Here is a 57,671-nt window from a genome sequence, read left to right as displayed (position 1 = left end):
ACTCCCCGCCGCGATCGAAGGCCCGCCGCGGTGGCGAGCACACTCACGAAGGGCCCGGTCGGCGCACCGAGCACCGGTTTCGAATACCGTTCCCGCAGTGCGGGTTCGGCGTATCGACCGGTCGTGGCGTGCCAGGCCCGATTGCCCGACAGGTAATCCCGCAAGCGCCGGACATGCGTGTGCAGGGCGGCCCGCTCGGGTTCCGGCAGGCGGTGATCGGCGAAGAAGCCCGGTAGCTCCGTGCGCACCAGATGATCGAACTGGCGCAGCCGTTCATCGGCTAGATCGGCGACGATATCGGCGGCGGTCTCCCGCGTGCAGCCCAGGAAGGACTGGGTCACATACACCAGGTTGTGGAGTTCGAGGTCGTACTCGATCTCCTTCTGATACGAGTACAGGTCGTTCACCAGCGCGGCATGGTCGTGTGCCGAATTCTCCAGCTGCCGAATCACACTCGAGTCGGTGATATTCCGGAGCTCCGCCACGTTCAGCGACGCCAGCGCCGAGACTAGACCGCCGCCGCAGGCCGCGCGGCGCGTATCGAGGTAGTCGATGGGATCCGGTAATCGATTCCGGGTTTCGTTCTCCAGCACCCACTCCCACGCTTCGATCATTGCGGTGAGCGCGGTGCGGAGTCGGCGCAGCGAATCGTCATCCGCCGTCTCCGCGGTCGCACGCCACAGATCCGCCAGTCCGGCTTCCAGCGGGGTGGGCGGCAATGCGGCGTCCGGGCTCGCGTAGCTCGGCAAGCGGTGCAACTGTTCGCGCCCGACAATGGGATTCGCGCGGAGCACCCGCGACAGCACGTCGCTGCCGTAGAACGCCCAGGTGCACCATCGCGCCCGCAGCACCAGATCCGCCACCGAGCCGTCATTGGCGATCATGGCGGCCAGGGCGGCGAAGTCGGCCGCATGCAGCGACTCCGCCGTCCACCCCGCCGCCGGATTCAGCAGGCCCATGGCCGCTGCCCACTCCGGTAGATCGCGGCGGGCGATCACCAGATCCGGGTGGACCGCGACGTCGTAGGGCATGTGCAGTCCGCGCACCGGCAGCGGTCCGGCCGTACGCGGCGGCGGCACCTGCTGATTCAGCTGAATCCGCACCCCGGGCAGGATCCGGGCCACCCCGCCGCCCAGCCCGGTCGGCCCGGGCTTCAGGCCCGTGTTCATGTATCGGCTCGACCGCAGATGCCATTCGTGCCCGCCGGCCTGCCAGTCCTGCAGCCCCGCGGTGTAGCGGGCGACGGCGAGCTGTTCCGCGGCGGTCGCCGCCGTTTCCAGGAACAGCTGTGGCACATCGACTTCCGCGGTGTCCTCGAACTGCTTCAGTCGCGCGGTGATGATGTCGTTGACCAGGTTCGCCGCCGCCTGGGCGGGCAGGTCCAAGAACCGTTCCAGCACCAGCACGAAATTCGCGTTCTCGCCCTCCAGCCGAACCTCGCGCTCATAGGAGAACAGATCGTTGCGCAGGTGCACGGCATCGGAGAAGGTCTCGCACAGCACGCGCAGCGGTCGAGCATCGGCGAGCCGATCGGGAACCTCTGCCCCGCAGGCGTATTCGACCAGGTTCGCCGACCAGGGCGCACCGCCCACCCGCCGCCGCATCTCGATGTACTCGATCGGATTGGCCACCCGCTCACGCGCGATATTGTCCAGCTCCCAGATGGATTCGACCATGAGGTTGTGGGTGCTGCGCCGCATGCGCTCGCGCCACGACGGGGACATGTGCGCGATGGTGCGCGCCCAGCAATCGGCCAGCCCGGCTTCCGAGGGGTTGCCGGGTTCGGGAGCGGCACACCCCGGTTCGACCATGAACAGCTCGAGGCGCTCGAGATGGCGCAGGGCTTCGGCGCGGCGGCCGGTGTTCTTGAACTTGGCGAGGAAGTCGTCGTCGAAGAACAGCACCCACACGTACCACTCGGTTATGAGCGCGAGCGCCTCGGCCGCGCAGTCGGGATGGGCGTACGCGCACAGCAGCGCGATCTGCATCCGTTCCAATCGATCGGCGTCCCAGACCAGTTCACCGCCGGGTCCGGGCTCGTCGAGAATGCCCATGGCCTTCGCCCAGGCCGCCGAGTGCGCGCGAGCGTGGTCCAGATGGGGATTGAGCCGGGCGGGATGGGGCAGGTAGAAGTCGGGCAAATGGAAGGGCTGCATGGATGCCCTCTCGCTGGAGACGTGGAATTCGCGTGGCGTACAACAACGTGATCAGCGTCACACCAATAGTAAAGGCCCATTGGCCGATAGCCAACACCTCGCAATCGCCTACGACCGACCGGTACCTTCGGCGCCACCTCTCCGGACCGCCGCACGCTAGCCTGGGGCTCGACATTCGCACCTACCGCAGGAGGCCCACCCATGACCGGTCCCGACCTCGATCGCGCCGCGATCCTGAAGCGCGTCGCCGCACGCGGCCAGGTCCGCGTCATCGTCGCGGGCGGCGGCACCGGCGGGCACACCTACCCGGCCGTGGCGGCCGTGCGGGCGCTGCGCGATCTGGTCGACGAGGCCGGTGCGACGGCCGAGGTGCTGTGGGTCGGCACGCCCGACAGCCTGGAGCAGCGGGTGGCCGCGGAGAACGAGGTCGCCTTCAGCGGTATCAAGGCCGGCAAGCTGCGCCGTGATCGCAATCCGCTCAAGATGCTCAATGCCGCCAATGCCAAAGACGCACTGCGGGTTCCGATGAGCGTGGTCGAGGCGCAGGGCCTGGTGCGCCGGTTCCGTCCCGATGCCGTGCTGTGCACCGGCGGATATGTCTGCGCACCCATCGGCATGGCCGCCGCGCTGCGCCGCCGCCCGCTGGTCATCCACGAGCAGACCACCGGGCTCGGCAAGGCCAATCAGCTGCTGGCGCGCATGGCGACCCGGATCGCCCTCAGCGCCGCCGCCTCCCTGGACATGCTGCCGGCCAAGCTGCGCGCCCGCGCCACCGTGACGGGCAACCCGATCCGCCCGGCGCTGACCACGGGTGATCCGAAAGCCGCTGTCCCGGCGCTGGATTGGCCGGGCTACTCCCCCGGCCTCCCTCTGGTCTACGTCACCGGCGGCGCTCAGGGCGCGGTCCAGATCAACGACCTCGTCGGGGAACTCCTGCCGGAACTGCTGACCGTCGCCAATGTGATCCACCAGTGCGGCCGCAACAACTACGACAAGGTCAGCCGGGCCGCGGCCGGTCTCCCCGAAGAGCTGCGCGCCCGCTACCTCGTCCGCGACTTCCTCGGCAGCGAACTGCCCGATGTGCTGGCGCTCACCGACGTTGTCGTATCCCGTTCCGGCGCGGGCACTCTCGCCGAGCTCACCACCCTCGGCAAGCCCTCGGTCCTCATCCCCTACCCGCATTCGGTCGGCGGCGAGCAGGCCCGCAATGCCCGCATCCTCGCCGACGAGGGCGGCGCCCGCGCCCTGGTCGACGGGGACGCCACCGTCGCCAACCTGCGCACCGCCCTGTTCGAGCTGCTCACCGATCCGGCCGCACGCCAAGCGGTTTCGGAAGCTGCGCTGGCCATGGGCCATCCGCACGCGGCGGAGGAGCTCGCTCTCAACGTCCTCGATCTGGCGGCGCGCTGACCGCGAAACGAATCGCGCCCCGCTCCGCCATCTCGGCGTGGGCTGCGTTCAGCCGCCGATGATCAGGCAGGTGCTGGTGGCGGTGGCCAGCAGCACCCCGTCGGCATCGCGAATATCGCCTTCGGCGAAGGCAACTCGCTTGCCGGGCTTGGTGACCCAGCCGTGGGCGAACAGTTCACCCGTGCTCGCGTGGATGGGGCGCAGGTAGTTGATCTTGATCTCGATCGAGGTGTAGCCGACGCCCGCGGGCAGGGTGGTCTGCACGGCGCAGCCGGTGACGGAATCCAGCAGGGTGCAGGCGGTTCCGCCGTGCACGGTGCCGATGGGGTTGTACATGGATTCGTCGGGGGTGCAGGCGAAGACGATATCGCCGCGGTCGACGCTGACGGGCCGCATGCCGAACAGCCCGGCAATGGGCGCGCCCGGAATCGTGCCTTCCATCATGCCGGTGAGGTACTCCAGACCGGTGAGCCCGCCGGCCAGCGCCTCCAGCCCGGCCTTGGGGTCGTACCAGGTCACGGTCTTGCTGCGGGGCTCGCCCCAGGCGGCGGGCGCTTCGAAGGTCGTCATGGCGATCACCATAACCCACTGAGTTCACATTGTGAATCCAGATAGAATGGTCCGCATGGCACGGAACTGTTCGGTAGCGGCCACGCTCGCGGTGGTCGGGGAGCAATGGGCGCTGCTCGCCCTGCGCGAGGTGTTCCTGGGTGTCCGCCGGTTCGACGCGATCCAGGAGGCCACGGGCGCGCCGCGCGCGGTGCTGGTCAAGCGGCTCAAGAGCCTGGTCGAGGCGGGAGTGCTGGAGCGGCGCGACTATCGGGAGCCCGGGTCGCGGATCCGGCAGGAGTACCGGCTCACCGAGGCGGGCCGTGAGCTTCAGCCCGTGCTGACCGCGCTCATGCAGTGGGGCGATAAGCACCTGGCCGGACCGGCGGGTCCGCCGCTGGCCGTCACCCATTCCGGGTGCGGGGCTCCGGTGCGCGCCACCCTGTGCTGCGCGAACGGACATCAGCTCGCCGATACCGGTCGCGAACTCACCGCGACCCCTGATCAACGTGTCCGGGCGGGTTGACGGTTCCCACCTCGACGGTGACATTTCCGACCAGCGCCCGTTCCGGATCGGAGGTAGTGTCGGTGGTGTCAGCAAAATCTCGGCTATTCCGAGAGATTGGAGATGTGCCATGCAAATCCAGGTCTTCGCCGACAAGCACATCGGCGGCGGCGCGGCACTCATCGAGCAGGCCCGGGACGCCATCGAATCCATCCTCGACCGCTTCGCCGACCAGCTCACCCGGGTCGAAGCCCATATCACCGATGTGAACGGGCACAAGGGCGGTTCCGAAGACAAGAAGTGCAACCTCGAAGCGCGCATCAAGGGCCAGCCCCCGGTCGCGACCAACCACAAGGCTCCGACGGCCGAGGAGGCGTATCTCGGAGCCGCGGAGAGCATGGCGCATCTACTCGACAGCCGCTTCGGGCGGCTGCACCACACCAAGGGCGGGGAATCCATCCGCTACCTGCACGCGGACTGATCGGTCAGAGATGGGGGTTCGGGGTCTTCGCCCCCGAACCCCCATATTTCCTGGAGCACAAGCTCATTCGTGAGCCGCGTCGGCACGCAGGTATTCCAGGATCGCGAGCACGCGGCGGTTATGGGCGGCGCCGGGTGGGAGTTCGAGCTTGGTGAAGATCGCGTTGATGTGTTTTTCCACCGCGCTGCGGGTGATGAAGAGTTCATCGCAGATGGCGGTGTTGCTGTGGCCCTGCGCCATGAGCATCAAGACCTCGCGTTCGCGGGCCGTGAGGCGGTGCAGCGGGGATTCGGCGCGGCTGTGCAGGAGCAGTTGGCGCACTACTTCCGGGTCGAAGGCGGTGCCGCCGGCGGCGACTCGCTCGACGGCGTCGAGGAAGGCGGCGATGGCCGAGACTCTGTCCTTGAGCAGGTAGCCGATTCCGCCTGTGCCGGTGAGGAATTCGCTGGCATAGCGGCGTTCGATGTACTGCGAGAGCACGAGAACCGCTACGCCGGGCCAGTTCCGGCGGATTTCGAGGGCGGCGCGAATGCCCTCGTCGACGTGGTCCGGCGGCATGCGCACATCGGCGATGACCAGGTCCGGCTGCCGATTCCGCACGGCCGCGAGCAGTTCGGTGGCGGTGCCGACCGAATCGAGGATCTCGTGCCCCTCGGCGGTGAGCAGTCCGGCGAGGCTCTCGCGCAGCAGCGCGGAATCGTCGGCCAGGGTTATGCGCACGGCACCTCCACTCGGATGATCGTCGGACCCCCGACGGGACTGTCGACGGACAGGGTGCCGTCGAGTGCGGTGATGCGCGAGGCGATTCCGGTGAGCCCGTGCCCGGCCGGGTCCGCCCCGCCGCGGCCATTGTCGCGCACCTGCATCCGCAGCATGCCGTCCGCCTCGCTGACGATGATGTCGATGCGTTGCGCGGCCGCGTATTTGATGACGTTGGTGACGGCCTCGCTGGCGGTGAAGTAGCAGGCGGACTCGACCGGCCGCGGCGGGCGGCGGGTGGGCCGGTAGTCGAGGTGCGTCGGCACCGGTGTGCGATCGGCCAGCGCCTCCAGCGCGCTGCGCAGGCCGTCCCGGGCCAGCATGGCCGGATAGATCCGCCACGACACCTCGCGCAGATCGGCCAGGATATGGCCGGTTTCGGCTATGGCGCGGCGGCGCAGGTCGGCCTGCCCGGCCGGGTCGGTCTCGCGTTCGGCGCGACCGAGCAGGATCGACAGCGCCACCACCCGCTGCTGCACGCCGTCGTGAATATCGCGTTCGATGCGGCGGCGCTCCTCGTCGATGGCATCGATGACCTCGGCGCGGGTGGCGGTGAGCTGGACGACCCGCTGTTCGAGCGCCCCGGATCCGGGCCGCGCGAACGACTTCCACAAGCGGATCTCCAGGCCCACCACGCCGAACAGGCCCTGTACGGCCAGATAGCCCAGCACGAGACCGGGTGCGGCCAGCACCGCCACCGTCGTCCAGGTCACCCGGCCCGGTTCGGGAGCGTCGAACACCGGCACCGCCGACCCGGTGGCCGCGCCGATGGCAATGCCGGTGGTGACCACCACGCCCGCACCGATAAGGGCCGCGATGAGCGCGGTCAGCACGCCCAGCAGGGACCGGACGACCAGGTACGCCGTGGCCCGATGACCGGTGGGTCCGGCCGGCGGTTGCGCGCCGTACCAGGTCCGTAAGCGTTGCCCCGCGAAGGCCGTCATGGCGCGCACCGGTCGCGGCGAGAGCGGGCTCACGGCCACGGCGGCGAGGTCGAGGGGCACCGTCAGCACGCCGAGCACCAGCCCCACGAGGACGGCGGCCGCGCGACGGGCGATCCTGGATCGGGAGCCGGTGCCGCGCATCATCGTCCGATTCTCTCCTGTCGTCCCGGGCTGCCCTGCCGCAGCCGCCGCACCACGAAGACCGCCGCCGCGATCACCACGACCAGAATGACCGCTTTCTGCAGCACATCCGAATAGCGCTCCACCCGCGACCAGTTCTCGCCCAGCTGATATCCCGCGAGCACGAACACCGAATTCCAGACCAGGCTGCCCGCCGTGGTGAGCAGGGTGAACCGCACCACACCCATGCGCTCGACACCCGCGGGGATCGAGATGACGCTGCGGAAGATCGGAATCATCCGGCCGAGGAACACCGCCTTGTCGCCGTGCTTGGCGAACCAGACCTCGGCGCGGTCCATATCCGAGACCCGCAGCAGCGGCACCCGCGCCACGATGCCGCGCAGGCGGTCGCGCCCGAGCAGCGCGCCGAGCCCGTACAGCGCCAGCGCGCCGGCCACCGAACCGACGGTGGTCCAGAACAGCACCTCCGCGAGACTGAATCGGCCGCGGCTCGCGGTGAATCCGGCCAGCGGCAGGATCACCTCGCTCGGCAGGGGCGGGAAGAGGTTCTCCAGGGCGATGGCGACACCGGCGCCGAGGCCGCCCAGGCGCTCCATCAACTCGACCGCCCAGGCGGCGATACCGGTGAGCGGCTCGCCCGTCGAATCCATTGTCGTATCCATGTTTTCGACGCTATGAACCCGCAGGTCGGCGAACCATGCGGAGAGCCACCCGGCTGGCCGGGCGCAACCTCAGCAGCGGAGGTGGGGTTTTCCGCAGGGTCGAACTGCGCTCGGCCTCATGGCCCGGGCGGGTATTCGTGGCGTCGAAGTCCGTGCAGAACCCGCCCTGCGTGCCCGGCGCACCCTGGACGCCATGACCATGGCCATCGCCTCGGCGCGCGCCGAGGATCTGCCGAGGCTGTATGCCACGACCACGGCGGCCTTCCGCGCGAGCTGACCGGCGGGCGCGCGGATCAGAGGCCGGCGACCGCCAGCAGATGGAAGGTGGTGCGACCGGCGCGCCCGAAGTTGTTGTCCGCCACGACGATCAGCGAGCGCGAACCATCCTCGAGGGTCGGCCCCCAGGTCATGCCCTCCACGCACTGCGGGTCGATGCCGGCGGCGCGGAAGTCGAAGAGCAGGCGCTTGCTCATGGGGACGGCATCGGCCGGCGCCGAGTCCTGCCCGGTGACCGCGGTGGCTCCGGCGGTCGAGGATTCGAAGATCCGCGCGGTGAATCCCAGCACCGGGACCACGCTGCGCTCGAGGGTGAGATAGCGGTCGCCGTCGAGGGCGAGGATCTCGGAAACGCCCGTGGTGGAGGGAATCTCACCGAGACCGACCCGGCTCACCGGGTAGAGGTATTCGGCGAGTTCCTTCCCGCTGCCCCGCTGAACCTGGACCAGCCGCGCCCGGCTCTCGGCCTCCATGGCGGCCGCCGGGCCGTCCTGGACGAGGGCGTTCTCGCTCACCGCGACCACGGTCGAGCCGTCACCGGCCAGATCCATGCTCTCGAACCCGAGGTTGTCGCGGATACCCGAAACCTGTTGTCCGGCACCGTCGGTAGCAGGGGTGAAAGCGTCCTGGACCGGAACTTCCCGGACGAATGCGCCGTCCAGCGTCGCCTCGCGAATGAACCCGGGCTGCCCGGCCTTGGCCTCGCCCTCGCTGGTGTAGACGAACCCCTGGTGATCCGGCGTCCACCGGATCGACTCCGGATCCAGCGTCCGCGCCGCGTACGGCGAACCATCCTTGTCGAGAAGTTCGATGAGACCGCGGAATTCGGGCACCCCGAGCTTCCCGTCCGCGCGCACCGGAATATTCAACGTGTACGCCCGCGCCGGGCCTTCCTCACCGCGATTGTCGCTGATGGCGAGATACGCGTCCCCGCCCGCCCAATAGTCGATGCCCGACAGCCCGCCCACCCGATGCCCGCCGAAGGTGAGGTCGTCGGCGAAGGTGATCTGGTCCAGATGCCGCACACTCGGCAGCTCGCCCGCCACACTCTCCTCGGCCTGCGCCGTGCCGCCCGCACCCAGAATCGCCGCCAGCGCCACCGCCGTGACACGGAGAGTACGCATCGGTCCAGGACCGCCTTTCCCGCTTCGGACAACCGGACCCGGCACGACACCGGGCCCCGATGTTCCTATCAGGTCGGCGCGAATCCTTCATCTCGAACAGGTCAGGGCAGCAACCCCAATCGGCGCGCACGGACCACGGCCTCGTGGCGGGTGTGCGCGCCCAGCTTGGTCATGGCGCTGCGCAGATAGCTCTTGACCGTCTCCGCCCGCAGCGAAAGCCGCAGCGCCGCTTCCACATTGGTGCAGCCGAGGGCGATCTGGGCGAGGACGTCGAGTTCGCGCGGGGCCAGTTTCACCGGCTCGTCGGCGTCGATCACCCCGGACACCACGCGCGCCAGTTTGTCCGACACCTCACGCAGTTTGGCGCGGGCGGTCGCATCGGAGATGCTCTGGGTGATGCCGCGCAGTTCGGCGTGCAGGTCCCGGAGCTGTTCGGCGACAATCGCATCCGCGGCCACGGCGGTGTCGCGCGCCTGATGCATGCGCAGCCGCCGGTCCACCTCGTCCCGGATAGCCAGTTCGATGCTCAGCCGCCGCCCCGCCTGCACCATCTCCTCCGCGATGCGATCCCCGATGGGCCCGGACTCGCGATTGGCGGCGTAGAGCACCGCCCGCGCCTCCCCGCCGACCACCACCGGCACCGCCACCACCGCGCGCAGACCCTCGCCCAGCACGGGCCCGTCATAGTGATGTGTAATCGTCGACGCCGAGCGATAGTCGGCCACCGAGGTGGGCCTGCGGTCGGCCACCACCATGCCGCCGAGGCCCGAACGCGGCGCGACCGCCAGGCCGCGCATGCCGTTGGTGCGGGTGCCGACGAACTCGCTGAGCACCAATGTGCCCTGGTGAACCTGCCCGCCGAAGACCACGGGCACCCGGGAGATGGCGGCGATGTGCCGTAGCTCCGCCCGCAGGGCGTCGGCATCGCGCGGTCGCAACAGGCCGTCGGAGGGCGGGAGCATCGAGTACCCCTTTCCGGGGGTGGCTACGGGCGAGTGTGACGTGGATCCTATCGAAGTGAGCACAAGCACGGGCCGGCTCGGGTCGGCGAGCTATACCTTCGGCGTCTGGGGCGCACCGCTGCTCGGGGACACCATCGGCGACAATCTGGATCGCACCGCGGCCGCGCACCCGGACCGCGAGGCCTTGATCGACTACACCTCCGGGGTGCGCTGGACCTATCGCGAGTTCGTGGCGGAGGTCGACGCGCTGGCCCGAGGTTTGCTGGCGGCCGGGCTGGGTAAAGGTGACCGGGTGGGGGTATGGGCGCCGAACTGTCCGCAATGGACTCTGACGCAGTACGCGACCGCGAAGATCGGCGCCATCCTGGTGAACATCAATCCGGCCTATCGCGCGCACGAACTACGGTACGTGCTGCAGCAGGCCGGAATTCGCGCGCTCATAGCCGCGCCGGAGTTCAAGGGCTCCGACTACGCGGCCATGATCGGGGCGGTGCGCCCGGAATGCCCGGAACTCGAGCAGGTGGTGCTGCTCGACAGCACCGAGTGGCGGCAGCTGTTCGAAACCGGCCGGGTGGCCGATCCGGCGGCGCTGACGCTGGCGCAGGCGAGCCTATCGCCCGACGATCCGATCAATATCCAATACACCTCGGGCACCACGGGTTTCCCCAAGGGCGCGACGCTGTCGCACCACAACATCCTCAACAACGGCTACTTCGTGGGCGAGCTGTGCGGGTACACCGAGCAGGATCGCATCTGCATTCCGGTGCCGTTCTATCACTGCTTCGGCATGGTGATGGGCAATCTGGCCGCCACCAGTCACGGCGCCGCCATGGTCATACCGGCGCCGTCCTTCGACCCGCGGGCGACCCTGGAAGCCGTTGCCGCCGAACGCTGCACCTCGCTGTACGGGGTGCCGACCATGTTCATCGCCGAACTGGCCGACCCGGAGTTCGATACCTTCGATCTGTCCGCACTGCGCACCGGGATCATGGCCGGATCGCCGTGCCCGGTGGAGGTGATGAAGCAGGTCATCGAGCGCATGGGCATGCGCGAGGTGAGCATCTGCTACGGCATGACCGAAACCGCGCCGGTGTCCACCCAGACCCGCGCCGATGACACCCTGGTGCAGCGCACCGCCACCGTCGGCCGGGCCGGGCCGCACATCGAGATCAAGATCGTCGATCCGGCGACCGGCCTGACCGTGCCGCGCGGCGAACCCGGCGAACTGTGCACGCGCGGCTACTCGGTCATGCTCGGCTACTGGAACGATCCCGGGAAGACCGCGGAGGCAATCGATTCCGCCCGCTGGATGCACACCGGCGATCTGGCCACCATGGACTCCGACGGGTATGTCGCGATTACCGGCCGTATCAAGGACATGGTCATCCGCGGCGGCGAGAACATCTACCCGCGCGAGATCGAGGAATTCCTCTACACCCATCCCGACATCCTGGACGCCCAGGTGATCGGCGTGCCCGACGCCAAATACGGCGAAGAGCTCATGGCCTGGATCCGCATGCGCGAGGGCGCGGACGCGCTGACCGCCGAGACCCTGCGCGAGTTCTGCCTCGGCAAGCTGGCGCACTTCAAGATTCCCCGCTACGTCCACGTCGTCGACGAGTTCCCGATGACGGTGACCGGCAAGATCCGCAAGGTCGAGATGCGCGCGGTCAGCGCGCGCCTGCTCGGCCTGTCCGAGGAGGACGCGTGACCGCACCCGACAACACCGCCGCCTACCGGGCGGCTCGCGACGGCCTACTAGCCGTCGGCGCCGACTACGATGCGGCGCTTCGCACGTTCGAATGGCCGCGATTGACCGGTGTATTCAACTGGGCCACCGACTGGTTCGACGCCATCGCGCGCGGCAACGACCGCCCGGCGCTGTGGATCGTCGAGGAGGACGGCAGCGAAGTGCGCATCAGCTTCGACGCCATGGCGCAGCGCTCCGATCAGGTCGCCACCTGGCTGGCCGGGCTGGGCGTGGGCAAGGGCGATCGGGTCATGCTCATGCTCGGCAATCAGGCCGAGCTATGGGAGGCCATGCTGGCGGTGGCCAAGCTCGGCGCGGTCATCATGCCGACCACCGCGGCGCTGGGACCCGACGATCTCACCGACCGGATCGTGCGCGGCGGAGCGGGTTTCGTGATCGCCAATACCGCCGACACCGCCAAATTCGACCGCGTGCCCGGCGACTACACCCGAATCGTGGTGGGCGAGCGGGTATCCGGCTGGCATTCCTACGCCGAGGCCGCCATGACCCTGTCAGCGGGGCCGTACTCGGCGATCACCACGGTCGAGGATCCGCTGCTGGTGTATTTCACCTCCGGCACCACCAGCAAGCCCAAGATGGTGCAGCATTCGCAGGTCAGCTATCCGGTCGGCCACCTGTCGACCATGTACTGGATCGGGGTCCGCCCCGGCGATGTGCATCTGGCCATCAGCGCGCCGGGCTGGGCCAAGCACGCCTGGTCGTGCTTCTTCACGCCCTGGCTGGCCGAGGCCACCATCTTCGTCTACAACTACGCCCGATTCGATGCCGCCGCCCTGCTGGAACAGCTGCGCCGCGCACAGGTCAACACCTTCTGCGCCCCGCCGACCGTGTGGCGCATGCTGATTCAGGCCGATCTCGGGGAGCGGCCCGCCGGGCTGCGCGAAATCCTGGGCGCCGGTGAGCCACTCAACCCCGATGTCATTACGCAGGTGGAGAAAGCTTGGGGTCTCACCATCCGTGATGGGTTCGGGCAGACGGAAACCACACTGCAAGTTGGGAATACACCTGGGCAGCCGATCAAGCCCGGTTCGATGGGCCGACCGGCGCCCGGCGTTCCGGTGGTGCTGGTGGACCCCATTACGGGTAAGATCAGCGACGAAGGGGAGATCTGCCTCGACCTTTCCGCCACACCAGTGAACCTGATGACCGGCTATCTCGGCGACCCGGAACGCAATGCCGCCGTCATGGCCGATGGCTACTACCACACCGGCGACGTGGCTTCCCGCGACGACGACGGCTACATCACCTATATCGGCCGCACCGACGACGTCTTCAAATCCTCGGATTACAAGGTGTCACCGTTCGAATTGGAATCCGTCCTCATCGAACATCCGGCCGTGGTGGAAGCCGCCGTGGTCCCGCAGCCGGACGACACCCGCTTGGCCGTGCCCAAGGCGTATGTCGCCCTGGCCGCCGGCTGGGAGCCCACCGCCGAAACTGCCCGCAGCATCCTCGAATACGCGCGCGACCACCTGGCCCCCTATCTGCGGGTGCGGCGCGTCGAATTCGCGGAGCTGCCGAAAACCATCTCCGGGAAGATCCGCCGCGTCGATCTGCGCCAGCGTGAGGCCCAGGCGCACGCGGACGGCAACCTTATTCCAACCGAGTACCGCTATGAGGATGTTCTGACCGAGAAGCACTGATCCATATCCCTATCCGGACGACCGATTGGAGCCTTGGTGTCCCACACCGTGGAAACCGCGACCGCTTACGTCATCGCCGCCCTGGAAGAGAAGGGCACCGCCACGCGCGAGGACTTCGACGTGAGCGGGATCGTCACCGCGACGCGCAATATCGCCGAGACATGGGATTTCCACGCGGTCGACCGGAGGAGGTTCTGGAATATCGCGGCCACATTCATGCGGGCGTAACCGGACACGCCCGGGCGATCACCACGCGGCACAATGGATTTCGGACCTGCGCGAAGCGCCGAAACACCAGGTCGGACGGCGCTACACTGGGGTCCTGCCCAGCTGAGCGCGCTCTTCGGCTCGTCCCGTGGCAGCTCACCGGAGAGGGCGTGCGATGTCTACGGTTACCCGCTGGAGCGACCGTCGCACCGCATGCCCGGGCCCGAGTTGACGACCGGGGGCGGGGATGCGGATGCCGCCGTTCACCGATCGCACCGAGGCGGGCCGGCAGTTGGCCGGGCTGCTCACGGCCTTTCGCGGCCCTGACGTGGTGCTGCTCGCCCGCCCCGGCGGCGGGGTGCGGGTGGCCTCCGCCATTGCCGCCGAACTGCACGTTCTGCTCGATGTCATGCTGATCCGCGCCCTCGCCGTGGCCCGCCGGCCCGATCTGGTCTACGGGATTCTCGGCGAGGACTCCGCCCGCATCGTCGATACGGCGGCGCTGGCGGGCGGCGGCCTCGGCACGCCGGAACGCACGTATGCCGAAGCGGCGCAGGCCCTGCGCCTGCGCCGCGAGGCGTTCGCCTACCGCGGCAACCAGCCCCGGGTGGCGCTGGCCGATCGCACCGTCGTCCTGGTCGACGACTGCCTGACCGACACCACCGCGCTGCGCGACGCGTGCCGAATGGCGCGGGTACAGGGGGCGATTCGCATTGTGGTGGCCGTGCCGGTGGGCAGCTACCAGGATTTACGCGCGCTCACCGCCTACGCCGACAAGGTGGTCTGCCCGCACGCCACCACCCAGCCGCCGGTGGCCGCGGGATGCTATCGGCACGACACCGAAACCGGCGCCGCCGATATCGCCGCACTGCTGAGTGCGAATACGCTGCCCTGGCTACCGGATCCGCGGTGAAAGTCGTCACGTCGCCGAATACGAATTGACTTTCCCCCGAGCCGTCTCTACGTTGAGTTGTGCACCTCGATAGGCGAGGCTCCTGTACGAACACAGGCCACTGATCTGACGACGTCGAGAGACGCCCAAGGTTAGGACAGATAGCTCCGGATTAAGGGGTTATCCAAAGTGGCTTTCCCATTGTGGAACACGTCGTGCAGTGCCGAAGCTCTGACGAGAGGGGTGTCCGCCCGAATCCGGTTCCACCGGGCCTTCTCCCCCTAGTGCGCCGATGTATCGCGTATCCGTAGTGAGGAGGTCGGGGCAGCCATATGACGCCCGCTGATAGTCCGGAGTCTCCGGACCGGCCCCACACCTCCGGTTCGGGCCGATAAAGACCACACCATAATTCACCGGCATTTCGACAGCGCCGTGCGCTGCCGGAATTCCCGCCTGCGAAATTCACGCTGAATCCGGAATTTCGCCGATCCATGCTGCCGTCCGCACGACCGTGCGCCGACGGTGATCGAACGTGCCCGCAAACAGTCATGGGCAACGGTATTCAGAGGGACGAATCCAATGCGAATTCGCATGATCATGCTCACCGCCGCGGTGACCATCGCGGCCGTACTCGGCAGCCAGGCCACCAGCCCGGCTCAACCTCCGCAGACACAACAGCCCGCCACCGCCATCGACAACGGCCGGGTGCGCGGCGACGCCCGCATCGTCGACCGAAACGTGGTGCTGCGCACCGATATCGGCAGCCTGCGCCGCACCGGCGATCAGCTGCGGATCGTCGGCCCGGACGACGTCGTGGTCGCCGCGATCCCCTTGACCATCACGCGGCAGGACACCGCGTATCCCATCGACGCCCGGATCGACGGCAACACCGCCACGTTGACTCCGCGCCTGGACCGGGGCCGGCCCGTCACCGACGCGGAACGGCACGAGATGGCCGGGGCGCAGGCCATTGCCGGGGACAGTCCGGAGGATCGGTTCAACACCGCCATGGGCAATCTGAACAATGAGCTCGCCGTGACCGTGGCGGTGGGCACCCTGCTCGGCGCCATTGTCGGCGCGCCCCTCGGCTGTGTGGTGCTCGGCCTGCTCGGCCTCACCGCCGCCGGCTTTCCGAGCGCCTTCACCCTGGCGCTGCCCGGCGCCATCGCCGGCTGTCTCACCGGCGCGGTGACCGGGGCCGGTATGGGCGTGGTCGTGTTCAACCTGCTGATCGGCGTGCCCGCGCTGATCGCCTCGGCCGTGCACTTCTACAACGTCATGACCGCGCCGCCCGCCGTCGCGGCGAACGACTGACCAAGGGCGGCAACGCCTCTCACCGAGAGGAGATCTCATCATGACTGCCGAACTGGCAATTCCGAACCACCCCGGGACCGCCCCGGACCGCACCCGGGCGCGCGGGCGGCTGCGCCCGGCGGACTATCTGCTCATCGCGGGCGGCGTCGCGCTGACCATCCTGGTGCTGCGCCTGTTCCGCGATATGTCGGTGCCCTGGACCCCGGGCGCCGGCTCCGACACCGTCTCCACCGATCCGCGCGAATTGCCCTACTACGCGGCGCGCACCACGCTGCGCATGTTCCTGGGCCTGGCCGCCTCGATCGTGTTCACCCTGATCGTCGGTCAGTGGGCGGCGCGGTCGCGGCGGGCGGAGAAGGTCCTGATTCCCATGCTCGACGTGCTGCAGTCGGTGCCGGTGCTGGCGCTGGTGTCGATCACGGTGACCGCCTTCGTCGCCATGTTCCCGGGCTCCTACCTGGGCGCGGAGGCGGCGTGCGTATTCGCGATCTTCACCGCCATGGCGTGGAACATGACCTTCGCCTACTACCAGGCGCTGCGCAATATGCCGCGCGAGCTCGACGAGGCGACCCGCATGATGCGGCTGACCCGGTGGCAGCGGCTGGGACGCCTGGAGGTGCCGACGGCCATGGTCCCGATGATCTGGAACGGCATGATGAGCTTCGGCGGCGCCTGGTTCATGCTGGCCTCCTCCGAGGTGATCAGCGTGGCCGGCAATGACGAGGCGCTGCCCGGTATGGGCAGCTTCATCGCCGCGGCGACCGCCGAGGCGGCGGTGGGCGATCTGCTGCTGGGCGCGGCGGTCATGGTCGCCACCATCGTGCTGGTGAACGTGCTGTTCTGGCGGCCGCTCACGGCGTGGTCGGAGCGGTTCCGGGTGGAGCACACCGAAAGCGCCTCCGCGCCCAGGAGTCTGGTGCTCGATCTGCTGCGGCGCACCACGGTGCCCGCGCGGATCGGACGGCGGTTGCGACCTGCGGCCGACGGAATCGACCGTGCCATGCGGATTTTCGGACGCAGCACCAAATCCGCTTACGACCAGGGCAATTCGAGCCCGGCCGGTGACGTGCTGTTCTTCGGAGTGCTGTTCGCCGCGATCGCCTGGGGCATCTGGACGCTGGCCACCTATTTCGAAAGGACGGTCGGCCTGGCGGAATTCGGGCCGACGGCGCTCATGGGCCTGGCCAGTCTCAGCCGGGTGATCGTGCTGCTGGTGGTCTCCACCGTGGTGTGGGTGCCGGTCGGCGTGTGGATCGGCATGAACCCGCGCATCTGCCGGTTCGCGCAGCCGGTGGTGCAGGTGCTGGCCAGTTTCCCGGCGCAGTTCCTGTACATCTTCGTCATCGCCGCGCTGACCTACACCGGGATCTCGCTGAATATCGGCGGCACCGTGCTCATGGCGCTGGGCGCGCAGTGGTACGTGCTGTTCAATGTGATCGCGGCGGCCGGGCAGATCCCGACCGATCTGCGCGAGGCCATGGACGATCTGGGCGTGCGCGGCGCGCAGCGCTGGAAGTCGCTGATCCTGCCCGCCATCGCGCCCGGCTATGTGGTCGGCGCCATCACCGCCTTCGGCGGCGCGTGGAACGCGACCCTGGTCGGCGAGGTCGTCGATTCCGGCGGCACCCATCTCGAGGCGTTCGGGCTCGGCGCGTACATCACCAACGCGACCGCCGACAACGACTTCGCGAAGGTGCTGCTCGGCACCGTGGTCATGAGCATCGTGACCGTGACCATCAACCGCCTCGTCTGGCGGCGGCTGCAGCTCACGGCGGAGAAGCGCTTCGCCCTGCTGTAAACCCACTCCCTTCCGACTCTCCGATTGGAGGACCGACATGACCACTGCCGTCATCACCGTCGACCGCGTCACCAAGAACTTCACCAACCCCTCCGGTGCGCAGCTGCCGGTGCTCTCGAATGTGTCTCTCGAACTGCGCGACGGCGAAATCGTCGCGCTGCTGGGCAAATCCGGCTCCGGCAAGTCCACCCTGCTGCGCATCATCGCGGGTCTGGTGCGGCCCTCGGCGGGCGTGGCGCGCTATCGCGACAGCGAGATCAGCGCGCCCAACGACGGCACCGCCATGGTGTTCCAGACCTTCGCGCTGCTGCCGTGGCTGACCGTGCAGCAGAACGTCGAACTCGGGCTGCGCGCCCTGGGCGTGCCCGAACCCGAACGCACCCAGCGCACCATGGCCGCCATCGACATGATCGGGCTGGACGGATTCGAAAACGCCTATCCGAAGGAGCTTTCCGGCGGCATGCGCCAGCGCGTGGGGTTCGCCCGCGCCCTGGTGGTGCAGCCGGAGGTGCTGCTCATGGACGAGCCGTTCTCGGCGCTGGACGTGCTGACCGCGGAGAACCTGCGCGGTCAGCTCATCCGGCTCTGGGCGCAGAGCGATTTCCCCACCCGGACCGTGCTGATGGTCACCCACAATATCGAGGAGGCGGTGCAGCTGGCGGATCGAATCCTGGTGCTGGACACCAATCCCGGCCGCATCAAGGGCGAGATCCGCATCCCCCTCGAGCATCCGCGCGACACCCGCGGCCGGCACTTCCTCAATATTGTCGATCAGGCCTACCGCATGCTCACCGACACCGCGTTCGACGGCGACCGCTCGATCGCGCCCACCCCGGCCACCCGGCCGCTGCCCGATGCCAGCGTGGACGGCATGGGCGGCATGCTGGACCTGGTGGCCGCCGACGGCGGCCGCGCCGATCTGCCCAAACTGGCCGGTGATCTGCGCTTCGAGCTCGACGATCTGATGCCGCTGGTGGATGCCGCCACGCTGCTCGGCCTGGCCGTCACCACCGACGCCGATCTCGAGCTCACCCTCGACGGACGCAACTTCGCCGAGGCCGACATCGACACCGCCAAAAGGATTTTCGCCCGCCTGGCCCGCACCAACGCGCCCCTGGTCGCGGCCATTGACCACGCCCTGTCCAGCGCGCCCAACCATCGCCTGCACGACGGCTTCTTCCTCGACCTGCTGCGCCGCGGCTTCACCGAGGACGCGGCCCGCCGCCAGCTCCGCATTGCCGTCGACTGGGGCCGCTACGGCGAGCTCTACGAATACGATGCGGGCGAGCATCTGCTCACCCGGGACCCGCTCGCGGCGTGACGGCCAGGGCGGTCAGTAGGCCCGGGCCTGCGCCGCCCAGCGGGGAGCGAGGTCGCCGGTCAGGCGCTGGGGGAACGAGATTCGCAGCGGGTCGCCGTCGGAGGTGTAGCGGTCGGCGGGATTCGCGGCGAGCCGGTCCAGCCAATAGGCCGAATCGAAGGGCACGGTGTCGTGGCCGGATCGGATGCGGGGCACACCGGCCGGATCCACCGGGCCGTACGGTGCCGGAGCCGGATTCGAGCCGACCAGCATGACCGCGTCGAAAGCATAGGAGGTGCCGTCCCAGCTGCCGGCGGTGGTCAGGCCGCGATCACGGGGCTGGACGCCGAGCGGTAATGCCAGGGTGCGCACCGTGATTCCCGGTGCGGCGGCGGTGATGGCGCGGATGTTCTCGACCAGTTCGCGCTGCACGCCGTCGGCGTCCAAGCCTGCGAGGTTGGCGTGGTTGGCGGTGTGCGCACCGATTTCGTGGCCTTGCGCGACCAGCCAGGGCAGGGCGCGCGGGTCGCCGCCGAAGGGCTCGTTATTGATGTAGAAGGTGGCCTTGGGGTTGAAATCCGGGTAGCGGGCGGCGAATTCGGCGAGGATGCCGGCGGCGCAGTTCGGATCCACGGCCCCGCTGTCGGTGAAGGCGAGCTGGCTGCGGGTGGAGTCGTCGAAGGTGAGGACGACCGGATGGGTGCCGGCGGGCAGGTCGATCCGGCCGGAGATGTACTGGGCGGCGGTCACCGGGCGGTAGCCCTCGCGGTAGAGCCGCTCCAGTTCGTCGCGGAACTCCTCGGGGGTCTGGTCGTAGTCACCCGCCGGGTGCGGCGAGAGCTGGTGATACATGAGCACCGGGACGAGACCCAGTTCATTGGCGGCGATCTCGGCCGGATTCGGGGGCGGCTGTGTCGATTCCGTTGCCGTTCCGGGTGTCGCCGTCGGCCCGGCCGGAACCGTTTCGTTGTCTGCCCCGCACGCGGCGAGCCCCGCGCACACCAGCACCGCCGAGACCAACCGAACGACGGTGACCGAACCCCGCACCATCAAGGGAACGTTACGCGGCAACAACGGTTTTCAGTTGATCTTCGGAAAACCGGGAGTCCGCAGCGGAACTGCGGGATAGTGGCCCTGACACATACCTGGTGGAAGTTGGTGTACGCGTTGCTTATGCGGCTCCGGTCGGCCAATCGGCAGCGATTGGCGATCATCGCTTTCGGTGCTGTCCTCACCATCCTGGTGGTCTCGCTGGTCGCCGGTTTCGCACTGGGCAGACCGTCCAGTCCCCCGCCCGCCGATACCACCCCACCGGGCTTGGAGGTGAGCGCGCCGGATGCCGTGCCCTCGTATCGCGGCCCGGTTGTGGTGCGCGGCACCGCAACCGATGCCACCCGGGTATCGATCGGCACGGTGGCGGTGACGCCCGGACCCGGCGGGGCCTTCGAGATCTCCGCGCCGTGGGCGCCCGCCCTGGAGGTCGTCGCGGCGGATGCGGCGGGCAATCAGAGCAGCCGCACCGTCGCCACGACCGTCGCGCTGCCGCGCCTGCGCGCCGTGCACGTGACCGCCCACGCCTGGTCGCACGAGGGCCTGCGGGAAGCCGTGCTCGACCTGGCGCGCGAGGGCCGGATCGACACCGTCCAGCTCGATATCAAGGACGAGGACGGCGTCGTCGGCTACGACTCACAGGTGCCGCTCGCCCGTGATTCCGGTGCCGCCCAAGGCATCTACGACGCGCCCGCCGCGCTGCGGCAGCTGCACGACATGGGTTTGCAGGTGGTCGGCCGCATCGTCGCATTCCGGGATCCGACCATTGCCGAGTGGGCCTGGCACAACGGGCGGCCGGACTGGGTCCTGCAGAACCCGTCCGGTCAGCCGTATTCCAGCCACTACGGGCCGATGGCCTTCTCCAACGTGGCGAATCCCGAAGTGCGCCAGTACAACATCGACCTGGCCGTGGAGGCCGCGCAGCTCGGGTTCGACGGCGTCATGTACGACTACATCCGCCGCCCGGACGGCAGCCTGTCGAGCATGGTCTTCGCCGGTCTCACCGACTCCCCCGCCGTCGCCATCGCGAATTTCCTGGCGCAGAGCCGGGATCCGGTGCACCGGGCCGGTGCGCACCTGAGCGCCGCGGTCTATGGCATCGCCGCCACCCGGCCGGACGAGATCGCCCAGGACATTCCGCTCATGGCCCGCAATGTCGACTTCGTCGCGCCCATGCTCTACCCGTCGCACTGGAACTCCGGCGAGTACGGCGTGGCGCATCCCAACGGCCAGCCCTACGACATCATCTTCCGCTCGCTGCAGGACTTCCACGCCCGCACCGCGGGCACCGGCGCGAAAGTCGTTCCGTGGCTGCAGGATTTCAGCCTCGGTGTGAGCTACGGCGATGCCGAGGTCCGGGCCCAGATCGACGCCACCCGCGACGCGGGCATCGACAGTTTCTTCCTGTGGAATGCCGCCACGCGGTATCACGGCGGCGGTATCGACCTGCCCTGACCGCAGCGGCGGCGCCGTTCTCCGGACGCAGCGCGCAGAGGGACGGGCAATCCCGGGTAAAGCGATATTTCGGGCATACAGTGAGGGACGGTCGTCAAGATCGGATCGGGCGAGAGGCAGATCGATGGGCTGTCCCACCACTGTTCGCCGCATGATCATCGGCGCGTGCGCACTGCTCGCGACCACCGGCTCGGCCGTGCCGGTCGCCGGGGCGCAGCCACCGCGCAGCGCGCTGCCGGCCGGGCTCGTCGCCGCGATCGAGCGCGATCTGCGCATCGACACCGGCGAGTATCTGAAGCGGGCCGCCACCGCCCATCGGCTCGCCGAGTTCGAGACGAGAGCGCAGCGGGACTTCGCGACGGTGTGGGCGGGCGCGCGACTCGACGACCGGGGACGGCCGATCGTCGCCCTCACCGCGGGCGCCGAGGAGGGCGCGGCACGCCAGGCGGCGCTCGCGGCCGGATTCGGCACGACGCAGGTCATGCACAGCACGCAGACGCTACGGGCACGCCGGCTCGACGTCGAGCGCTGGTATGCCGCGCAGCAACCCGAGATCGCGGGCAGCCTGGTCGCCTCGGCCATCGATGTGCAGCGCAATACCGTCGCGATCTACACCACCGGCCGGCCGATGCTGCCCGAGACACTCGGCCCGGCGCTGGTCTCGGCGGGCCTCGCGGCGCCCATCGGCCCGGCCGTGTCGGGGCCCGCGCGGGCCGCGGACATCGCGGGACGCGCGCCCGGGCGGGAGTTCCACGGCGGGCACGAGTACGGCGTCGAGTTCGGCGACCGGAACGCGCTGTGCTCGCTCGGCTTCCACGCCACGACGGCGGGCGGTGACACACTCAATATCAGTGCGGGACACTGCGATCCGAACAATATCGCGCGGTCGGAAGCGCGGACCCGAGAACCGCGGCAGATCTTCGAGACCCTCGGCGACGAGCGCGGCGAGGCGATGGGCCACTTCGTCAAGGCGGTCATGGGCCCCCGCGACTACTCGATCATCGGGATCAATGAGCGGTACCGAGCCGGATTCCGGAACAACCTGGTGTCGACGGAGCTTCGGGAGCTACCGACCGAACCCCCGGCCACGACGGCCGTCGCGGTGTTCACCACCGCCGCGCCCCAACCGCTGCCCGTCGACGGCGTCGCCATGCCGGTCGTCGGGGCGCCGGTCTGCAAGGCGGGGCGGACCACCGGATTCACCTGCGGAACGATCCTCGAGATCGATCGCACCCTGTACGCGGGCGGTCTGCCCGGGCGGCCGCTGGACCGGGTGCGGCTGGAAGGCATGTTCGCCGCGAGCATCTGCACCATCAGCGGCGACAGCGGCGGCGCCGGCATCACCGGAACCAAGGCGCTCGGCATTGTGAGCACGGGCAGCCACAACTACTGCACCCCGGAGAACGTCAGCAACTTCCAGCCCGTGCACACCGTGCTGAGCGAGAACCCCGATGTCCGGATACGCGTGAATTGATGGCCGGTGTGCGCCACCGACGCGCCCAATGAGCGAATACCCGACTGCCGGGACCGCCGATCTTCCACAATCTGAACATGCCCAAGCCCTGCCTGCTGCTGCAGCTGCGACCCGAGGCCGCCGCGGCGGACGACGAGTACCAGGCCATTCTGCGCGCGGGCGGTCTCGCGGTGAGCGAGGTGGCGCGGGTGCAGATGGATCAGGGGTATCCGGATCTGGACCTCGACGACTATTCGGCGGTCATCGTGGGCGGCGGGCCCAGCAATGTGAGCAGTCCCGAGGCGAAGAAGTACGACTATCAGCGGGAGTTCGAGCCCAAGCTGAAGAAGCTGGTCACCGAGGTGGTGGAACGCGACTTTCCGTATCTGGGCGCCTGCTACGGCCTGGGGATACTCGCGGATGTGCTGGGCGGGCAGGTGGGCACCGGGCGCTACAGCGAGACCGCGGGCGCGACGACCATCGAGCTGACCGATCAGGGGCGGGCGGATCCGCTGGTGCACGGGATCGAACCGGCCTTCCGGGCCTTCGTGGGGCACAAGGAATCCTGTCAGCAGGTGCCGCCCGGGGCCGTCCTGCTGGCCGAATCGGCCGGCTGCCCCGTGCAGATGGTCCGGGTCGGCGCCAATGTGTACGCCACCCAATTCCATCCGGAACTCGACGGCGCGGGACTCGCGCTGCGCATCGAGATCTACCGCCACGCAGGCTATTTCGATCCCGGCGAGGCGGATTACCTCACCGAACTCGGGCACCGCGAGACGATCACCGAACCCATGCGGATCCTGCGCAGGTTCGCCGCCCGGTACATCAATGGGGGCGGCGCGCCGTAGCTCGGCGGCGCGGGCGGCCCGGGGCCCACGCCGCGATCACCACCGCCGCTGCCGGCATCAGTATGCCCAGGACGGTTCCCGCTTGCTGAAAGCCTTGCAGGAATGCGGTTTTGGCGAAGTCGATCAGCGGCTGGGCCTGCGGTCCGGCGCGGTCGGCGACCTGAAGGGCGGCGGCGAGCGAATCGCCGACCGGGCCGCGAGCCGCCTCGGGCAGCCGGGGCAGCGCGGGCGCGATGTGATTGGAGTACCCGGCGGCCAGGACGCTGCCGGCAATGGCAATGCCCAGGGCCGCGCCGATTTCGCGGGCGGCGTCGTTCACGGCGGCGGCGACACCGTGTTTGGCCACGGGGGTCCCGGCGACAATGGCGGCCGTGGCGGGAGCGCTGCTCAGGCCCATCCCGGTGCTCATGACCAATAGGGAACCGAGGACGTCGAGATACCCGCTGGACAGGTCCAATCGGGCAATGGCCAGCAGGCCGCCGCCGACCAGGGTCAGGCCGGTGAAGGTCACCGCGCGCAGACCGAAACGATCGACCAGGCGATGCGTGAACAGCGAAACCGCCACCAGGGGAACGATCATCGGGCCCATGGCCAGCGAGGCGAGCAGCGGAGAATAGCCGAGGATCAGTTGCAGGAACTGGACCAGCAGCATGAACAGCCCGAAGGACACCAGGAACTGCATGGTCAATGACACTGTGCCGCTGCCGAATCCGCGGTCCCGGAACAGGCGGACATCGAGCAGCGGATGGGTGGTGCGCACTTCGATCAAGACGAAGACCGCGGCCGCGGCGACACCGCCGCAGAGCGTGCCGAGCACCAGCGGATCCAGCCAGCCCCGCGCGGGCGCCTCGATGGCGGCGACAACGACCAGGCCGACCGCCGCGGCCACCGTCACGGATCCCCACAGGTCCAGCGGAGGCCGTTCGGCCGCAATGGATTCGGAGACGGTGCAGCTCGCCGCCAGCAGCAGCGCACCGATGACCGTCATACCGATGAAGATCGATTGCCAGGGCAGCCACTGCAAGAGCAGCCCGGAGCCGATGATCCCCAGTGCGCCACCGGATCCCGCCACACCCGCCCACACGCCCACCGCCTGCCCGCGGCGTTCCTCGGGAAAGCCGGCGGTGAGCAGCGACAGGGTCGACGGCATGACGAATGCAGCGCCCACGCCCGCGACCGCGCGCGCCGCGATCAAGCCGATCGGGCCGTCGAACAGCAGCGGCGCGGCCGAGCCGAGGGTGAACACCGCCATGCCGGCAATGAGCACCACGCGCCGTCCCCATCGATCACCGAGCGCGCCCGCCGGCAGGACCAGACAGGCCAGCGCGAGGGTGTAGCCGTCCACGACCCAGGTCAATTGCTGCTGGGCGACACCGGTTTCGGCGGCGATGCCGGGTAGCGCGGAATACAGTGCGGCCATGGCCGCGACCACCAGCGCCACGGACAGGCCGGATACCGCCAGCATCCAGCGGTGCGCCCGCGAGAGCCGAGTCGCCGTGCGCTGCCCGGTGGACACCATCGGGACCTCCCCGACAAACAGTACTAACAGTATCGCTACGCTACTCCCGGTAGCGAAACCTGGGAAGGAGTGAATTCCGTTGTCCCCCTCGCGCGCCGACGACACCGACCCGGATGCCATGGACCCCCGCCGGGCCCGCTCCCGGGCCCGCCTGCTGGACGCGGCCACCACCCTGCTGAAATCCGGTGGCGTGCACGCGGTCACGATCGATGCCGTCACCAAGCTGTCGAAGGTCGCCCGCACTACCCTCTATCGCCACTTCGATTCCTCGGCCGACCTGCTGGCCGCCACCTTCGAACGCCTCGTCCCGCCGGTCTCCCCGCCGCCGGACAGCGGCCCGCTGCGCGATCGGCTCGTCGAGCTCATCGCCCGCCAGACCGTCCTCATCGACGAGGCCCCGGCCTACCTGACCACCGTCGCCTGGCTGGCCATGGGCGCCCCGGAATCGAAAGGTCAACCCCCGCAGACATTCACCAATCTGCGCGACCGCATCATCGAGCAGTACCGCAAGCCCTACGACGAGCTACTCGAACTGCCCGAAGCCCGCGACCTGCTCGGCGACTACGACACCACCCTCGCCCTGTCCCAACTGCTGGGGCCCATCGTCTTCGCCAAGCTCACCGGCCTGCGCCACTTCACCCGCGACGACTGCGCGCACCTCGTCGACGACTTCCTCCGCGCGCGCCGCACCGGGCACCCCTGACCTCGCTCTTCACGGCGTCCCCGGTCCCGGCGAATCATCAACCAGCCCAACACGCCGCGCCGCAGTTGGTCATGCGATCACCGGGAACTGGTGGCGGCATTCGCCAAGAAGGGTCCGCCACCAGTTCCCGGTCGGCGGCGAGTTCGCCGTCGAGGAGATCGATGATCAATGGCACCGCCCCCAGGCCACCTGGTCTGGGAGTCAGACCACAGGGAACAAGCTGAGGCCGGGGCGATGCACGTTCGGATGCCGCCGGTCAGGCGATGATGCGGAGCGGGTGCTCGATCACTTCCTTCAACTGCTGCAGGAACTTCGCGGCCACCGCGCCGTCGATGGCGCGGTGATCGGCGGACAGGGTGACCCGCAGGATCTTGCGGGCGATCACCTCGCCGTCCGCCAGGCGCAGTTCGTCCTGGGCCGCGCCGACCGCGAGGATTGCCGATTCCGGCGGGTTGATGACCGCGGTGAACTGTTCGATGCCGAACATGCCCAGGTTGGAGATGGTGAAGGTGCCGCCGGACATGTCCTCGCCGCGGAGTTTGCGATCGCGGGCGCGGGCGGCCTTGTCGCGGCTCTCGGCGGAGATCTCCGAGACGCTCTTGCGGTCGGCGTCGTGGATCACCGGGACCAGCAGGCCGGCCGGAGTGGCGACCGCGATGCCGAGGTTGACGGCCTTGTGCTGGAGCAGCTTGTCGCCGGCGAAGCTGACGTTCACCGAGGGGTCGGTGCGCAGCGTGGTGGCGACGGCCTTGACCAGCAGGTCGTTGACGCTGACCTTGCCCTTGCCGGCGTCCTCGAGAGTCCGGTTGAGCTGTGCGCGGAAATCCAGCAGGTCGGTGACGTCGATGGCGCTGGTCAGGTAGATGTGCGGGGCCTGCTGCTTGCTCTCGGTGAGCCGCTTGGCCGACACCTGCTGGATGGTGGTCAGCGCCACCTCGTCGAAGTCGCCCGCGACAGGAGCCGGTGCGGACGGGGTAGCCACCGAAGCCGCCGGGGCCGCCGGGGCGGGAGCAGCCGCGGCGGGCGCGGAAGCGGTTGCGGCAGCGGCAGCGGCAGCGGCAGCGGCAGCGGCAGCGGCCGATTCGACATCCTGGCGGGTGACCCGGCCACCCGGACCGGTGCCGGTCACGGCCGACAGCTCGACGCCCAGCTCACCAGCGATCTTGCGGGCCAGCGGCGAGGACCTCTTACGCTCGCCGCCGACGGCAGAATCGGCTGCGGGAGCGGCGCTTCCATTGCCCGACGGCGGCACGGCCGCGTTTCCGGCAGCCACTGGCTGCACAGCGGGCGCGGGCTGGGGGGCAGGCGCGGGCTGCACCACCGACGCAGGCTGCGCGGCAGGCGCGGGCTGGGTGGCAGGCGCGGTATCGCCGGAACCGGCAGCCGGGGCGGACTTCTCGCCGGGCGCGGCGGCCCCGCTGCCATCGCCCACGATGCCGATCGGCTCGCCGATCGGCACGCGCGTACCGGCCTCGGCGAGGATCTGCTCCAGCACGCCGTCCTCGTAGGCCTCCAATTCCATGAGGGCCTTGTCGGTTTCGATCTCGGCGATCACTTCACCGGCGGCGACCTGGTCGCCCACATTCTTGAGCCAGGCCGCGATGACGCCGTCCTCCATGGTGTCGGAGAGGCGGGGCATGGTGATTTCAGGCATCGAAGTCTTTCTCCTCAGCGGCGGCGGCCGACGGCGGCCAGGGTCTCCAGCGCCGCGGTGTAGAGCGAATCGGCCGAGGGCAGTGCGATCCGCTCCAGCGGTTTGGCATAGGGCAGCGGCACTTCGGCCATGGCGACGCGGCGCACGGGGGCGTCCAGATAGTCGAACGCGCCGTCGGAGATGGACGCGGCCACCTCCGCGCCGATGCCGTAGGTCAGCCAGTCGTCCTCGCCGATGACCGCGCAGCCGGTCTTGCGCACCGAGGCCACAATGGTGTCGCGATCCAGCGGCCGCAGGCTGCGCAGGTCCACGACCTCCGCCGAAATACCCTCCGCAGCAAGGCGTTCGGCGACCTGGGTGGCCACGGTGGCCATGCGCGAATAGCCGATGAGGGTGATGTCGGAGCCCTCGCGGGTGACCGCCGCCTTGCCGATCTGGGCGGGCGGCAGATCCTCGGGCACCTCGCCCTTGGTGTTGTAGAGCGACAGGTTCTCCAGGAACAGCACCGGATCGTCATCGTCGATGGCGGCCTTGAGCAGGGCGCGGGCATCGGCGGGCGTGGACGGTGCGACCACCTTCAGGCCGGGCACGAACGCGTAGTACAGCTCGATGTTCTGCGAATGCGTGGCGCCCAGCTGCTGGCCGCCGCCACCGGGGGTGCGGATGACCATGGGCACGCTGGTCTGGCCGCCGAACATGCCGTAGATCTTGGCGGCGTGATTGACGATCTGGTCCAGCGCCAGCAGCGAGAAGTTGATCGTCATGAGCTCCACGACCGGGCGCAGCCCGAGCATGGCGGCGCCGATCGCGGCGCCGACGAAACCCTCTTCGGCGATCGGGGTGTCGCGCACCCGCTTCTCGCCGAACTCGGCCAGCAGGCCGGCGGTGATCTTGTAGGAGCCTTCGAAGACGCCGATCTCCTCCCCGATCAGGAAGACGTCGTCATCGCGCCGCATCTCCTCGCGGAGGGTCTCCCGCAGCGCTTCACGGTAGGTCATGACTGGCATTGGAATCCTCAGCAGGTGAAGAGCGGATCGGCGGGCAGGCGGCGGGAATCGCCGGGCACCGGGGTGGCGTAGTTGTAGTCGAACAGGCTCGACGGATCCGGATGCGGGCTGGCATCGGCGAATTCCACCGCCGCCGCGACACTCTCGCGGACCTCCTGCTCGATCTCGGCCACGGCCTCCTCGGTCAGCACCCCGGCCTCGAGCAGCGCCGCGCGCCAGCGGTCGATCGGGTCGTGCTCGCGCGCCGACGAAACGGCCTCGGCGGTGCGGTATTTGGCGGGGTCCACCACCGAATGCCCCTTGAGCCGATGGCTGACCGCCTCCAGCAGCGCCGGTTTGCCCTCGCGGCGAGCGGCTTCGATGAGCTCGCTCGCGGCATCGCGCACGGCCAGCACATCGGTGCCGTCCACGCGCTCGCCGCGCATGCGGTACGCCGCGGCCCGCTTCCACAGATCCGGTTCGGCCGAGGACATCTCGACCGTGGTGCCCATTCCGGTGCCATTGTTGATCACCAGGAACACCACCGGCAGACGCCACAGCGCCGCGATATTCAGCGACTCGTGGAACGCGCCGATATTCGTGGTGCCCTCGCCCATCTGGCACACCACCACATCGTCGCCGCCGCGGTAGTCGATGGCCAGCGCCGCGCCGATGGCCAGCGGAACCTGGCCGCCCACAATGGCATAGCCGCCCAGCAGCCGGGTGGCGGTGTCGTACATGTGCATCGAACCGCCCCAGCCCTTGGAGGTGCCGGTGGAGCGGCCGTACAGCTCGGCCATGACCCGGCCGGGCTCGATGCCCTTGGCCAGGGCGTAGCCGTGCTCGCGGTAGTTGGTGAACAGGTAGTCGGTGGGGCGCATGGCCGCGCCCAGGCCGATCACGGTGGCCTCTTCACCCAGGTTGAGATGGCAGTAGCCGCCGATCTTGGCCTGCTGATACGCCTGTGCGGTGCGCTCCTCGAAGCGCCGTACGAACAGCATGTCGCGGAAGTAGCCGCGCATAGTGGCGGCATCCTCCCCTGCGACCCGCGCATCGAAGATGTCTGTGGCACCGGCGGTCTCGGCGAGATCGCCGGTCGCGGCAGCCGTGGTGGTCTCAGTAGCCGCAGAGGCCGTGACGGCCGCTCGGGCCGACTTCGACCTGGCGTTCTTGCGGGGTGCGGTGGTCGTGGTCATCGGGCTCTCCTCAACGCTTCCGCGGCGCGATGTGCACCGGCAGGCCGAGACCCACCAGGGCGGCCTCCATGCCGATCTCGCCGAGGGTGGGGTGGGCATGAATGGTGTCGGCGAGCTCGTCGAGCGTCGCCTCGAGCGCCATGGCCAGCGCGCCTTCGGTGATCAGATCACTGGCCGAGGGGCCGATGATGTGCACGCCGAGCACCTCCCGATGCTTGGCGCCCGCCACGATCTTCATGAATCCCTCGGTGTCGCCGAAGGTCTGGGACCGGCCCAGGGCGGCGAACGGGAACTTGGCCGTGATCACCTCGTGCCCGGCGGCGCGCGCGGCGTCCTCGGTGAACCCGACGCTCGCGATCTCCGGGTGGGTGAAGGTGGCGGCCGGGATGACGTTGTAGTCGATGTGGGCGGTGTGGCCGGCGATCACGTCGGCGGCGGTCAGGCCCTGATGCGAGGCGACATGCGCGAGCAGCGCCTTGCCGGTGACATCGCCGATGGCGTAGACGTGCTCGACCGAGGTGCGCAGCTGCTCGTCCACGGGAATGAATCCCCGTGCGTCGGTGTCGATTCCGGCGATATCGAGGCCGAGGTCCGCGGTATTGGGTCGGCGGCCGACGCCGATCAGCACGACATCGGCGTCCAGCTGCCGCGCCTGCTTGCCGCCGACGGTGACGCTCAGGCCGGATGCGCTCTCCGCGATCGCCTCGACGGTCGACCCGGTGAGCACGCTGATGCCGCGCTTGCCGAACGAGCGGCCCAGTGCGACGCCGATCTCCTTGTCCTCCAAGGGAACCAGGCGATCCTGCAACTCGACGACGGTGACCTCGGTGCCGAAGGTGGCGAACAGGCTCGCCCACTCCGCGCCCACCGCGCTGCCGCCGACGACGACCAGGCGGCGCGGCACCTCGGTGAGGCCGAAGGCGCCGTCCGAGTTGATCACGCCGGGCAGGTCCGCGCCCGGGATGGGCAGCCGGGCCGGGGTGGAACCGGTCGCGACGATGACATCGCGGGCGCTGATCTCCCGGACCCGGACCTCGGTCGGCGCGGCGGCATAGCGGGGGCCGCCGGCGAAGACCGGCGACGGGCCCGCCTCGTACACCGCCACGGTGGTGGGGCCGGTGAACCGGGCGTGGCCCTCGATGAGGGTGACGCCATTGGCCTTCAGCAGCCCGGCGACGCCATCGGTCAGGCCCTTGACGATGCCGTCCTTGCGCTGGCGGACGGCGGCGAAATCGAAGCGGACATTGTCGGCGTGCACGCCGAAATCCGCGGCGGCGGTGACGGTGTGGAAAACCTCGGCGGAGCGCAGCATCGCCTTGGTGGGGATACAACCCCAGTTCAGGCAGACCCCGCCGGGTCGCTCCTTCTCCACCAAGCCCACCGACAGGCCCCGTTGGGCCGCGCGGATGGCGGCCACATAACCGCCGGGGCCGCCACCTATCACCAGCAGCTCGAAGTCAGGCACTCGTGGTGCTCCTCACTCAACGTTCCTCGCACCCGGATTGTGGTGCGGGTCATTCCGTCGAGTCTTGGCCTGACGGGGTGCACAATCAATCACGCGGAAGCCCAGTAATCGAGCCTCGAGATTGGGCGCTGCGCCCAATATTGACTCGCGGGTAGGCAGCCCTTCGGCGGCCCTCGGGATCAGTCCCCGTCGAGGTCGAGTGCCGTGAGGGCGAGGGAGAGTTCCAGATATGAGCGCTGCCCCTCGAGCGGCCGCCCGAGCAATTCGGTGACGCGCTGCAAGCGGTTGATGACCGTATTGCGGTGGCAGTGCAAGCGGGTCGCCGCGTGGGCGGCCGAGCGGTTCTCCGCCAGCCAGGTCGAGAGGGTGCGCAGCAGGATCTCGCGTTCTTTCACCGGCAGCGCGAGCACCGGGCCGAGGGTGTGCTCGACCAGCAGTTCGCGCAGATCGGGGGAACGCACCAGCAGCGCTTCGGGATAGCGTTCGTCCAGGGCCATCAGCCCGGTCGCCGCGGGGGGCAGCGTCTCGAGGGCGAGCAGGGCCAGCGCGTGCGCGGAATTCACCTGTGCCAGACCGGGAACGGCGGGCGAGGCTCCGGCCCGGCCGCGCACCAGCGGGCGCAGCCGGTGCAGCACGGCCTCGGGATCGTGGCGTTCCAGTGAGACCAGCCCGATCGTGGTGTCGACCCGGCTGTGCCAGACCGAGCGAATTCCCCACGCGGACAGGGCGGTTTCCGGTCCGGCGAGCACGGCCCGGCCGTCCGCGCGGGCTTGTGCGGCCACCACCAGGTACGGCCCCTGCGCGGGCAGTTCCAGCTCGCGGGCGGCCCGGGCCGCGAAGGTGGCGTCCTGCGCGCGACCGCCCAGCAGGTCCTCGATGAGGGCGTGCCGGTGCCGTTCGTCGCGGCGCACCTGCTCGAGTTCGGTATTGCGGTAGGAGGTGACCAGCGCCGAGGACAATCCGTCGACCACCGCCCACATGGCGGTCCCGGCCTCGCGGATGTCCTGCGGTCCGACGCCATCGGCCTTGTCCAGCAGCGCTTCCCACACAATGCCGCCGCCGAGGCGGAAGGTGCGCAGCATGGCCTCCAGCGGGACGCCCTGTTCGGCGCGCTGCTTGCCGATCGCGGCCGCCACATCGTCGTGCTCCGGATCGCCGCCCGCGCCGGCGAGCAACTCCAGAATCCGGGTCAGATATTGGCGGCAGCCATCGCGCAGCTGGGCCCTGGGGACGGAGGTGTAGTCGGTCCATTCGGGGTTGTCGGTGAAGATCGCCGACAGCAATCGCTTGGTCAGCGCGGGGATATCGGCCCGGCGAGCATCCGCGAGCCTGCGGGTGCTGGGGGTCGAATGCGCTGGTAGCGGCGATGCCATGACAGCCAACCTACCGTTTGCCGGGCGGATCGAAACCGATATGACATTTTCATGCCGGGCGTCACGAATATGTACTACCGTCGAGAGGGTCAGCATCGGATGACCGGGGAACCTGCCATGACTCTCACCTACAGCTCCTATCTCGAGCTGCCCACCCTGCTCGGCGCCCAGCACCCCGTCAGCACACCCCCACAGCACGACGAAATGCTGTTCATCATTCAGCACCAGACCACCGAGCTCTGGCTCAAGCTGGTGCTGCACGAGCTGCGCGCGGCGCGGTCGGCATTCGAGGCCGATGAGCCGGAGGTCGCGCTCAAGGCCATTGCCCGGGTCAAGCACATTCAGCGAACGCTGACCGAACAGTGGTCGGTGCTGGCGACGCTGACGCCCACCGAGTACTCGCGGTTCCGGCGGTTCCTCGGGACGTCCTCCGGGTTCCAGTCCCATCAGTATCGCGCCGTCGAATTCCTGCTCGGCAATAAGAATCCGGCGATCCTGCCGGTCTTCGCTTCCGATGCGCGGGCCCGAGCGGAGCTGGAAGCGCTGCTGGCGGAACCGACTCTGTACGACGCGTTCTGGCGACATCTGGCGCGCACCGGGCTGGCGGTGCCCGAGTCGGCGCTGGCGCGCGATGTGGCCGCGCCGTATGCGCAGAATCCGGAGCTGCTGCCGCTGGTGAAGTCCATTTATCAAGCCCCGCAAGAGCATTGGCCGGTGTACGAGGCCTTCGAGGAACTGGTCGATCTGGAGGAGAACTTCCAGCTGTGGCGGTTCCGGCATCTGCGCACCGTGCTGCGCACCATCGGTGCCGCGCGCGGCACCGGGGGATCCAGCGGCGCCGGATTCCTGCAGCGCGCCCTGGACCTCAGCTTCTTTCCGGAATTGTTCGCCGTCCGCACCGAAACGGGGATCTGACGTGACCACGGCACCGACCGACTTCGCCACTCGCGCGAACACTCTCGACGCGCAGGATCCGCTGGGTGATTTCCCGCGCCGCTTCGTGGGCAGTGACGATCCGGAGATCGTCGCCTACCTGGACGGCAACTCGCTGGGCCGCCCCACCCGGGGGACCGCCGAGCGGATGGCCGCCTTCGTGACCGAGGCCTGGGGCGGACGGCTGATTCGCGGCTGGGACGAGGAATGGTTCGAGCTGCCGCTGACCCTCGGCGACCGAATCGGCGCGAGCCTGCTCGGCGCGGGCGCGGGGCAGACCACCATCGGCGATTCCACCAGCGTGCTGCTGTACAAACTGGCCCGCGGCGCGCTCGCGCTGCGGCCCGGGCGCACCGAGATCGTGCTGGATCGCGACAACTTCCCCACCGATCGCTATCTCATGGAAGCCATTGCCGCCGACCTGGGTCTCACGCTGCGCTGGATCGACGCCGACTTCGCGGGCGGCGTCACCGCCGGCGAAGTGGCGGGCGTGGTCTCCGAACGCACCGCTCTCGTCGTCCTCAGCCATGTCGCCTACCGCTCCGGTTACCTGCTCGACGCGCCCGCGATAGCGGCCGTCACCCACGACGCGGGCGCGCTGCTGCTGCTCGATGTGTGCCACTCGGTGGGCTCGGTGGAGATCGAACTCGATTCCTGGGGTGTGGATTTCGCGGCGGGCTGCACCTACAAATATCTGAACGGCGGCCCCGGCTCCCCCGCCTTCGCCTATGTCGCCGCCCGGCACCTCCCGCACTTCCGGCAGCCGATCTGGGGCTGGATGGGCCGCGAGAACCCCTTCGACATGGCTCAGGGCTATATCCCCGCCCCCGGTATCCGGCGGGTGCTCAGCGCCAGTCCCGGCATTATCGGCATGCTCCCGATCCAGGACATGCTCGACCTCATCGAGGAGGCCGGTATGCCCGCCGTGCGCGCGAAATCGCTGGCGCTCACCGCATTCGCCCTCGACCTCGTGCACGACTGGCTGATCCCGCGCGGCGTGACCATCTCCTCACCCCTCGATCCGGCCCGCCGCGGCGGCCACGTGACCATCGACCACCCCGCGTTCCGCGAGATCACCGCGCGACTGTGGCACCGTGGTGTGATGCCCGACTTCCGCCGCCCGCACGGCATCCGCCTCGGCATGAGCCCGTTGAGCACCACCTTCCGGGAAGTCCTCGCCGGTATCACCGCCATCCGCGATGAACTCGACGCGAGCTGACACCGCGCCCGCCACCGCGAGCGCCATCCTCGACGATATCGACGCCCGCCCCGGCAGCGTCACCTCCCTGGCCCGCACCATCCTCGGCCTCTACATCCGCGACCTCGGCGGCTGGATAGCCATCGCCGACTTCAGCGCCCTGATGGCCGGTCTGGGCGTCCCCGAACAGAGCGCCCGCACCGCCGTCGCCCGCCTCAAGGTCAAAGGCGTCCTCGACCCCGAAACCCGTTCCGGCCGCAGCGGTTACCGCCTCACCCCCGCCGCCGAGGCCATGTACACCCGCGGCGACCCCCGCATCTACGGCTTCCGCCAGATGACCGAATCCGATGCCTGGCACCTGATCTCCTTCACCATCCCCGAATCCGCCCGCCCCGCCCGCCACCAACTCCGCCGCCGCCTGACCTCCATCGGCTGCGGCACCGTGTCCCCCGGCCTCTGGATCTGCCCCCACTACCTGGCCCCCGAAGCCACCGCCATCATCACCGCCCTGGACCTGAACGACTACGTAACCACCTTCCGCGCAACCGATCTCACCATCCCCGACACCCCCCGAGCCGCCGCCGCCCGCTGGTGGGACCTAACCACCCTCGCGACGCTGCACCGCTCGTTCCTGCAAAACCACCACGCCATCACCGAGTCCGGTCACCTCACCGACGAACAAACCTTCCGCCTATTCGTCCCCCTCCTCGACGAATGGCGCACCATCCCCTACCTCGACCCCGGCCTCCCCGACTCCATGCTCCCCGCCGACTGGCCCGGCCCAGCCAGCGTCCGCCTTTTCGCCGAAGCCCGGAATCGCTGCCTGGAACCCAGCCGCCGCTGGGTCCGATCGCACACCCTCTCCTGATGAAATGTCGGTGGACTCGGGGCAGAACCATTCGTGTCCGCATTCGATCGCACGGCTGAATCGGTGCGGGGGACTCCACCCGGGCTGTCCCCGATTCCTGTGACATCGAGGATGAATTGTCTTGGACAGCAACGACTGTCGGGGCGGAAAGCGTAGGCGATGAGCTGGCGCAATGCAATGGCAGGGGGAAATGTGATTTGACACAAAGCTGTCCGGTTGCCGTGTGACTACTCTCGGGTAATCTACCGGCCAGTAGGCTGATCTGGATACGGGTCAGCATGCGTTCGAAGGACGGTCCGGTAGGCAGGTCGGATCGGGCACGGCAGGGTAAGGGGCAACGCAGCGTGATATCGGTGAGATGGTGTGGATTGTCGCCGGAGCGTTCGCGTACGTCCCGACCGCGGCTCCGTGTTCCCGGCGAATCGACGGCAATGGGCCGGAAATGAATGTTGCTGCGCACGCTCCGGTGTGGGGCGTGGCGTCGTAGCGGACTCGCGGGTGCATTCCCGCACATCACTTCTCGGGGGGATTCGAGTTTACCGAGGAGACTCAGTGTCTGACATTGCCATTGTCGGTATCGGATGCCGTTACGCAGGCGGCATCGATTCACCGGAATCCTTCTGGGAGTTCGTCGCCGGCAAGCGCGACGGCGTCGTGGACATTCCAGCGGAGCGATGGGATTACCGGCGTTACTACGATCCCGACAAGCGGACGCCCGGGCGCATGTACACCAAACGCGCGGCCTTCCTGACCGGTGACCCTTGGGAATTCGATCCCGACTTCTTCGGTATCTCGCCCCGCGAGGCGACCTCGATGGACCCGCAGCAGCGGGTGGTGCTCGAGGTGGCCTGGGAGGCCCTCGACGACGCCGGTGTCGCGGGCCGGGTCGCGGGCACGCCGCTCGGGGTGTTCGTCGGCGCGTTCACGCTGGACCAGCTCGCGGTCTCGGTGGCGGATGCGGCCCTGCCGCACGTCGACATGCACACCGCCGTCGGCGCGTCGTACACCATGCTGTCGAACCGAATCGCCTACGTGCTCAACCTCATCGGGCCCGCAATCACCGTCGACACCGCGTGCTCGTCCTCGCTGGTCGCCCTGCACCTGGCATGTCAGGCGATCGAGAGCGGCGACTGCGAGGTCGCGCTGGCCGGCGGCGTCACCATGCTGCTGCAGCCGGAACCGTTCGTCTCCATGTGCAAGGGCGGCTTCCTCGCCGCCGACGGCCGCAGCAAGCCGTTCGACGCCGCCGCCGACGGCTACGGCCGCGGCGAGGGCGCCGGCATGGTGGTGCTCAAGAAGCTGGCCGACGCCGAGCGCGACGGCGACCGGATCTACGCGGTGATCAAGGCGACCGGCTCGAACCAGGACGGCCGCACCACCGCCATCACCGTGCCCAATGCCGATCTGCAGGAGGAACTGGCGAAGACGGTGACCCGCCGCGCGGGCATCGAGCCGCACGAGGTCACCTATGTCGAGGCGCACGGCACCGGAACCCCGGTCGGCGATCCGCTGGAGCTGCGGGCCATCGGCCGGGCCTACGGCTGCGTGCCCGGCCGCACGGCCCCGGTGGGCGTCGGCTCGGTGAAGGCGCAGCTGGGCCACACCGAGGCGGCCTCCGGTATCGCGAGCATCATCAAGTCCGCACTGGCCATCTCGAAGCGGACGATCGCCCCGCAGGGCTGGCTGGAAACGCCCAATCCCGATATTCCGTTCGACGACCTCGGCATCAAGCTGCAGTTGGACCTGCAGCCGCTCGGCCCCGAGGTTGAGCGAATGACGGTGGCGGTCAACGGATTCGGCTACGGCGGCACCAACGCGCACGCGATCCTGCAGGAGTACGCGGGCACCGGATCCGAGCACGAACCGAAACACTTCGGCGTACTGCCGATCTCGGCGCGGTCCGAGCAGGCCACCCGTGAACTGGCCCAGCGCTTCGCCGAACTCATCGCCGACGGCGCCGATCCGAGCCACCTCGCCGAGGCGGCGTGGACCCGCCGTCAGCATCATCCGCTGCGCACCGCGGTGACCTTCGGCGACGACACCGAATTGGTGCGTGCCCTGGTGGAATTCGCCACCGGGTCCGGGCGCGGCGCCACACGGGTCGTGGGCAGCAAGGTCGCCGAGCCGGTCTTCGTGTTCACCGGGATGGGCCCGCAGTGGTGGGCCATGGGCCGCGAACTGCTCCAGACCGGTGGCACCTTCGCCGCCGAGGCGGCGCGGATCGACGCCGTGTTCCGGGAGATCTCCGGCTGGTCGATCGTCGAAGAGCTGCTGCGACCCGAAGACGAGTCGCGCGTCACCGAGACGGCGGTCGCCCAGCCCGCCAACTTCCTGGTGCAGGTCGCGCTGTTCGCCCTGCTCCGCGAGCTCGGCGTGGCGCCGGCGGCGGTGGTCGGCCACAGCGTCGGCGAGGTCTCGGCCGCCTACCTCACCGGCATGCTCTCCCTGCGCGACGCCCTGCTGGTCAGCTACCACCGGGCGCGATTGCAGGCCACCACCGCGGGCTCCGGCGGGATGCTCGCGATCGGGTTGTCCGAGGCGGCCGCGCGGGAACTCATCGACGGCGACGACCTCATCGATATCGCGGCGATCAACAGCCCGACCGCGGTGACGCTGGCCGGCGACGAGCAGCGGTTGGACCAGATCGCGGAAAGCCTCACCGCACAAGGGATTTTCGCCAAGCGGCTACACGTCGAGGTGCCCTATCACAGCTACCTGATGGAGCCGATTCTCGACGAATTGCGCACCGCGCTGGCCGATCTCACCGTCTCGAAGCCCACTGTCCCGCTGTACTCGACGGTCACCGGCGCACCGGTGACCGAGGCGGACTGGGACGCGGAGTACTGGTGCGGGAACGTCCGCCAACCGGTTCGCTTCGCGGACGCCATCACCGCGCTGGTCGGTGCGGGCAGCCGGGTGTTCCTCGAAGTCGGCCCGCATCCCGTGCTGGCCGCCAATATTCGCGAAATCCTGCTGGCCGCGGGCGAGACGGGCACCACCGTCGCCACGCTCAACCGGAAGCAGACGGACGCGGACAGCATCCGGCAGACCATTGCCGGGCTCTACACCGCGGGCGTGCTCGACATCGACGCGCTGTTCGCAGGAACCCCGGTCACCCCGCACATCGGCCTGCCGCGCTACCCGTGGCAGCGCACCCGGCTGCGCAATGAGATCCCGGAATTCCGGCAGCGCCGGCACGGCACCCCCGGCGCCTACCCCATGCTCGGGGATCCCGATCTGGACAACCCGTCGACGGTGTGGACGATGCAGCTGAGCGTGGCCGCGCTGCCGTGGCTGGACGATCACGTGGTCGGCGGCGCCCGAATCCTGCCCGGCGCAGCCTATTTGGATGCCGCGCTGAGCGCGCTGGCGCTGCGCACGGATACCACCCGGGCCGCCGTGGAGGACGTGCATTTCGTCGCCCCGCTGATCATCGACGAGGGTGAGGCGCCGATCGTCGAACTCCGCGTGGAAGAGTCGACGGAGCGGTTCACCATTCGCTCCCGTGGCGCGGCGGGCACGGTCTGGACGGTGCACGCCACGGGACGGTTGATCGCCGGCACGTTCGAGCCCACCAAGGTCGATGTACCCGATATCGAGGAGATGCAGGAGGTCGACCCGGCGGCGTTCTACACCGGCCTGGCGGCCCGGGACCTGTACTACGGCCCCGCATTCCAGCGCGCGACCTCGGTGCGGATCTCCGGCGCCACGGTCGTGTCGACCCTGGACGGCAGCATTGCCCGCGACTCCGGCCATTTCGCGCATCCCTGCGTCGTGGACGCCGCATTGCAGAGCGTGGCCGCGCTGCTGGCGGGCACCGGTGCGAGCGCCGAATTCAAGACCGGCGGCGCCCAGGACGGCGCGATGGTGCCGGTCGGCGTTGCCGAAGTCCGTGCGTTCGCGGCCATTCCGGACGAGGTGACGGTAGTGGCGCGCCTGGATGCCGCCAGCGCGCAGCCCACCGCCGATATCGACCTGCTCGATGCCGAGCACAATGTCGTCCTGCAGATCATTGGCATGCGGTTCGGTTCGATCGCGCCCGGACGCGGTCCGCTGCAACGGATGTCGGACTTCTTCTACGAAGACCGCTGGGAGCTGCGGGATCCGGTCGACACCACCGGGCTGCCCACCGCCGCCACCGCGTTCACGCTGGTCGTCGAACTCGGCGCCGCGGCCGGGGAACGCGCCGCACAGGTGGCGCGAACCGCTGCCCGCGCGGAGGTGCTCGCGGTCGGCGACCCGGCGCGCACCGATCTGGAAGACGTGCTGCGCGAACGGCTTTGGGCCGCGGCGCGGCTCGATGGGGTCGAGCGCGTGCACGTGGTCGTCGTGGCCGGCTCGGAGTACACGGACATGGACAGTCTGTGGACGCTGCGCAGGCTGGCCGTCGCCGCGGACGAATTCCTGGACGCGTGGCTGGATGAGCGCGGCGACGAGACGTCGATGACCGGCGACGGGTCGATCCACATCACCCTCCTCACCGAGCAGGCCTTCGCCCATCCCGAGGGCGACGCCCTGCCGAACCCGGGTCATGCCGCACTGGCCGGCGCTCGCCGGGTGCTGCTCAATGAGCAGCTGCGGCTGCGCTGGCGGCTCGTGGACGTCGAATCCGAGGTCACCGACGCCGATCTCGCGGCCGAGCTCGCCATCCCCGGCGCGTTCACCTATGACAACTCCGACGAGGTGTTCCTGCGCAACGGCCTGCGCTGGGTGACCGTCGTCGACGCCTCGCTGCCCGGCCGGATCGAGGCCCTCGATGAGGCCACCCCGCTGGACGATCCCGAGGCGAACTTCACCCTGGAGGTCCCCAAGTCGCGGGTGCTCTCCCGGCTCGGATGGCGCCGCTGCGACCGGCGGGCCCCGGAGGCGGGTGAGGTCGAGGTGCGCATGCGGGCCATCGGCCTCAACTACAAGGACCCGCTCAAGGTGCTCGGCGTATTGAGCGAACGCGACCTGACCGGCACCTTCTTCGACACCACGCCCGGCATGGAAGGCACGGGCACGGTGGTCCGGGTCGGCGCGGGCGTCACCGATCTCGCCGTCGGCGACCAGGTCATCCTGGTGTCGAAGGGCCTGATGAGCCGCTTCCACACCACCGAGCGCGATCTGCTGTTCCCGGTCGACGCCGCCGCCGAACCCGGCCATTGCAGCAGCAATACCGCGTTCTCCACCTCCGAGTACGCGCTGCTCGAGCTGGCCCGGTTGCAGCAGGGCGACGTCGTGCTGGTGCACGGCGCGGCCGGCGGTGTCGGCGCGGCGGCGGTGCAGATCGCCAAGCTGCACGGCGCCGAGGTGATCGGCACGGCCAGCACCGACGAACGGCGCGCCTACGTGCTCGCCCAGGGCGCGGACCATGTGCTCGACTCGCGGTCGCTGAACTTCGCCGACGATGTGCTCGCCCTCACCGACGGCCGCGGCGCCGATGTGGTGATCAGCACCGCGCCGGGTGAGATCCTGCGGCAGAACTTCAAGGCCGTGGCCGAATTCGGGCGGATCGTGGAGATCGGCAAGGCCGACATCTACACCGGCGGCATGCTCGATATGCGGCACTTCGACAAGAACGTCTCCTATCACTCCTTCGATTTGGATCGGATGCTGGCGCGGCGGCGCCGGGCCACCGTGGAGCTCGGGCAGCGGGTCAATGCGAAGCTGGACGCGGGAACCTATCGGCGGCTCCCGTACACGATGTACGAAACCAATGATGTGGCACGGGCATTCGAGGACGTCGCACGCTCGAGCCAGCTCGGCCGCATTGTGCTGAGCCTGGAAAGCGATGCGCCGCTGGTGCGTCCGCAGATCCCCGAGGTCATCGTGGATCCCGCGGCGCGGTACCTGATCACGGGCGGCTTCGGCGGCTTCGGCCTGGCGATCGGCCGCTGGCTGGTCGGCAAGGGCGCTACGCGTCTGACCCTGCTCGGCCGCGGCGGCGCCCGGACCGAAGCGGCCCGGCGGCAGCTGGCGGCCTGGCAGGCGATGGGCGTCGAAGTGGTCACCGAACTGGTCGACGTCACCGACGCGGCGGCGATGGCCGCGGTCGTGGGCCGGGCGCACCACCCGGAACATCCGCTGAAGGGCGTGTTCCACACCGCGGGAATCGTTGACGACAAGCGCATTTCGGTGATGGACCGGGACAGCCTGGCCTCGGTGTTCGGCCCGAAGATCGACGGCGTGCGCGCGCTGCTGCACGGAATCGACACCGCCGGAGCCGAACTCGACATGTTCGTGCTGTTCTCCTCGGGCAGCGCGATCTTCGGCGGCATCGGCCAGTACTCCTACACCGCGGCGAATATCGCCTTGAACGCCGTGGCCGACCGGATCGTCCGCGGCGGCGGGAACGCGCTCGCCGTCGGCTGGGGGCACATGTCCGGCGGCGGGATGGCCGAGGCCGACGAGAACCTGGCGCGCTATCTGATCACCACCGGGTTCGACACCGTCGACATGGACGAGGGCACCGAATTCCTGGAGGCGGCATTGACTCTCGGCCTGCACCATCAGGCCGCGATCATTCCCGTCGACTGGGGCAAGGTGGTCGCCGGCGGACCGCACTTCGCGCGGACCGGCCGGATGATCGAGCAGATCGCGGCCTCGGCCGAGGACGATTCGGCCGCCTCGCAGCTGGTTTCGGCGCTACGCGAGCTCGACGAGGGCAAACGCCGGGACGTGGTCGCGCACATGCTCGCCGAGCAACTGGCGGTGGTCATGGGTGTCGCCGCGGATTCGATCGACCTGACCGTGCCGGTGCCGGAGCTCGGGCTCGACTCGCTGATGGCGGTCGAGTTCAGCGCCCTGGTGACGAAGGCGCTCGGTGTCGATCTGACGACGTTGAAGATGGGGCGCTCGTTCACCCTGGAGCAGGCGGGCGCTCAGGTCGCCGAATTCTTCGTCGCGGGCACCTCCGCGGCCGGCGCGCAGCAGGGCGGGGTGATCGCATGACCGAGTCGGCACGCGATCTGGCCCGGAAACTGCTGGCAGGCAATGCGGCAACGCCTGCGGCGGGTGCGAGCATCCGCCCGGCCGGTGCGAGCGGGACCGCGAACGGCGCGAGTACAGCGCCGCGGCCCGCCGTGTCGGTGGCATCCACGTCACCGGCCGCGTCGGCCCCGAGAGCGCGCCGGGGACCCGGCCGTCAGTTCGCCGATCACCCGGAAGTCGCTGCCGCCGTGCGCAAGTGGGCGGCCATCGATGCGATCACCGCGCAGTCGGATATGGCGAACCCGCTGTTCCTGCCGCGGAACAGCCCCAACGACACGGTGATCCGGGCGCTGGACACCGAGCTGGTGAACTTCAGCGCCTACAACTACCTGGGGCTGGCCAACCATCCCCGGGTGATCGAGGCCGCCAAGCAGGGCCTCGATCGGTACGGTGCGTCGGCCGCGGCCAGTCGCATTGTCGCGGGCGAGATTCCGCTCTACGGCGAGCTGGAGCGGCGCCTGGCCGAGATCTACCAGGTCGGCGACGCGATGGTGACCACGAGCGGCTACCTGACCAATGCGGGCGTCATCGGCTTCCTGCTGGGCGAACGCGACGTGGCCATCTGCGATGCGCTGATCCACGGCAGCGTCGTCTCCGGTACGCAGTGGGCCGGATGCCGCCGGATCAACTTCCGGCACAACGATCCCGAATCGCTGCGTTCGGTGCTGCGCATGTCGCGGTCGGGCTTCGATCGGGCGCTGGTGGTGATCGAAGGTCACTACAGCATGGACGGCACCGTGGGCCGGGTCGACGAATTGGCGGCCGTCGCCAGGGAATACGACTGCGCGGTCATGGTCGACGAGGCGCATTCGTTCGGTGTGTTCGGGGCGCACGGGTTCGGCATGCGGGAGCACTTCGACATGGCCGGCGCCGATGTCGACATCTGGATGGGCACGCTGTCGAAGGCGCTCGGCAGTTGCGGCGGCTTCATCGCCGCCGACGCCGATCTCATCCGAGCGATGAAGGCGAGCGCCCCCGGCGTCGCCATGCTCACCGGAGGCCCTGCGCCGTCGACCATTTCGGCGGCGCTGGCCGGTCTCGACGTACTCACCGAGGAACCGCAGCGGGTCGCCCGGCTGTGGCACAACACCACGCTGTTCAATACGGCGCTGCGGGAACGCGGCATCGACCTCGGGGTGTCCCAGGGCACCCCGATCTGCCCGGTGATCGTGCCCGGCGAGATGCGCGCCGGATTCGTCTCGGCGACGCTGCTGCAGCGCGGGGTGTACGCGGGCGCGATCTCGGCTCCCGCGGTACCGGTCGGCAAGGAGCGGCTCCGGTTCTTCGTCACCTCGGAACACACGGAGCGACAGCTCATCTCGACCGCCGACCTGCTGGCCGAGACCATTGCCGAGGCGGCGCGGATCCCGGAGCACGCGGCCGCGGTCTGAGCGCGGCCGCGGCGGAATGAACATTTGGACCTGATCGACGAGGAGTTCGGCCCAGCATGAGCAATCCCGGCACCAGCAATCCGAGCACCGGCAACGAGGAACGGCTCAGCCGGTATCTGCGGAAGGTCACCGGAGAACTCCGCACCGCCAGCAAGCGCCTCCGGGACCTGGAAGCACGTGCCGCGGAACCGCTCGCGATCATCGGCATGAGCTGCCGGTATCCGGGCGGCGCCGACACACCCGCCAAGCTGTGGGACATGGTCGCGTCCGGCACCGATGCGGTGGGTCCCTTCCCGGACGACCGCGGCTGGGATCTCGAGCGCCTGTTCGACAGCGATCCGGACACCCCGGGCACCGTGTACACGCGAGAGGGCGGATTCCTCTATTCCGCAGGCGATTTCGATGCGGGATTCTTCGGGGTCCCGCCCAGCGTGGCCGAGACGATGGATCCGCAGCAGCGGCTGTACCTGGAAGCCACCTGGGAAGCGCTGGAGGACGCCGGAATCGATCCGGCGTCGCTGCGCGGCGGCGACACCGGGGTGTACGCGGGCGTCATCCATCAGGACTACGGTCCGCGGGTCGGGTCGCCGGGGCTGACTCCCGAAGCGGAAGGCCAGGCGTACCCGGGTGTTTCGGCCAGCATCCTCGCGGGGCGCGTCGCCTTCACCTTCGGATTCAAGGGTCCGACGCTCTCGGTGGACACCGCGTGCTCCTCGTCGCTGGTCGCCCTGCACCTCGCCTGTCAGGCCCTGCGCCTGGGCGAGACCTCGCTGGCCTTGGTCGGCGGGGTCACCGTCATGTCCGACCCCACCCTGCTGATCGCCTTCGCCCGGCAGCGCGGGCTGTCCCCCGACGCCCGGTGCCGGGCCTTCGCGGCGGCGGCGAACGGGACCGGATTCTCCGAGGGCCTCGGCATGCTCGCCGTCGAACGGTTGTCGGACGCACAGCGGAACGGCCACCGGGTCCTCGCGGTCATCCGCGGCACCGCCATCAACCAGGACGGGGCCAGCAACCGCCTGACCGCGCCGAACGGTCCTGCCCAGGAAAAGGTGATCGCGGCGGCCCTCGCCAATGCCGGGCTGACACCCGCCGACATCGACGCGGTCGAGGCGCACGGCACCGGCACCACCCTCGGCGACCCCATCGAGGCGCAGGCGCTCATTGCCGCCTACGGCCGCGACCGCGCCGGGGAGCCGCTGCGCATCGGCTCGCTCAAGTCGAATGTCGGGCACACTTCCGCGGCGGCGGGCGTCGGCGGCGTGATCAAGATGGTGCAGGCGCTGCGCCACGAAATCCTGCCCCCGACACTGCATGTCGATGCACCGACCCCGCACGTCGACTGGTCGGCGGGCACGGTGCGGCTGCTCACCGAGCCGGAACCGTGGCGCGCCGGCGAGCGGGTGCGGCGGGCGGGCGTGTCCTCCTTCGGCGCCAGCGGCACCAATGCGCACGTGATTCTGGAGGAGGCCCCTGCTCCAGCAGAGATCCCAACGCAGGTTCCGGCTCCGGCCAGGACCGCCAATGCGGCGCAGGGACCGGCTGCCACGCAGGCTCCCGCTGCCACGCAGGCATCGGCTTCGCCGGAAGCATCGGGTCCGGCGGAAACATCGGCTTCGGCGGAGACATCGGGTCCAGCGGAAGCATCGTATTCGGCGGGGGCGTCGGGTCCGGCGGAGACTTCGGCTGAATCGGCGGAGGATGCCGACGGCCGCGGAGCACCGGCAGTGGCGGCCGGTGTCGTCCCCTGGCTGCTCTCGGCGAAGACCGAGGAGGGTCTGCGGGCGCAGGCTTCGAAGCTGCTGAGCTGTGTGACCGAGAATCCGAGCCTGGCAGTCGATGACATCGGCTACTCGCTGCTGACAACCCGCGCCCGGTTCGACTGGCGAGGGGCGGTGCTCGGCGCGGACCGGGACACCTTGCTGGAGGGACTCGCGGCGCTGGCCCGAGGCTCCGTCGATGTGGCTGCGGGACGGGCGGTTTCGCGCAAAACGGCGTTCTTGTGCACCGGAGGCGGCGCGCAGCGGGTCGGTATGGGGCGTGAACTGTACGAAGCGTTTCCGGTATTCGCCGCCGCGCTGGATGAAATCTGCGAGCAGTTCGATCCACTGCTGGGCGGTTCGCTGAAAACCTTGATGTTCACCGGTCAGTGGGGCGACGACGGCGCTACCGATCCCGGCGCGAGCGTGCTGCATCGGATCGACTTCTCCCAGCCCGCGCTGTTCGCCTACGAGGTCGCACTGTTCCGGCTCCTGGACTCGTTCGGCGTGAGACCCGATGTCCTGGTGGGACATTCGACCGGTGAGCTGGTCGCGGCCCACCTCGCCGGAGTGTGGTCGCTGCCAGACGCCTGCCGGCTGATCGCGGCGCGCGGTCGCCTCATGGGGCTTTCGCCCGAGGGCGGCGCGATGCTGGCCATCGGGGCGGACGAGCGCGAGGTATCCGAGGCGATCGCCGGCCATGCGGATCAGGTGTCCATCGCCGCGCTGAATGCCCCTGACGCCGTGGTGGTCTCCGGCGACGAGGACGCGGTGACGGCGGTCGAGCAATGGTTCACCGACCGGGGGCGCGAGACCTCGCGATTGCGGATCTCGATCGCCTCCCATTCCCATCGGATGGACCCGATCCTCGATGAGTTCGCCGCTGTCGCACGGGAAGTGACCTACAACCGGCCGTCGATTCCACTGGTGTCGAACGTTTCCGGCCGAATCGCCGGTGATGAGGTGCTGGAGCCCGATTACTGGGTGCAGCACATCCGCGGGACCGTTCAATTCGCCCGGGGCATAGAGACCCTGGTCGACTGGGGCGCACGACGATTCGTTGAGATCGGCCCGGATGCGGCGCTGACGGCGATGACCCAGCAGAACCTACCGGCGGATATCGCGGCGCAGTCGCTGGTGATCGCCGCGGCCCGGCGCGGGCGCGGCGAGGTCGAGCAGTTCCAGGCCTGCCTGGCGCGCGCGTACGCCGCCGGTGTCGAGGTCGACTGGCAAGTATGCTTCGCCGGCCGCCGGGTCTCCCGAGTGTCGTTGCCCACCTATGCTTTCCAGCGTCGCCGCTACTGGCTCGCGCCCTCGCGCAGCACCGCCGGTGTCGAGGCCGCGGGTTTGAACGTGCTCGATCACCCCATGGTGGACGCGGTCCTGCCGATGGCGGACGGCGGTTTCGTCCTGACCGGGCAGCTGTCGGCGCTGTCGCAGCCCTGGCTGGCCGACCATGCCATCGACGGGGTCATGGTGTTGCCGGGGACCGGGTTCGTGGAGCTGGCCTTGCGCGCCGGCGCCGAAACCGGGTGCCCAGTGATCGAGGAACTAACATTGCAAGCGCCGCTGATCTTTCCGGCGCAGGGCGGGGTGCGAATCCAGATCGTGGTCGGGCCGGAAACCCCGCAACGGCCGATCTCGATCTACTCCCGTGCCGAACACGATCGCGACGGACAGTGGGTACTGCACGCCCGCGGTCTGCTGACCGACCGCACCGACGCGACCGCACCCGATTCCGAGACCTGGCCGCCCGCCGCAGCCACCGAAATCGATGTCGACCGCGCGGCCCTGACGCCCGATTACGACATGGGCCCGGCCTTCCAGAACGTGCGGGCGCTGTGGCGGCGCGGCGCGGAAGTGTTCGCGGACATCGCCCTCGACCCGGATACCGGGGTGCAGGCCGACGGATTCGGGATTCATCCGGCCTTGCTGGACGCGGTGATTCAGGCGGGACTGCTGGCCGATGCGGTCGAGATCCCGGCGGGTCACGTGGTGCTGCCGTTCTCGTGGGAGTCGGTGGCGCTGTACACGACCGAAGCGTCGGCCTTGCGTGCGCAGCTCACCGTCAACGGAGCGTCGGCGACGCTGTGGGTGACGGATGAGAAGGGGCAACCGGTGCTGTCGGGCACGGTGACGAGCCGGCCGATGCCACTCGGGCAACTCGCGACAACGAGCGGCCCGGCCACCCCGATCCTGGAACTGGCGTGGTCGCCGATCCGATCCGCGGCCGATGCGGGGGCCACCCATGCCGTCGCAGCCGATCGGACCGGCGACCTGAAAGACGCCGACGGACTACGCACAGGGGACTCGGGTGTGGGCTGGTGGGACCAGCTGGCTCCGGAGGCGCCGGTACCCCCGGTGGTGGTCATCGAAGCCGGAGTCGGCTGGAGCGACCACACCGGTGCCGACGTGGTGGGCGCCACCCACGCCGAGGCCGCGCGGATCCTCGCAGTGGTGCAGGCGTGGCTGACCGACGACCGGTTCGCCGCGAGCACCCTGGTGGTCGCCACCCGTAGCGCGGTCCCGCTGCCCGGCGCGGACTGCACCGACCTGGCCGGGGCCGCGGTATGGGGTTTGGTGCGAACCGCGCAGACGGAAGATCCCGGCCGGATCATATTGCTGGACACGGACATTCGCGTCGACGAGCACCTCGCGGCCAATGCCGTGGCCCTGGCCGAACCCCAGCTGGTCGTGCGCGACGGCATTACTCACACCGCCCGGCTCATCCGGCCCGCGGCCGCGTCCCCACAGGGCGATGCCGTTCCCGCCTTCGGTGACGGCACGGTGCTGATCACCGGCGGCACAGGCGGTTTGGGCGCGGCCGTGGCCCGGCACGTGGTCGTCGAGCACGGCGTGAGCTCGGTGCTGCTGGCCAGCCGCAGCGGCCCGCACGCCGATGGCGCGGCGGAGCTGATCGCCGAGCTCGAACAGCTCGGCGCGCAAGCGCGGGTGGTGGCCTGTGATGTCAGCGATGCCGACGCCGTCGCCTCCCTGCTGGCCGCTCTACCGGCCGAGCGCCCCTTGACCGGCGTCATCCATGCCGCCGGTGTGCTCGACGACGGAACCATCGGGTCCCTCACCCCAGCGCGGGTGGACGCGGTCCTCGCGCCGAAGGCCGACGCCGCCTGGCATCTGCACGAGGCGACCGCGGATCTGAATCTAGCGGCGTTCGTGGTGTTTTCGTCGGTCTCGGGCACGATCGGCGCTCCCGGGCAGGCCAACTACGCGGCCGCGAACACCTTCCTCGACGGTTTGGTGGCGTATCGCAGGGCCCGAGGGCTCGCCGGTCAGTCGCTGGCGTGGGGCCTGTGGGCACGCACGAGCGGTATGACCGGAGCGCTGGGCGCGGCGGACGTGGCCCGGCTGGGCCGCGGCGGCTTCCGCGCCATGCCCGATGAGCAGGCGTTCGCAGGCTGGCGCGCGGCACTCGATCGAAATGTGGCCCATGCGGTGATCGCCGCCGTGGATACCGCCGAGCTCCGCGCTCGAGCCGACAGCGGAGTCCTGCCGCCGGTCCTGCGGGACCTGGCGCCGACCGCGAATCGCCGCCCGAAGGCGACCAGGCAGCCGGCGGCGACTCCGGCGATAGTGCCCGGTCAACGACAGACGGTCCTCGACACCGTCCTCACCCACTTCGCAGCCGTGCTCGGTCACGACAGCGCGTCCGCGATCGATCCCGAGCGCCCGTTCGCCGACCACGGCTTCGACTCCCTCGGCGCGGTCGAACTGCGCAACCGCCTGCAAACCGCCACCGGCCTGTCCCTCTCACCCGCGATCGCCTTCAAACACCCCACACCCACCGCACTCGCCGACCGTCTCCACGAACAACTCGCCGAGGTCCACGAGCAAACCCCGGTCCGCTCCATCGATGCGGCATTCGACGAACTCCAGGCCGCACTCGACGCCGGCGACCGAGACGATCCGGAAAAGCAGCGAATCGCGACCCGCCTGCGCTCCATGTGGAACCAGTCGGTCACCCCGGTGGTCCGCCGGGCCACCGAAGCCGACATCGAAGACATCGTCCGAGTCGTGGCCCGAGCCTTCGACGAAGACGACCCGATCGAGGAATACGTCTTCCCCGATCCAGCAGTACGCCACCGCCGCGCCCCCGACATGATCCGCATCATGATCAAATACCGGTTCCTGCCGGTCAACGGCGCCGCCGTCGCCACCGTAGACGGCGAAATAGTCGCCGCCCTCCTCTGGTACCCCCCGCACTACCGCAATTCCCCTCTCCGAGAGGCAATCTCGGGCCCTCTGCTCCTGAAGGCCATGGGCACCGCAACCCCCCGTGGCATGGACGTCGACGCCGCCATAGCCCGAGTATCCCCACCCCAACCCCACACCACCCTCGTCTACCTCGCCTGCGCCCCCGAATGGCAACGCGCCGGCGTAGGCATGACCCTGGCCGCCTGGGCCATCGCGGAAGCCGACGAACTCGGCGCCTCCGTGGGCGGCATCTGCAAAGACGAAAACATCCCCTTCTACGAAGCCTTCGGCGGCAAATTCCTCACCAAAACCAAACTCGGCCGCACCGGCCCGGAAGTGAACTACGTACTGCGCCCAGCGATTACGCCAGGAACAGCCGAGGGCGCGCGCAGGTTGCCCTGAGCATGACTCTCGGAATTGCGCTCGCCGCAACGAATGCGGACAACTACGTCGACGCGATCGTGGCCCAGGCCCGATCGGCTCAGGAATTCGGTGTCGGATCGGTGTGGCTCGGACAGCGACTGGACTACGACTCGCCCATGCTGGCCGCCATCGTGGGCCGGGAGGTTCCCGGACTGCAGGTCGGCACCTCGGCCATCCCCGTGGTCGGACGCCACCCGCTACTCGTCTCCGCCCAGGCGCAGACCGCCCAGGCCGCGACACACGGCCGCTATCACCTGGGATTGGCCGTCGGGTCGACGCTCGTCGCCGGCGCGTTCGGGTCTCCGTTCGATCGCCCCATCGCCCGCTTGCGCGAGTTCCTCACCGCGATAAAACAATTGCTCGACATCGGAACCGCCGAATTCCACGGCGAACTCCTGACCGTCACCCCACCCCTGCCGACCGCAGTGCCCGGAGCACAGCCACGAACCCCCGTCCTGGTAGCCGCGATGGGCCCGCAGGCACTGCGCGTCACCGGAGAACTCGCCGACGGCATCCTCCCGTACCTGGCCGGCCCGAAAACCCTGACCAACCACATCCTCCCGACCATCACCCGCGCATCGAACACCGCACCACGCGTAGTCGCCTTCGTACCCGCCGTAGTCACCGCCGACCCCGACGCCACCCGCGCCCAAGCACTCGACAAACTGTCCTTCTACGAGCAGGTGCCCTCCTACCGCCGAGTCATCGACCTCGAGGGCGCCTCCCGCGCAGCCGACCTGGCCCTGATCGGCGACGAGGAAACCGTAGCCGCCGGAATCCAGCGCTACTACGACGCCGGCGCCACCGAAGTCGTACTGACCAGCACCGACCTGGGCAGCCCCGCAGACGAACGCCGCACCTGGGCCCTGGCCGGTCAACTCACCCCCACCCCGACATCCCTCTAGCGCCACGCCGCAGGGCGATTCAGTCGCCCTGCAGCAAGAGCCGGAACGACCGATGAGCGGGCGCTCGGCGAGCACCACGGTGACCGCATCGGCCCGCAGCTGGTGATCCCCGCACCTTTCAGCTCTTGCGGGCCAGAGGCGTTGGGACGTTGCGCTGCGCGATCAAAACGGAGTCGAGGAGGCCGGGGAACAAGGCGTCGAGGTCGTCTCGGCGGAGGCGCACCAGACGGGTCCGGCCCCGCACGGTCGTCCAAGTGACGCCGGCTTCACGCAGGACTCGGTAGTGGTGAGACAGCGTCGTCTGATGGATGCCGATCTCACCGCCGAGCGCATTGCAGGGCTCCTCGCCCAGGCTGTCGAGTCGCTGGACGAGCTCGAGACGCACCGGATCTGCAAGTGCCCGTAGAACTTCCACCAGTCGGATGGCTTCGATCGCCGGCTGCGACACCTCACGCATCCGGACTCCACGGGTTCCGCATGCCGTCAGCTTAGGCCATTGATTGATACATGGACAAGCATCCATATATTGCTTAGGCTCCTCCCGACCCTTCCGAAGCCTCTGACAAGGCGGCACTATTCGATGCTGAAACGACTTCTTCCCTTGGCGCTGGCGACCTTCGCCGTCGGCACCGACGCCTACGTGATCGCGGGTCTGCTGCCCGCGATCGCCACCGATCTCCAGGTCTCCACTCCCGCAGCCGGGCAATTGGTGACGGTTTTCGCCCTGGTACTCGCGGTCTCGGCGCCGGTAATGGGTGCGATCACCAGCGGACTGGACAGGCGGTCCGCACTGTTGATCGCCTTGAGCGTCTTCGTGATCGGCAATGCCATAACCGCTCTGGGCACGAGCTACCAGGTGGTTATGATCGCGCGGGTCATCACCGCGATCGGAGCCGGAATCATCAATTCCGTAGCCTCCAGCACCGCGGCGGCCATCGTGCCTCCCGAACGCCGAGGCAGGGCTCTCGCCTTCGTACTGGGAGGGCTCACCTTGGCGACGGCGCTGGGACTGCCGCTCGGCACTTTGATCGGCCGCGCCGACTGGCACATCACGCTGTGGGCCGTCGCAGGGACCGGTGCCGCGGCAGCACTCGGAATAGCCTTCGGACTACCGAAGGTGACGCTGCCCGCCGCTTCGCTGAGCGACCGGTTGCGACCGCTGCGGCAGGGCAGAGTCCTTGGGCTGCTCGCGGTTACGATGCTGGCCTTCGTCGGCACCTACACGCTGTACACCTACATCGGCCCGGCATTGCGGGATGCGACCGACGGCTCCGAGTCCCGGCTCACCGTCGTGCTGCTGGCGTGGGGAACCGGTGTCCTCGCCGGAAATATCGTCGTCGGACGACTGGTCGACCGGTACGACCCGGCGCATATCTTGACCGCCCCACTGGCCGTCGCCGCCATTGCCCTGGCCCTCACCCCCGTGGTGACCACCAATCTTGCGGCCACCCTGGTCTGGGCAGCAATCTGGGGTATGACACTCGGCGTCGTGGTGGTTCCGCAGCAGCACCGGCTCATCACCCTGAGCCCTGCCGCCGCACCCGTCCTACTCGGCCTCAACTCCTCGGCCATCTACGCCGGAATGGCGCTGGGCGGCGGACTCGGCGGACTGGCGCAGGAGTGGATGGACATCACGCCCGAAATGCTGGGATTGCTCGCCGCGGGTGTCACGGTCCTGACACTCATCCACCACCTGACCGCCGCCCGCCACCATCCGGCCGCCGAGCCTGTACCCACCTTGGAAAAGGCTGAGGCATAAGAACGCCGGACCGTGCGGCGTATCCGGTGTACAACAGGCGCCCCATCCTTCGGGCCAGATGCGACGAATCCACCGCATGCAGCGACAAATCAACCAGAAGAGTAGCGACGAATCAACCAGATTGACTGCGACGAATCAACCACTAAGGTTGCGACAAATCAACCACATGGGCATAGAAAGCAGCTATGATCAGGCACAATAAGCGGCCGCGGTTGGTTGGCATACTCGGCGAACGGAGCGAATAGCCATGCATAGACCGGTCGTCCCCCGACGGGCCGAAACCGCGGTCACCGAAGCGCTGGCCGACACGCGTGTCGTCCTCGTCAATGGCGCGCGGCAATGCGGCAAGAGCACCCTTGTCCGCCTCGTCTCGAAGGATCGCGAAGCAGAATGGCGCGATCTAGACGTCGCCCTGGTCAGGCAGGCCGCACTCGAAGACCCCGACGGGTTCGTCGACTCGCCGAACCTGATGGTGGTGGACGAGATCCAGCGAGCACCCGAACTGCTGCTTGCGATCAAGGCGCAAGTAGACGCCTACGGCCGCCCGGGCCGATACCTGCTGACAGGCTCCGCGCGCATACTCGGGCTGCGAGCACTGCCGGACACCCTCGTCGGCCGTATGGAGACCATCGAGCTGTGGCCCTTTTCTCAAGGTGAGATGGACGGCACGCCCGACGCCTTCATCGACGCGGTCTTCGCCCACCGAGACAAGCTGCGTCACAACACAACTGTGCCGCGAGCCGACTACGCCGAGCGGATCGTCCGCGGCGGCTTCCCGGAAGCTGTCGCGCGCAGCACCGACAAGCGGCGCAGGGCCTTCTTCGATTCCTATGTCGGCGACCTGATCACCCGTGACATCCGCCAACTTTCGGAGATCGAGCGAACCTCCGAAATGCGCGCCCTCCTGCAACTCGTCGCGGCCCGCTCCGGTCAACTGCTCGCGAACACCTCGCTCAGCAACGACCTCGCGCTCGGAGCCTCGACGGTCAAACGCTATCTGACGCTGCTCGAAGAGGTCTACCTGATCAAACGCATACCGGCATGGTCCAGAAACCTGAGCAACCGCGCGACGATGATCCCGAAGGTCGCCTTCGTCGACTCCGGCATCGCGGCGAACCTCGTCGGAGCCGACGTACGTAACTTGTTGCGCCCCAACGGCCGATTCGGACCGCTATTGGAGGGGTTCGTCCTGATGGAACTCGCACGCCAACGCACATGGTCCACCGAAGACGTCCAGATGTACCACTACCGCACCAAGGACGGAGTCGAGGTCGATGCCGTCCTCGAGAATCGCCGCGGCGAAGTCGTCGGCATCGAAGTCAAAGCGGCCTCAACGGTAGGACCGGACGACTTCCGCCACCTCCGTCATCTCGCCGAACGCCTCGGCGACGACTTCCTCGCCGGCATCGTGCTCCACACCGGCCAACAAACACTGCCCTTCGGACCCAAGATGCTCGCAATGCCGGTTAGCGCCCTCTGGGAAGTACCGAACCCCGAACACTGATCAGATTCGAAAGTTGGCCAAACAGTTTCACCCCGAGCGGCACACACAAGAGAAACACGAAAGGCCCGATGTTGCCATCGGGCCTTCCTTCAAGTGGACCTGACGGACCAGCATACGAACCGCGCGGTGCTGGTCGACGGGCCCGGATATCGTGATCCGCGCTATGGGCACCCGATCGCGGCTGCGGGAGGCTCAGTCCCCCTGGAGCAAGAGCCGGAACGACGCATGAGCGGGCGTCAAAGGCCGAACGGCGCGAAAGTCCTTCTCGTCCAAAGTCAGTATGTCGTTGGTGAGGTAGCGCTCGGCGAGCACAACAGTGACCGCGTCGGCCAGATCAAGCCGAAGGCCACGATATTGTTCGATGATCTTTTGCGCGACCCGCAGGTCATCACGGTCCACCGGCGGCACCAGCACCGCACCCTCCTCAGCGGAGGTGAGCAGGTCGTCGAAGACGAGATCGGCTGTGCGGCGGTCTTTTCCGAACCGCGCGACGAGCAGATGATCGACCTCGTCGAGCACGAACGGCGAGACGACAGCGACAGAGGTGGCGAGGAATTCACGCGCCCGCTCATGCAGATCCGCGGCGCGATCGTAAGCGGCGATGATGGCCGACGTATCGGCGATGAAGAAGCTCACTCGCCGTATGCCTCGCCGAGCAATTCCTCACTGTTGGCGGCGAACCCAGGATCGCCGGAATCGAACGACGGCCACGGCCGGGTACGACGCACCCGGTGCGCACGCATAAGCACCAGGTCGATCCCCTCACGGATCAACTCGGCTTCCGATCGCCCCGTCGTTTCGGCAGCCTCCTTGAGACGGGCCGCCTGCTCGGGATCCAGGTACACGCTCGTTTTGGCCTTCATGAACGTAGGGTACCGCGTAGGGCACCCGTCGGGTTCGCGCAATGCTGGAAATGCAACAGAGCCACAGGTCAATGACCTGCGGCTCTGTGATGAAGTGGAGCTAAGGGGACTCGAACCCCTGACCCCCACACTGCCAGTGTGGTGCGCTACCAGCTGCGCCATAGCCCCGTGTTCAGTTTTCGCTCGCGGGGTGGGCCCCGCTTGCTTGAACGAAGTTACACGACTGCTGTCGAACAAACCAAATCGCCTAGAAATCGCCTGGAAATCGGGGGGATTTGTGCTGGCGGTGGCGATCTTTCGGGAGTATTGTCGAACACATGTTCGATAGCCGAGAGGTGGAGGCGATGGCTGACGAAGAGCTGATCGACGCGCTGCGGCGGGCACATGGGGCAGCGGCGTTCGCGCAGGCGGCGGAAATCACAGCGGTGCGGGAGGTGTATAGGAGACATCGGGCGGGGAATGTCGAGCCGGGGCCGAACGGGGTGCGGGCGGGGGAGTTCGCGGCGGCGGAGATCGCGGTGGGGGCGCAGGTGTCGGAGGCGGTGGCCACGGCGATGATCGATATCGGGCTGGCGCTGGACTCGCTACCGCAGACTCGGCTGGCCTTCGCCGCGGGGCGGATCGATCTGCCGCGAGTGCAGGTTATCGCGGAGAGCATGCGGGGGCTGTCGAAGGAGTTGCGGGAGACGCTCGAACCGAAGCTCATCGAGACGGCCACGCGGTCGGATCCGGCGCGGTTGCGGCAGACCGCGCGGCGGTGGGTGACGCGGCTGGACCCGGAGGGTGAACAGCGGCGGCGGGAGGAGCGGGAGGACGATCGGGATATTCGGATTCGCGCGGTGCAGGACGGGATGGCGGTGTTCGACGGGCAGTTGCCCGCGGCCGGCGCGCAGACCGTGGCGATGCGGCTGCGGGAGATGAGCCTGCAAGTGTGCGAAGACGATCCGCGCACCATGCAGCAGCGTCGCGCGGACGCGCTGGTCGCGCTGGCCGATGGGTCGGGACGGCTGCGCTGCGGCTGCGGGCGAGGGAAGTACTGCCCGAAATCCGAGACTCCCGGTACGCCGCGCCGGCCGCTCATCCAGGTTGGCGTGCCCGCCGAAACGCTGCTCGGACTGCGCGATGATCCGGCCTTCCTCTCCGGCTACGGCCCGATCGACGCCGCGCTGGCGCGCAAGCTCGCCGAACACGCCCGCTTCCAAGTGATTCCGGAATACTTCCCCGCAGACATGAAGTCCCCCGCCGCGGAGGCGGTCGAGGCAGAGCGGATCGCGGGCGAGCCGGAATGGATCACGAGCGAGTCGGAGCGGACCGAGAGCGAGTCGGCGCAGGTCGCGAGCGAGCCCCAGAGGATTGCGAGCGGGTCGGGGCGGATCGTGAACGAGACGGAGCGGATCGCAGGCGAATCGAAGCGGACCGCGGCCGAGACGGAACCTGCCGCACACACCTCGACGGCCGCCGACGCGGCGCAGCACCGAACCGCGCAGACCGGCAAGACAACTCCCGGGCCTGACACGGTGCGTCCTTTCTCGGCTGCCCCACCGCGGGAGATACGCGCGGTCGATGGTCTGTGCCGGTTCCCGGGCTGCACCATGCCCGCCGCCGAAACCGTTGTCACCCATTTCGATCCGCTCCCGGCCGCGCGCACCCATCCGTCGATCGCCACTCGCGCGGTCCTGTGTTCGCATCATTACCGGCTGAAAGTCCTGGCCGACAGCGGTAAACAACCGTGGCGCGTCTACCTGGCCGACTCCGATCGCATGCGCTGGATCGACCCCACCGGCGAGCCGCACGAAACCATTCGTGAAGGCGCCCGATACCTCTTCCCGCACACCGATATCGACGCCCCGGCCAAACCCGCGCGCCATCCGCTCCGCTCCCTGACGGAACCGCCCGAGCCCGTTGCTCCGCCGCGCCGCTTCACCGGCGATATCGCGTACCCCCTCGAGGACCACGTGCTGCTGCATCCCCAGCTGGCGCGCAGCACCCCGGACAACGAGATCCCCGAGTCCCGGACAGCCACTCGCTGACCGGACCCGGATAAGCACTCCCGGTTTTCACCCCAGCCGTGGAAAGCCGTGCCCTGCACACGGTTTCCCACCGGGGTGCGGCTCGCTCCACACCCTCGAACCGAGCCGCACCCCACCCACATCTCGGATTCCACCCCCGCGGTCACTCCCCCCGACCAAGGAGCCGCGCTCCTCCGGCTGCTAGGCCGTGAACAGCTGGTCGTGGAACTTCGCGAAGTTCGGGCCGTTCCCGGCCTGCGCCACGCATTCGAAGGCGGCGA

Annotated in this window: 41 protein-coding genes, 1 tRNA gene, 1 pseudogene and 1 riboswitch (1 of these 44 running past the window's edge); of the genes and pseudogenes, 25 read left to right on the top strand and 18 right to left on the bottom strand. The window is 68.8% G+C overall.

From position 1 onward, the window contains the following. Positions 1 to 2,156, bottom strand: partial view of a germacradienol/geosmin synthase gene (locus ACFVIV_RS34780; RefSeq protein WP_379203855.1) — the 5' portion only. It extends 13 nt beyond the left edge of the window; only the first 2,156 of its 2,169 coding nucleotides appear in the window; its start codon is at positions 2,154 to 2,156; its stop codon lies beyond the left edge, outside the window. Positions 2,157 to 2,357: 201 nt separating this feature from the next. Between ACFVIV_RS34780 and ACFVIV_RS34775 the strand changes: the two genes are divergently transcribed. Beyond that, a complete protein-coding gene (locus ACFVIV_RS34775) occupies positions 2,358 to 3,566 on the top strand; it encodes a glycosyltransferase (RefSeq protein WP_379203853.1) in 1,209 nt (402 codons plus the stop codon). 48 nt (positions 3,567 to 3,614) lie between these two features. On the opposite strand, the gene ACFVIV_RS34770 is transcribed toward ACFVIV_RS34775, so the two are convergent. Continuing rightward, the gene (locus ACFVIV_RS34770; protein ID WP_379203851.1) at positions 3,615 to 4,136 is read right to left on the bottom strand and encodes a PaaI family thioesterase; all 522 of its coding nucleotides are present in this window, start codon (positions 4,134 to 4,136) and stop codon (positions 3,615 to 3,617) included. A 55-nt stretch (positions 4,137 to 4,191) separates the two neighbouring features. On the opposite strand from ACFVIV_RS34770, the gene ACFVIV_RS34765 reads away from it, so the two are divergent. Then, positions 4,192 to 4,641 (top strand): winged helix-turn-helix transcriptional regulator, encoded by a 450-nt coding sequence (locus ACFVIV_RS34765; protein ID WP_379203849.1) that lies wholly within the window; start codon positions 4,192 to 4,194, stop codon positions 4,639 to 4,641. 109 nt (positions 4,642 to 4,750) lie between these two features. Continuing rightward, positions 4,751 to 5,101: a ribosomal subunit interface protein gene (locus ACFVIV_RS34760; protein WP_379203847.1), complete on the top strand. Its 351-nt coding sequence runs from the start codon at positions 4,751 to 4,753 to the stop codon at positions 5,099 to 5,101. Between the two features lie 63 nt (positions 5,102 to 5,164). Here ACFVIV_RS34760 and ACFVIV_RS34755 read toward each other — a convergent pair whose 3' ends face one another. The 3 genes from ACFVIV_RS34755 to ACFVIV_RS34745 are packed head-to-tail and all read right to left on the bottom strand — an operon-like array spanning position 5,165 to position 7,607. Next, positions 5,165 to 5,821, bottom strand: a complete 657-nt coding sequence (locus tag ACFVIV_RS34755; protein WP_379203845.1) for a response regulator — start codon at positions 5,819 to 5,821, stop codon at positions 5,165 to 5,167. Beyond that, the gene (locus ACFVIV_RS34750) at positions 5,812 to 6,948 is read right to left on the bottom strand and encodes a sensor histidine kinase (RefSeq protein WP_379203843.1); all 1,137 of its coding nucleotides are present in this window, start codon (positions 6,946 to 6,948) and stop codon (positions 5,812 to 5,814) included. The genes ACFVIV_RS34755 and ACFVIV_RS34750 overlap by 10 nt, the downstream gene beginning before the upstream one ends. Next, positions 6,945 to 7,607, bottom strand: coding sequence for a DedA family protein (locus tag ACFVIV_RS34745; RefSeq protein ID WP_379203842.1), 663 nt, complete (start codon positions 7,605 to 7,607; stop codon positions 6,945 to 6,947). Before ACFVIV_RS34745 ends, ACFVIV_RS34750 begins: the two co-directional genes overlap by 4 nt. A 118-nt stretch (positions 7,608 to 7,725) precedes the next feature. On the opposite strand from ACFVIV_RS34745, the gene ACFVIV_RS34740 reads away from it, so the two are divergent. Next, positions 7,726 to 7,884: a hypothetical protein gene (locus tag ACFVIV_RS34740; RefSeq protein ID WP_379203840.1), complete on the top strand. Its 159-nt coding sequence runs from the start codon at positions 7,726 to 7,728 to the stop codon at positions 7,882 to 7,884. Between the two features lie 16 nt (positions 7,885 to 7,900). On the opposite strand, the gene ACFVIV_RS34735 is transcribed toward ACFVIV_RS34740, so the two are convergent. Continuing rightward, a complete protein-coding gene (locus ACFVIV_RS34735; RefSeq protein ID WP_379203838.1) occupies positions 7,901 to 9,007 on the bottom strand; it encodes an esterase-like activity of phytase family protein in 1,107 nt (368 codons plus the stop codon). Positions 9,008 to 9,108: 101 nt separating this feature from the next. Continuing rightward, positions 9,109 to 9,969, bottom strand: coding sequence for a LuxR C-terminal-related transcriptional regulator (locus ACFVIV_RS34730; RefSeq protein ID WP_379203836.1), 861 nt, complete (start codon positions 9,967 to 9,969; stop codon positions 9,109 to 9,111). A gap of 55 nt (positions 9,970 to 10,024) precedes the next feature. Here ACFVIV_RS34730 and ACFVIV_RS34725 point away from each other — a divergent pair, with 55 nt between their 5' ends. The 7 genes from ACFVIV_RS34725 to ACFVIV_RS34695 all read left to right on the top strand — a co-directional run bounded on the left by ACFVIV_RS34725 (position 10,025) and on the right by ACFVIV_RS34695 (position 18,915). After that, a complete protein-coding gene (locus tag ACFVIV_RS34725; protein WP_379203835.1) occupies positions 10,025 to 11,680 on the top strand; it encodes an AMP-binding protein in 1,656 nt (551 codons plus the stop codon). Beyond that, positions 11,677 to 13,383, top strand: a complete 1,707-nt coding sequence (locus ACFVIV_RS34720) for an AMP-binding protein (protein WP_379203833.1) — start codon at positions 11,677 to 11,679, stop codon at positions 13,381 to 13,383. The genes ACFVIV_RS34725 and ACFVIV_RS34720 overlap by 4 nt, the downstream gene beginning before the upstream one ends. Before the next feature lie 36 nt (positions 13,384 to 13,419). Further along, positions 13,420 to 13,611 carry a hypothetical protein gene (locus ACFVIV_RS34715; protein WP_379203831.1) on the top strand — a complete coding sequence of 64 codons (192 nt, stop codon included), beginning with the start codon at positions 13,420 to 13,422 and terminating at the stop codon, positions 13,609 to 13,611. 232 nt (positions 13,612 to 13,843) lie between these two features. Then, positions 13,844 to 14,503: a phosphoribosyltransferase gene (locus ACFVIV_RS34710; RefSeq protein ID WP_379203829.1), complete on the top strand. Its 660-nt coding sequence runs from the start codon at positions 13,844 to 13,846 to the stop codon at positions 14,501 to 14,503. 58 nt (positions 14,504 to 14,561) lie between these two features. Then, a riboswitch (M-box (ykoK) riboswitch) is annotated at positions 14,562 to 14,732 on the top strand. Positions 14,733 to 15,061: 329 nt separating this feature from the next. Beyond that, positions 15,062 to 15,796: a hypothetical protein gene (locus tag ACFVIV_RS34705; RefSeq protein WP_379203827.1), complete on the top strand. Its 735-nt coding sequence runs from the start codon at positions 15,062 to 15,064 to the stop codon at positions 15,794 to 15,796. Between the two features lie 40 nt (positions 15,797 to 15,836). Continuing rightward, positions 15,837 to 17,594: an ABC transporter permease gene (locus ACFVIV_RS34700; RefSeq protein ID WP_379203825.1), complete on the top strand. Its 1,758-nt coding sequence runs from the start codon at positions 15,837 to 15,839 to the stop codon at positions 17,592 to 17,594. 37 nt (positions 17,595 to 17,631) lie between these two features. Next, complete coding sequence (locus tag ACFVIV_RS34695) at positions 17,632 to 18,915, top strand: nitrate/sulfonate/bicarbonate ABC transporter ATP-binding protein (protein WP_379203823.1); 1,284 nt, start codon at positions 17,632 to 17,634, stop codon at positions 18,913 to 18,915. Between the two features lie 12 nt (positions 18,916 to 18,927). On the opposite strand, the gene ACFVIV_RS34690 is transcribed toward ACFVIV_RS34695, so the two are convergent. Then, positions 18,928 to 19,944 (bottom strand): polysaccharide deacetylase family protein, encoded by a 1,017-nt coding sequence (locus ACFVIV_RS34690; RefSeq protein WP_379203821.1) that lies wholly within the window; start codon positions 19,942 to 19,944, stop codon positions 18,928 to 18,930. Positions 19,945 to 20,067: 123 nt separating this feature from the next. Here ACFVIV_RS34690 and ACFVIV_RS34685 point away from each other — a divergent pair, with 123 nt between their 5' ends. The 3 genes from ACFVIV_RS34685 to ACFVIV_RS34675 all read left to right on the top strand — a co-directional run bounded on the left by ACFVIV_RS34685 (position 20,068) and on the right by ACFVIV_RS34675 (position 23,700). Then, positions 20,068 to 21,399: a putative glycoside hydrolase gene (locus ACFVIV_RS34685; RefSeq protein WP_379203819.1), complete on the top strand. Its 1,332-nt coding sequence runs from the start codon at positions 20,068 to 20,070 to the stop codon at positions 21,397 to 21,399. Between the two features lie 151 nt (positions 21,400 to 21,550). After that, positions 21,551 to 22,873 (top strand): S1 family peptidase, encoded by a 1,323-nt coding sequence (locus ACFVIV_RS34680; RefSeq protein WP_379203817.1) that lies wholly within the window; start codon positions 21,551 to 21,553, stop codon positions 22,871 to 22,873. Positions 22,874 to 22,950: 77 nt separating this feature from the next. Beyond that, positions 22,951 to 23,700, top strand: a complete 750-nt coding sequence (locus ACFVIV_RS34675; protein ID WP_379203815.1) for a glutamine amidotransferase — start codon at positions 22,951 to 22,953, stop codon at positions 23,698 to 23,700. Here ACFVIV_RS34675 and ACFVIV_RS34670 read toward each other — a convergent pair. After that, positions 23,678 to 25,219 (bottom strand): MFS transporter, encoded by a 1,542-nt coding sequence (locus tag ACFVIV_RS34670; RefSeq protein ID WP_379203813.1) that lies wholly within the window; start codon positions 25,217 to 25,219, stop codon positions 23,678 to 23,680. The genes ACFVIV_RS34675 and ACFVIV_RS34670 overlap by 23 nt on opposite strands. Before the next feature lie 118 nt (positions 25,220 to 25,337). Here ACFVIV_RS34670 and ACFVIV_RS34665 point away from each other — a divergent pair, with 118 nt between their 5' ends. Further along, entirely contained in the window at positions 25,338 to 25,922 is a 585-nt protein-coding gene (locus ACFVIV_RS34665; protein ID WP_379203878.1) for a TetR/AcrR family transcriptional regulator, read from the top strand. 256 nt (positions 25,923 to 26,178) lie between these two features. On the opposite strand, the gene ACFVIV_RS34660 is transcribed toward ACFVIV_RS34665, so the two are convergent. The 5 genes from ACFVIV_RS34660 to ACFVIV_RS34640 all read right to left on the bottom strand — a co-directional run bounded on the left by ACFVIV_RS34660 (position 26,179) and on the right by ACFVIV_RS34640 (position 32,596). Continuing rightward, a complete protein-coding gene (locus ACFVIV_RS34660) occupies positions 26,179 to 27,576 on the bottom strand; it encodes a dihydrolipoamide acetyltransferase family protein (RefSeq protein ID WP_379203811.1) in 1,398 nt (465 codons plus the stop codon). Between the two features lie 14 nt (positions 27,577 to 27,590). Beyond that, on the bottom strand, positions 27,591 to 28,574 hold the full coding sequence (locus tag ACFVIV_RS34655; protein ID WP_379203809.1) for an alpha-ketoacid dehydrogenase subunit beta: 984 nt from the start codon (positions 28,572 to 28,574) through the stop codon (positions 27,591 to 27,593). Between the two features lie 17 nt (positions 28,575 to 28,591). Next, complete coding sequence (pdhA, locus tag ACFVIV_RS34650; RefSeq protein WP_379203807.1) at positions 28,592 to 29,758, bottom strand: pyruvate dehydrogenase (acetyl-transferring) E1 component subunit alpha; 1,167 nt, start codon at positions 29,756 to 29,758, stop codon at positions 28,592 to 28,594. A 10-nt stretch (positions 29,759 to 29,768) separates the two neighbouring features. Then, on the bottom strand, positions 29,769 to 31,223 hold the full coding sequence (gene lpdA / locus ACFVIV_RS34645; protein WP_379203805.1) for a dihydrolipoyl dehydrogenase: 1,455 nt from the start codon (positions 31,221 to 31,223) through the stop codon (positions 29,769 to 29,771). 179 nt (positions 31,224 to 31,402) lie between these two features. Further along, the gene (locus ACFVIV_RS34640) at positions 31,403 to 32,596 is read right to left on the bottom strand and encodes a PucR family transcriptional regulator (RefSeq protein WP_379203803.1); all 1,194 of its coding nucleotides are present in this window, start codon (positions 32,594 to 32,596) and stop codon (positions 31,403 to 31,405) included. A gap of 117 nt (positions 32,597 to 32,713) precedes the next feature. Between ACFVIV_RS34640 and ACFVIV_RS34635 the strand changes: the two genes are divergently transcribed. From ACFVIV_RS34635 to ACFVIV_RS34605, 7 genes and pseudogenes are all read left to right on the top strand, one after another. After that, positions 32,714 to 33,511, top strand: coding sequence for a tryptophan 2,3-dioxygenase (locus ACFVIV_RS34635; RefSeq protein ID WP_379203801.1), 798 nt, complete (start codon positions 32,714 to 32,716; stop codon positions 33,509 to 33,511). Between the two features lies 1 nt (position 33,512). After that, on the top strand, positions 33,513 to 34,748 hold the full coding sequence (locus ACFVIV_RS34630; protein ID WP_379203799.1) for a kynureninase: 1,236 nt from the start codon (positions 33,513 to 33,515) through the stop codon (positions 34,746 to 34,748). Further along, positions 34,729 to 35,595 (top strand): PaaX family transcriptional regulator C-terminal domain-containing protein, encoded by an 867-nt coding sequence (locus ACFVIV_RS34625; protein WP_379203798.1) that lies wholly within the window; start codon positions 34,729 to 34,731, stop codon positions 35,593 to 35,595. The genes ACFVIV_RS34630 and ACFVIV_RS34625 overlap by 20 nt, the downstream gene beginning before the upstream one ends. Before the next feature lie 552 nt (positions 35,596 to 36,147). After that, on the top strand, positions 36,148 to 42,528 hold the full coding sequence (locus ACFVIV_RS34620; RefSeq protein WP_379203796.1) for a type I polyketide synthase: 6,381 nt from the start codon (positions 36,148 to 36,150) through the stop codon (positions 42,526 to 42,528). Continuing rightward, positions 42,525 to 43,958, top strand: a complete 1,434-nt coding sequence (locus ACFVIV_RS34615) for an aminotransferase class I/II-fold pyridoxal phosphate-dependent enzyme (protein ID WP_379203794.1) — start codon at positions 42,525 to 42,527, stop codon at positions 43,956 to 43,958. Before ACFVIV_RS34620 ends, ACFVIV_RS34615 begins: the two co-directional genes overlap by 4 nt. A 101-nt stretch (positions 43,959 to 44,059) precedes the next feature. Continuing rightward, positions 44,060 to 49,537, top strand: a pseudogene (locus ACFVIV_RS34610) (type I polyketide synthase); the annotation flags it as partial. 794 nt (positions 49,538 to 50,331) lie between these two features. After that, positions 50,332 to 51,255, top strand: coding sequence for a TIGR03564 family F420-dependent LLM class oxidoreductase (locus ACFVIV_RS34605; protein ID WP_379203792.1), 924 nt, complete (start codon positions 50,332 to 50,334; stop codon positions 51,253 to 51,255). A 118-nt stretch (positions 51,256 to 51,373) separates the two neighbouring features. Here the strand turns inward: ACFVIV_RS34605 and ACFVIV_RS34600 are convergent, their stop codons facing one another. After that, a complete protein-coding gene (locus ACFVIV_RS34600; RefSeq protein ID WP_379203790.1) occupies positions 51,374 to 51,712 on the bottom strand; it encodes an ArsR/SmtB family transcription factor in 339 nt (112 codons plus the stop codon). Positions 51,713 to 51,835: 123 nt separating this feature from the next. Here ACFVIV_RS34600 and ACFVIV_RS34595 point away from each other — a divergent pair, with 123 nt between their 5' ends. After that, entirely contained in the window at positions 51,836 to 53,014 is a 1,179-nt protein-coding gene (locus ACFVIV_RS34595) for an MFS transporter (RefSeq protein ID WP_379203788.1), read from the top strand. A gap of 247 nt (positions 53,015 to 53,261) precedes the next feature. After that, positions 53,262 to 54,518: an ATP-binding protein gene (locus tag ACFVIV_RS34590; protein WP_379203786.1), complete on the top strand. Its 1,257-nt coding sequence runs from the start codon at positions 53,262 to 53,264 to the stop codon at positions 54,516 to 54,518. Between the two features lie 192 nt (positions 54,519 to 54,710). Here ACFVIV_RS34590 and ACFVIV_RS34585 read toward each other — a convergent pair whose 3' ends face one another. The 3 genes from ACFVIV_RS34585 to ACFVIV_RS34575 form a co-directional block, all read right to left on the bottom strand. Continuing rightward, positions 54,711 to 55,154 (bottom strand): type II toxin-antitoxin system VapC family toxin, encoded by a 444-nt coding sequence (locus ACFVIV_RS34585; RefSeq protein WP_379203784.1) that lies wholly within the window; start codon positions 55,152 to 55,154, stop codon positions 54,711 to 54,713. Next, complete coding sequence (locus ACFVIV_RS34580; protein ID WP_379203782.1) at positions 55,151 to 55,381, bottom strand: ribbon-helix-helix domain-containing protein; 231 nt, start codon at positions 55,379 to 55,381, stop codon at positions 55,151 to 55,153. The genes ACFVIV_RS34585 and ACFVIV_RS34580 overlap by 4 nt, the downstream gene beginning before the upstream one ends. Positions 55,382 to 55,476: 95 nt before the next feature. Continuing rightward, positions 55,477 to 55,549, bottom strand: a tRNA-Ala gene (locus ACFVIV_RS34575). Positions 55,550 to 55,725: 176 nt separating this feature from the next. Between ACFVIV_RS34575 and ACFVIV_RS34570 the strand changes: the two genes are divergently transcribed. After that, positions 55,726 to 57,411 (top strand): DUF222 domain-containing protein, encoded by a 1,686-nt coding sequence (locus ACFVIV_RS34570; RefSeq protein ID WP_379203780.1) that lies wholly within the window; start codon positions 55,726 to 55,728, stop codon positions 57,409 to 57,411. The last annotated feature ends 260 nt before the right edge of the window (positions 57,412 to 57,671 follow it).

The organism is Nocardia sp. NPDC127526, from assembly GCF_042672265.1.
Classification (GTDB): domain Bacteria; phylum Actinomycetota; class Actinomycetes; order Mycobacteriales; family Mycobacteriaceae; genus Nocardia.
The sequence above is the reverse complement of the archived record's forward strand: the minus strand, read 5'-3'. Positions and strand labels throughout refer to the sequence as shown.

What these genes read in the sequence shown, in the direction of transcription:
- ACFVIV_RS34675 (WP_379203815.1), top strand. Translation starts at nt 22,951, where the DNA reads ATGCCCAAGCCCTGCCTGCTGCTGCAGCTGCGACCCGAGGCCGCCGCG.
- ACFVIV_RS34580 (WP_379203782.1), bottom strand. Translation starts at nt 55,381, where the DNA reads ATGAAGGCCAAAACGAGCGTGTACCTGGATCCCGAGCAGGCGGCCCGT.
- ACFVIV_RS34730 (WP_379203836.1), bottom strand. Translation starts at nt 9,969, where the DNA reads ATGCTCCCGCCCTCCGACGGCCTGTTGCGACCGCGCGATGCCGACGCC.
- ACFVIV_RS34615 (WP_379203794.1), top strand. Translation starts at nt 42,525, where the DNA reads ATGACCGAGTCGGCACGCGATCTGGCCCGGAAACTGCTGGCAGGCAAT.
- ACFVIV_RS34595 (WP_379203788.1), top strand. Translation starts at nt 51,836, where the DNA reads ATGCTGAAACGACTTCTTCCCTTGGCGCTGGCGACCTTCGCCGTCGGC.
- ACFVIV_RS34570 (WP_379203780.1), top strand. Translation starts at nt 55,726, where the DNA reads ATGGCTGACGAAGAGCTGATCGACGCGCTGCGGCGGGCACATGGGGCA.
- ACFVIV_RS34600 (WP_379203790.1), bottom strand. Translation starts at nt 51,712, where the DNA reads ATGCGTGAGGTGTCGCAGCCGGCGATCGAAGCCATCCGACTGGTGGAA.
- ACFVIV_RS34590 (WP_379203786.1), top strand. Translation starts at nt 53,262, where the DNA reads ATGCATAGACCGGTCGTCCCCCGACGGGCCGAAACCGCGGTCACCGAA.
- ACFVIV_RS34775 (WP_379203853.1), top strand. Translation starts at nt 2,358, where the DNA reads ATGACCGGTCCCGACCTCGATCGCGCCGCGATCCTGAAGCGCGTCGCC.
- ACFVIV_RS34760 (WP_379203847.1), top strand. Translation starts at nt 4,751, where the DNA reads ATGCAAATCCAGGTCTTCGCCGACAAGCACATCGGCGGCGGCGCGGCA.
- ACFVIV_RS34705 (WP_379203827.1), top strand. Translation starts at nt 15,062, where the DNA reads ATGCGAATTCGCATGATCATGCTCACCGCCGCGGTGACCATCGCGGCC.
- pdhA (WP_379203807.1), bottom strand. Translation starts at nt 29,758, where the DNA reads ATGACCACGACCACCGCACCCCGCAAGAACGCCAGGTCGAAGTCGGCC.
- ACFVIV_RS34660 (WP_379203811.1), bottom strand. Translation starts at nt 27,576, where the DNA reads ATGCCTGAAATCACCATGCCCCGCCTCTCCGACACCATGGAGGACGGC.
- ACFVIV_RS34765 (WP_379203849.1), top strand. Translation starts at nt 4,192, where the DNA reads ATGGCACGGAACTGTTCGGTAGCGGCCACGCTCGCGGTGGTCGGGGAG.
- ACFVIV_RS34635 (WP_379203801.1), top strand. Translation starts at nt 32,714, where the DNA reads ATGACTCTCACCTACAGCTCCTATCTCGAGCTGCCCACCCTGCTCGGC.
- ACFVIV_RS34770 (WP_379203851.1), bottom strand. Translation starts at nt 4,136, where the DNA reads ATGACGACCTTCGAAGCGCCCGCCGCCTGGGGCGAGCCCCGCAGCAAG.
- ACFVIV_RS34735 (WP_379203838.1), bottom strand. Translation starts at nt 9,007, where the DNA reads ATGCGTACTCTCCGTGTCACGGCGGTGGCGCTGGCGGCGATTCTGGGT.
- ACFVIV_RS34740 (WP_379203840.1), top strand. Translation starts at nt 7,726, where the DNA reads ATGGCCCGGGCGGGTATTCGTGGCGTCGAAGTCCGTGCAGAACCCGCC.
- ACFVIV_RS34685 (WP_379203819.1), top strand. Translation starts at nt 20,068, where the DNA reads ATGCGGCTCCGGTCGGCCAATCGGCAGCGATTGGCGATCATCGCTTTC.
- ACFVIV_RS34680 (WP_379203817.1), top strand. Translation starts at nt 21,551, where the DNA reads ATGATCATCGGCGCGTGCGCACTGCTCGCGACCACCGGCTCGGCCGTG.
- ACFVIV_RS34625 (WP_379203798.1), top strand. Translation starts at nt 34,729, where the DNA reads ATGAACTCGACGCGAGCTGACACCGCGCCCGCCACCGCGAGCGCCATC.
- ACFVIV_RS34655 (WP_379203809.1), bottom strand. Translation starts at nt 28,574, where the DNA reads ATGACCTACCGTGAAGCGCTGCGGGAGACCCTCCGCGAGGAGATGCGG.
- ACFVIV_RS34670 (WP_379203813.1), bottom strand. Translation starts at nt 25,219, where the DNA reads ATGGTGTCCACCGGGCAGCGCACGGCGACTCGGCTCTCGCGGGCGCAC.
- ACFVIV_RS34605 (WP_379203792.1), top strand. Translation starts at nt 50,332, where the DNA reads ATGACTCTCGGAATTGCGCTCGCCGCAACGAATGCGGACAACTACGTC.
- ACFVIV_RS34710 (WP_379203829.1), top strand. Translation starts at nt 13,844, where the DNA reads ATGCCGCCGTTCACCGATCGCACCGAGGCGGGCCGGCAGTTGGCCGGG.
- ACFVIV_RS34695 (WP_379203823.1), top strand. Translation starts at nt 17,632, where the DNA reads ATGACCACTGCCGTCATCACCGTCGACCGCGTCACCAAGAACTTCACC.
- ACFVIV_RS34690 (WP_379203821.1), bottom strand. Translation starts at nt 19,944, where the DNA reads ATGGTGCGGGGTTCGGTCACCGTCGTTCGGTTGGTCTCGGCGGTGCTG.
- ACFVIV_RS34700 (WP_379203825.1), top strand. Translation starts at nt 15,837, where the DNA reads ATGACTGCCGAACTGGCAATTCCGAACCACCCCGGGACCGCCCCGGAC.
- ACFVIV_RS34640 (WP_379203803.1), bottom strand. Translation starts at nt 32,596, where the DNA reads ATGGCATCGCCGCTACCAGCGCATTCGACCCCCAGCACCCGCAGGCTC.
- ACFVIV_RS34745 (WP_379203842.1), bottom strand. Translation starts at nt 7,607, where the DNA reads ATGGATACGACAATGGATTCGACGGGCGAGCCGCTCACCGGTATCGCC.
- ACFVIV_RS34665 (WP_379203878.1), top strand. Translation starts at nt 25,338, where the DNA reads ATGGACCCCCGCCGGGCCCGCTCCCGGGCCCGCCTGCTGGACGCGGCC.
- ACFVIV_RS34750 (WP_379203843.1), bottom strand. Translation starts at nt 6,948, where the DNA reads ATGATGCGCGGCACCGGCTCCCGATCCAGGATCGCCCGTCGCGCGGCC.